This window comes from Pseudoalteromonas sp. H103 (genome assembly GCF_001469205.1).
GTDB classification, from domain to species: Bacteria; Pseudomonadota; Gammaproteobacteria; order Enterobacterales; family Alteromonadaceae; genus Pseudoalteromonas; species Pseudoalteromonas carrageenovora.
Genome location: NZ_LOFG01000001.1, coordinates 634385 through 692055, shown reverse-complemented (window position 1 = coordinate 692055; position 57671 = coordinate 634385). Strand labels below are relative to the sequence as shown.

Here is a 57671-nt window from a genome sequence, read left to right as displayed (position 1 = left end):
TTTTAATGGGTTGCTCAGTGAAAAAGTAGAGCTCTATTTAACCGGTCAAAAAATTAATGACGATGGTTTTAAAGAAATAGTAAAAGATGTCCCTAGAATGCTGGGACGTGAATGGACCAAACTTTGTTATTACCTGCCACGCGCAATTGGCTTTTTTATCTTACTGTGGATATTGCCTGTAATTGGCCAAGTATTATGGGTGCTTTTTACCTGTTGGATGTATGCCGTGCAATATAAAGATTTTGCTTTTGATAACCATAAAATCGGCTTTAAGCAAATGAAAGACGATTTAAAATCGAAGCAAGGTTTATCTTACGGATTTGGTTTTGCAGTTATGTTGCTAACCGCGATCCCGTTTATAAACCTAATCGTTATGCCTGTGGCTGTATGCGGTGCAACACGTTTATGGGTTGATAATTATCGGCCAAAGTACCGCGCTAATTAAAGACATATTGCCTTTAAAAGGTTTAACAGCCAAAAATAAAAAAGCACCTAAGGTGCTTTTTTTAATCTATTTTTAAAGCGATAAACTCAAGCGTTGCTCGCCTTGGCAACGCAACACTTTGCTTATCTACTTCTTCAAAGCTTTTAATCAAAATATTAAAGTGCTGATTGTTAAAATTTACGGATGTAACTTCACCAATTTTTATGCTGTGATTTTGCTGCTGATCAAACAGCGTTAGTGTTTTACCTTTTACACGCTCTACATATAAATAAGGTGTTTGGTATGGCATTTTTAAACGAATAACATTGGTTTTACTTAACTCATGTACCGCCACCCAATTTTGATTCTGTATTAACGTATTATAACTACTCATGCCTTCAGGCTGATAAGCAACATCTTGGGTTATAACACATGTTTTACAGCCATCAACTGATTCAACACGCCAGTCCACGGCTGTATTTTTATAATACAAATTATCATTTTTTAGTAACCACTCACGTGTATTATTAGTATCGCTACACGCGATAAGTAAGCTTAAAAAACTACTACAAATAATAAGCCTAATGCCTAGACCTTGCTTCATACTATTGCTCTCTAATTGCTTTTAATTCAGCAATAATTGCACTACTTGGTTGCGCTTCTTTTATATATTTGGGCAAGGTTTCAATATTTGCAGGTGAACTTTGTATATTATTCACCTTACTATTATTAGTATTTGGTACGCCAAACCGATTACCTGCACTTTGCATATAAAACTGTAGATTGATCATGCTCCACTCATCTACATCACTTAGTATTGATATAGTATTGTCTTGGTTAGTATCAAAGCTTGTTAAGCTTTCGGTGTTAATTGCGTTACAGTTAAAATCAACAGGGAGTGAGCCGTCTCGATTTAAACCCTGTACTTCAAGTATTGTACTCTCATCTAAATTTGCTGAGCTACCACTTGAGTAATCAATAATAAAGTCATCTGTAGAGCCTAAATGACTATTGGTATTTGGTGTAATATCGCAACTAGCATTACCTGGATAAAAACGCTCATAATAACGATCGCCTTCGTTATTACCTATTGTTGATAAGCCTGCTAATTGATATAAATAGTTCATAGAGCTTAGGTGATTAGGCTTAAAATTAACTTCTTCATTACCGCCATGATATAAGCCTAAGTTATGCCCTAACTCATGAAATATTGTTGATGCCTGATAATTATGAGTTACATTGGTTGCTACTTGCGTATCAAGCGTTAAACCCCAACCACCCATAGTGACCATTAAATCATTACCGCTTATTTCAGCAATACCCGACCCACTAATACTGCCGTCTTCATTCCCACTACTGGCCATTAATAAGTAATGGAAAATAGGTCTTCGGGTTATATCGGTGTATTCCATTTTATAAACAAACAAACTCGGGCTGCTTAAGTCATATTCAAATGGCGTGTAATCATTAAAGGGCACCGTATTTCCGCCACCTAAATCAAAGTTTTGCGGTGCCGTGTTTGTGTTTTGATCAAATAAATCGCCCACGTCAAAGTGAACTGTATAGCCTTTTTCTGCAAATACAGCGACTACTTTTTCAAGTGCAGTTCGATGCGGAGTGATGCCTACATCACTGCTATCCATATAATCGACTTCAATAAATATATCTTTTTGTGAGGTGCGCGCTCCCCACTCATAAAGCGGTAAGCCTGCAAATGTTGTACCCTCCTGCTCAGCACAATCAGGAATGCCATCCTCATCATCGTCTACGGTACAGCTGATATTGTTTGGCCCAGCGGGTGTATTAAACACAGAATAACTCCAATCAGTACTTTGATTAGTGTCTGTAGCATTAAGTTCGCGCTTTAAGCTGCCCCCTTGTTCAGAAAGGATCTGCTCTGAATTGCCTCCTTGCCATTGCGATGACGTTACAGGCTCTTGTGATGAGTTTCCAAATTTTACAAAGTCGATTGTTTGCGTACCCGTGCTATTTAAAATTTCTGCAAAGCCGTTTATGTACCAATAAGGTCTAACTTCATCATTTGCATTACCTATAAGCGCTATTTTAGGATTATTCAGTGATGCATTTGCTAAAAATTCATCTCCAAACTTACTTTGTAAAATAAGATATTCACCATTTTCAAGCTCTTTGTTAGGCAATGGAAATATCGTCTCTGCGCTAGTCGAGCTATCAACCATATTAATACTACGAGTTTTAAGCGCATAACTCTGCAAGTTTACCGCAGCTCCCGTGCCGTTATAAATTTCAATCCAAGGCAGGTCGTTACTAAATTGCACAGAAGAGATTTCCGTTATTTTTATATCTTGGCTTGAAGTAGTAAAAGAAGTAACTGTTTGCGTTTCAGTGGCCGTGTCATCAAAATTAACTAAATCAGACGTTACACGCACACTGTATTGAGTATTTTCGCTAAACGTGGCCGTTAAATTTACACTATGAAAATACATGCTAGTATCGCTCGTCGTGCCCGATAAACTCTCTACATTAAGTGCCAAACATGTTGAAAAGCTATCGGCCGATATTTGCACACTTCCAGCACATGCCCCCTCGCTTGTATTTGTTACTAACGAACTAGTTAGCATAATGTCTGAAAACGAAATACTAACAGGGGAATCAACTAACACCGGCTCACTACTATTTAGGGGCGTAACACTACTTATTGTTGCAGGCGTAGAGTCAACGATAGTAATGTTTAGGAGGAAATTTATTGTATCTTCACCATCAGAGGCACTCAAAGTGTAGCTTTGTGAAGAAATACTATTACTAGATGGTGTGTAATTAAATATAAGCGATTGTGAATCGACAACACTAATTTGTGCGCCATTTAAATCATCTGGAAAGGTAACTTGTACAGTATCGTTATCGGCATCGTTTATAACCAAACCAAACTGTGTAGTTTGGTTGTACTGTACATTAATACTCACATCTTGCGCTGTGGGCGGATTATTGGGTGCAAGTATAACAACTGTTTTTTGAGTACTATTTGTGGCGTTGTCGTTATCTGTCGCTATAGCTACAAATGTAATATTGGTGTCTTGTGCGACTGTAGGGGCATTAAAACTAATACTTGTACTTGTTTGTGTTATATCAACAACAGGTCCATTAGTTTGCTGCCAAGTAATACTATTTATTGTGCCGTCACTATCTTGCGCCTCTGCGGTAAGTGTTACTAGTTCATTTTGCTCCGCCTGCTCTGGAGCCGTTATACTTATTGTGGGTGCAGTGTTTAATTGTGTTATCAAAACAGTTGTACTTGCTTGAGCACTACTTGCAGAATTATCAGTAACGGTAACGCTAAACCCAAGTGTTATATTTTCAGCTGCATTAGGAGCCGTAAAACTCAATACTCCATCCGTTTGTGAAAATTCAACACTGTCACCTGCTGATTGAACCCACATAATAGAACTAATTGTGCCATCGGTATCTTGGGCGTTAGCAACTAAATCAACTTGTGTATTTGCAAGTACGCTACTTGGCCCTGTTATATTAACTGTTGGTGGATTATTTTGATTGGTAATGGTTCCGGAAAATACTTGGTCAGTAGAGGCACCAGCATTATCGGTCACGGTTACAGAAAAGCTAAAGCTAGTATCTTGTGAAACACTTGGAGCAGTTGCCGTTAGCGTGTTGCCATTAGCAGTAAATGTAAATTCAGGACCGCTTAGCTGTTGCCATTGGTAACTTGATATTTGACCATCACTATCACTAGCTTGCGCTGTAATAGTAAATGATTGGTTAGCAACAATAACATTGCTGCTAATACTGAGTGTAACAACTGGAGCGGCATTGCCGGATGAATCACTAGAGTCGCTACTCCCTCCTCCGCCACAACCTGTTATTAAAAGTGATAAAAAAAGTAAACCGAGATATTTTATTAGATTGTTTTTTACCACTTGTGAGCCTCTACTTGTTAACTATACAAATTTTGTGGCACCTTAGTAACGTTTAAATGAACGGTTATTTCCTCACGATCGTGGTACAAGTGCTTAGCTTGTAACTCATAGCTTATACCATATTTAGCAAGCTGCTGTTTAATCATCGTCAGGCATTCATAAACACTATCAAAGCGTTTTTTCATAGGCAGCTTCAAGTTAAATATCAGCTCTTTTGCGTATGCATTTACTGCCCAGTCAATCATTAGGTTAGTCACTTTGGTCGGTTTTTCCACCATATCGCATACTAACCAGTCAATATTTCTTTTTTCTGGGCGGTATTTAAAGCCATCGGCTCTAAAATGTTTCACTTGTCCGGTTTCCATTAAATCTTCGTTCATTGGGCCGTTATCAATTGCGCTTACAAACATACCTCGGCGAACTAACTGATAAGTCCACCCGCCAGGGCACGCTCCTAAGTCAACCCCGCGCATTCCAGCTGCTACACGTGTTTCTCGTTGTTGCTCTGGGATAAATACATTAAAGGCTTCATCAAGCTTAAGTGTTGAGCGACTTGGCCCATCACTTGGCATACGCAGGCGTAATATGCCCATAAAATAGGCTGAGTTATTGAAGCTATATGAATAGCCTACGTAAGCTGTGTTATTCGTTAAAAATAGTGCGTGCATTACAGGACGGTTAGCTTTTGGCTCACGTAAAACAATATTTTTCTTTTCGAGGGCTTTTTTAAGTGGTGTTGATATTTTTTTACAAAACGTTAAAAGCTCTTTGCCTTCATTTGTATCGGGGGTTTCTACGCGTAGCTCTGAGCATAATGTAAAATCTTTAGCAGCTTCAACCACTGCACTTACCCTATCTTCTACAGGCATATTTTCAACTAATTTACCGGCAAACCACTGGCGGGCAAATACCATATTTTTAAAATCGACTTTTTTGATTATTTCGTCGCTATGGTGTGCTTCAAAGCACTCATAAACAACATAGCCGGTATTTGGTTTGGCTTTTACATAACCTGCAAAACCTTGCTCGGCAGCATGAAACGTTATTTCAGCAGCAGCATCACTTTCAAAACCACTACGACAGTAAATTACAACACAAGACATATTAACCCTTAAACTCTTTAAAACTTAAATCGTGCAACTTGCACTAAAATAACAATCCAACCAATAATAAAACATAATCCGCCAAGCGGTGTTATTGGCCCTAGCCACTTCATTCCACTAAGCGCAAGTAAATATAAGCTGCCACTAAAAAGGAGTGTGCCAGCTATAAAAAAGCCACCAGCCCAACTTAAATTTATACCCCATTTAATTAAAATGGCCAGCGCAATAAGCGCAAGGCCATGAACCATTTGATACTCAGCAGCCGTTTTAAATACACCTAAAGAATATTCAGATAAACGACTTTTTAAACCATGCGCGGCAAACGCCCCTAACATAACCGACAGCATACAAAAGAGACTTCCGGTCATTAAAAATAGTTTGATCATTTCTGCTCCACTATGTGTTTTATAAATTCAATAGCACTAAATGCCGCTGCTTTGAGGTTCTCTTGTTCAGTTACTCCACTTTTTTTACGTGGTTTTAATGAATGATCCCCGTCGGTCAGCCACACAAAACTCGGCTGTTTGGGCATAGCGAGGGTTTTAAGCTCTTCACGCGTACCGAATGTATCTCGCTCGCCTTGCAATACTAAAAATGGGCAATGAATATCGCCAAAGTGTTCTGTGCGAAGCTTCTCTGGTTTGCCTGGCGGGTGAAATGGGTAACCAAACGCAATAACGCCTTTAACAAGCTGCTTAGTCGTACATGCAAGCATTGAAGCCATCCGCCCTCCCATTGATTTACCACCTATAAACAGGGGTAAATTTGGCTGCGTTTGCGTTAAAGTTTGCTCATAATAAGTCAGTAACTTAGGGGCACGTTCAGGCGGTCTACGTTTGTTGGTTTGTTTTGCAATTTGCATATATTCAAAATCAAATAAGCCTACATCTACGCCTTGCTCGCTTATCGTTTTTGCCATGTATTGCATAAAATCAGAATCACTACCAGCGCCGGCACCATGTGCAAATATAAACTGCGCGATAGCAGGCTGTGTTGTACTTTCAAACCACTCAATCATTATTAATACTCTTGTTCTTGCTCTACTAAGCTTAACATCCACTCTTTAAACGACACTATTTTACCTAGCTCTGTTTGCGACTCTCTAAGCACTAAATAATAAGCGTTTTTACTTTCAAGGCTGTGGCTAAACGGAATAACTAAGCGCCCTGCGTCTATATCGGGCTTAGCTAACACACTGTTACCAATAGCAACACCTTGGCCATGTACCGCAGCTTGTAACACCATAGATGAGTGGCTAAATATAGGCCCTTGGTTAACTTGTATGTTTCGCACTCCGGCGGTTTTCATCCATGTTTTCCAATTTTTACGCGTGGTGTCGTGCAACAAGGTGTGATGTGCTAAATCACTGGGTTGATCAAGTGGTTTAGGCCCACTTAATAACATTGGGCTACACAATGGCACTAGATACTCTGTATGGAGCTTATACGCCTGTACGCCACTCCAGTGACCTCGTCCATAGTAAATAGCTATATCTACGTCATCTGTTAAAGAGTTTTCATCTTGATCTTGCGCTTTTATTCGCACATCAATTTCAGGATATAGCTCATTAAACAAGCTCAAACGAGGTACAAGCCACTGAATCGCAAAGCTAGGGGTTAAGCTCACCGTTAAAGAACCTTTTGCACCACGTGCTAAGAGTTTTTCGGTGGCATCAATAAGCTGAGTAAAAATTTCTTTAATATCTAAAAAATAGCCTTGGCCTTCTTCAGTTAATAATAAAGAGCGGTTTTTACGTAGAAACAGCTTTAAGCCTAAATGCTCTTCAAGTGTTTTTATTTGATGACTGACTGCCGCCTGCGTAACGTAGAGCTCTTCTGCGGCTTTAGTAAAACTCAAATGCCGTGCAGCCGCTTCAAAGGCTTTTAATGCGTTTAATGGAGGAACCCGTCTTGACATAGTAACCAAGCTTAGAATTAGTTTTTCTTATGCGTGAGATTATATACACCATCTATGTGTGTGTATATTAATGGCATAAAAAAAGCGACCTGAGTCGCTTTTAAATCTACCTCTTTAAAGGTAATTAATTATAAATCACTGGCACTTGTATCAAGCGGTGCAAAGCTTTTAATTAAATCGTCTACCGCTTTCATTTGCGATAGGTAACCTTCTAATTTACTAAGTGCAAGCGCACATGGGCCATCACACTTAGCTTCATTAGGGTTTGGATGCGCCTCAATAAATAAGCCAGCAATTCCAAGCGCCATACCGCTGCGAGCAAGTTCAGCAGCTTGAGCACGACGACCATCAGCCGAATCTGCACGGCCACCTGGGCGTTGTAATGCATGCGTTGCATCAAAAATAACAGGCGCCATTGCTTTCATGTCATCCATGCCTAGCATATCAACGACTAAGTTATTATAACCAAAGCTTGAACCACGCTCACACAAAGCAACATTGTTGTTACCCGCTTCATTAAATTTAGTAATGATATGACGCATTTCGTGTGGTGCTAAAAACTGTGGTTTTTTCACATTAATAATCGCACCTGTTTTAGCCATTGCTACCACTAAGTCGGTTTGACGTGCTAAAAAAGCAGGTAATTGAATTACATCAACCACTTCAGCAACAGGCGCAGCTTGATGCGGCTCGTGTACATCAGTGATTAATGGGATATTAAAGGTATTTTTAATCTCTTCAAATATTTTTAAGCCCTCTTCCATACCTGGACCACGGTAAGAATTAATTGAAGAGCGGTTTGCTTTATCAAACGACGCTTTAAATACATAAGGGATATTTAGCTTTGTGGTTACTTCAACATAGTGCTCCGCAACACGCATTGCTAAATCACGAGACTCTAAAACGTTAATACCACCAAACAGTACAAATGGTTTGTCATTTGCCAGTTCAATTTCATTAATATTAATAACTTGGTTGTTCATTTAAATTCCTTAAGGTGCAACTGCTTGCATCATTAATCCACAAATATAAGCCATATAAGTACCCACACCATAGCCAAGTACCGCAAGCAATACACCAACCGGTGCAAGCGACGGATGAAACGCAGATGCAACGACAGGCGCAGATGCAGCACCGCCCACATTAGCTTGTGAACCCACTGCCATATAAAATAAAGGTGCTTTAATTAACTTTGCCACAATAAGCATTAAGCTTGCATGGGTTAGCATCCATATACCACCAATTAAAAATAACCCTGGGTTACTAAATATAGCGGTTACGTTCATGTGTAAACCAATTGAGGCAACTAAAATATATAAAAAACTTGAAGCCACTTTTGATGCACCAAAGGCTTCAATTTGTCTTACTTTAGTAAATGACAAACTAATACCAATCGTGGTTGAAATAACAATTAACCAAAAGAACTTACTGTTTAAACTGTACTCTTTAGCCCAGGCATAGTTATTAGCAAAAAACGGCCCTAAAAAGTCGGCGCAAAAATGAGCCAAACCAGTAATACCAAATGCAATTGCAATAATGGCCATGTAGTCATTAAGAGTTGGCATACGTGCATGCTCTGCATGGTACTTTTCAACGCGGTTTTTTAGATCTTCAATCGCCGTGGTATCTGCACCTGTAGCAGCATCAATTTTTTTATGATTAGCCGCCATTAATAATAAAACAGCCATCCAAATATTTGCCACAATTACATCTACAGTTACCATAACTGAAAATATATCGCCGCCCACTTCAAACATCTCTTTCATTGAGGCTTGATTTGCGCCACCGCCAATCCAGCTGCCAGCAACAGTTGTCATACCGCGCCAAACGGCTTCAGGACCGTGACCGCCCACTAAATCAGGATTAAATACACTCACTACTAAAATAGATAGCGGCCCACCAATTACAATACCCAGTGTGCCCACTAAAAACATAATAAGTGCTTTAGGGCCTAGATTTAAAATTGCTTTTAAATCAATACTAATAGTGAGCAATATTAAACACGCTGGTAATAAATAGCGTGATGCAACGTAATAAACGTTTGAGCTATGGCCATCTACAATACCAAAGGTATTTAATAACGAAGGCAGAAAGTAACACAGCAATAATGCCGGTACGTATTTGTAAAATGCTTTTAGTTTTGGGTTTTCACTACTTGAGGTTTTAAATATAAACCCCAAAATTATAGCAAGTAAACCAAGTACAACAGCATCATTAGTAATTAATGCAGTGTGGGTGTCAGCCATAGTTATTCCTATTCTTAATGGTGTGTTTTATTATTATCTTCTAGTTCTTCTATTTGATGCTGAATAATCTCAATTGCAGGATCATCTGGGCACTCATCAACAAAAAACTGTAAATCGTCACGTGCCATTTTAGGGCAATCAAGCTGATTGAGTAAGTAACCTCTGTCGCGTCTCTCATACGGGTCATCGCCTAATAGCTCCATTAGCATTTCTACACAGGTTAAAGCGTGACCAAATTTATTTTCACTTATGAAAGACCACTTTTGCTGGGCTAAAAACAGCTTGTACAATTCATCATCAAAAATTAGCTCTAAAGGTTCTTGTTCTTGACCCTCTTCTTCATCAGCATTTTCAGGGATAATGTACCAGCTTTGCTGTCCACTGCTTGGCTCAATTATGTACCCTTCTTCATCACTTATAGCAACATGCACGCCTACATCACCTTGGGTAATGCTTAAATTTGCGTCAAGATTTGCTTGTTGTAAAAAATGACAAAGTAGAATAGCTAATGTGGTTGGCGTACCACTACGCATTGAGAGCGTGTAACTTAAAGTATTTAGTTTGTACTCTGGTACTTTTAAGCTTGAAGCGCTAAATAGCCAATCGCTGTAAAACACATCTAATAATTTTTCGAGACGATCGTGCTCATCACTTACTTTTAAGCACAGCGCTGTAATTTGCTGCTCAAAGTCAGTGAGAGTTTCATAACATGGTGTTAAATCTATTTGAGGGTCCCATTTTGACTCAGCTTTAATACAGCGGTAAATCGCTGGAGGAGTAAACTCATCGTAAGCATCATCAAGATAGGATTCATCGTGTTCATCAAACCCGAGGGTAGTCATTCATACTGCAACATTTTAGAAAACGAAGGCGTAGTTTACCTAATTTTAAAGTCAGATACCAATAGTGTCATGTCTTGAATTTATAAGGGAGGGAGTAAAAATTGGGCTTCACCAATCAGTAAAGCCCAAGCAATTAAATATAACTTAAAACAATAAAGCCGACTTAGACGTTGCCAAATAACCAATCGCTAAAATAACAGCAGTGTTTACTAAAACATAAATGATTTTAGCAACCATATTAGTTTGCCTTGCACTTTTAACCCCAATTGCAATGTATATAACAACTAATACTATTTTTTCTAACAGCCAAAGCTGTTCAAATGGATTAATTTTAGCCATAAAAACAAGAGTTAAAGCAGATACTAATAACAGTGTATCTATACTATGGCTGCCAATCATCACCACTTTATTTTTTGCTAATTTACCGCTACCCATGCGCGAAAAAGCGCGAACATAAAATAAAATCACACTCAATAACGCAATAGCCATGTGCGAGTGTTTTACTGCTATATAATCCATATGCCTCTAATCTTCTGTTTTAATAAAACTAGTCAGGATAACGGCTAAGTACCGTCTCTAACTCATTTAGCTTCTCATTAAACACTTCAACCAATTTTGGCTCAAAGTGTGTGCCTTTTTGGCCGTTAATTTCATCAACAACATTTTGCAATGTCCAAGGCTCTTTATAACATCGTTTATGGCGCAGTGCATCGTATACATCGGCAAGCGCAACAATTCGGCCAAAAACATTTATTTCATCACCTTTTAGCCCTTGCGGATAGCCAGAGCCATCCCACTTTTCGTGGTGCTCTTTTGCTATAATGGCTCCGGCACTAACAATTTCATGTGGAGAATCTTTTAAAATAACATACCCTTTATCAGTATGGGTTTTCATTATTTCCCATTCTTGAGCGTCTAATTTTGCAGGCTTATTTAATACCGCATCCGGAATGCCCACTTTACCTACATCATGCAGCGGCGATGCGAGCCTAACTAAATCGGCATCGTGTTTAGATAACCCGTAACCCTGGGCTAATATATGGCAAATATGTGCAACTCGTTTAACATGATTACCTGTTTCTGTTGAACGCTGTTCAACAGCTTCACTAAGCCTATACACAAGCTCTTGCTGGGTTGCTTCTATTTCAGATTGCAGCTGAACATTTTCAAACGCAAGTTGCACGTTTTGAGAAAAAATTTCAATTAAATGTCGCTGTGTAGGTGTTAAATCTTTTGGAATACCTGATATAAACAACATGGAGTTGTGATTGTACTCACTGCTGCAATACGCAAATAAGTAATTGTCTTTATAAATAATGCTCTTTTCATTAAGCGCTTGTTGGCAGGCACTTAATTGTTCTGTTTGTAAAACATCTTCAAGCTCTTTACCTTCACTTTGCTCAAAATCACCAGTACCAGAGCATACAATGAGCTTTTTATTATTTTCTTGTTCAGGATTTTGGGCAACTAAAGTCGTTGCATACATAGCTTGATCGGCAATACCTAATAAAGACGTTAATTGCTGCATGACTCCTTCAATAAAGTTTTCTATTGAATGAGCTGAGAATATATCGCGAGAAGCGGTGATTATCTTTTCCAGCCCTTCGCGAGATTGCTCAATCGAAATAATGTCGCGGTATGAACGCAGGCTCGACATGATTACAGTAAATAGCTTTTGAGCAGTAAGCTCAGTTTTTGATTTGTAATCGTTAATATCGTAATTAATAATTACTTGGCGTTCAGGGGCTTGGCCTGGCTGGCCGGTTCTTAAAATAATTCGTATATGGTTATTTTTAGCCTCTTCGCGAATAAACTTAGCAACTTGTAAACCAGCGTCGTCAGTTTCCATTACTACATCAAGCAGTACAATAGCTGCATCTGGATGCTCTTTAACAAGCTCTTTTGCTTCAGCACCCGAATAAGCGCTAATAAACTCTAAACGTTTGTCTTGAAACTCAAAGTCACTCAATGCAAGTTTAGTAACAGCATGAACTTCAGGCTCATCATCAACGATTAATACTTTCCAGGTACCGTGTTCAATCTCATTGACCGACTCTTCTGGTTCATCTGAAAATAAAAAATCACCCATCATAATAGGAATTCCTTCATGGCATTATTTAACGCACTAGTAGGCAATTATTATTCTTTAGGGCCACTGTGCAAGCGTTACACGGTCATTGTTACCAAAGTCTTTAACTGTTTTAATATTTATAAACGCCATCTCTTTAAACAAATGACGAACAGCTTCAGCTTGCTCAAAACCGTGTTCTATTAAAAGATAGCCACTAGATAGCAAATAGTCACGTGATTGTGTAATTATTTGTTTAATATCAGACATTCCAGCGTCATCGGCCACTAATGCAGATAGAGGCTCAAACCTAACATCACCTTGATTAAGGTGTATATCATCTTGCTCAATATAAGGAGGGTTAGTGACAATTAAATTAAATCTCTCGCCTTGCAAAGCACTAAACCAATTACTTTGCTTAACGTCTACATTATTAATACCTAGACGCTGCTGATTTTTATTAGCAAGTGCTACCGCTTCAGTTACTTTATCCACCGCTACTATTTGCCAATTAGGCATCTCGCAGCCTAATGCAAGCGCTATTGCACCTGTTCCCGTGCCTAAATCAAGTACTTTTGCAGTATCGAGCATAGCCAAGTTTAATGCGCATTCAACCAAGGTTTCAGTATCAGGGCGAGGAATTAGCGTTGTTGCATTTACTTCAAGCGACAAGCTCCAAAACTCACGCAGCCCTGTAATGTGGGCCACTGGCTCACCTTTTAAACGCCTTTGAAGAAATACATTAAATTGCGACTGCTGCTCATTACTAAGCACATGCTCTGGCCAAGTAAAAAGGTAGCTACGAGGTTTTTGAAGTATATGAATAAGTAAAACTTGTGCGTCTAATTTGGCGCTTTCGCTGCTAGATGCTAATAAATCAGCACCTGCAGCAATTGCTTGTTCAAGAGTGAGGCTCACTATTAATCGTCGCCCATTGCAGCCAATAAGTCAGCCTGATGCTCTTGCATTAACGGATCTACAATTGCACCTAAATCACCCGCTACTACTTCATTTAAGCGATACAGCGTTAAATTAATACGGTGATCGGTAATACGACCTTGCGGGTAATTGTAAGTACGGATACGCTCAGAACGATCACCGCTACCTACTAAGTTACGGCGCTCAGAAGCCTCTGCAGCATGGCGCTTTTCATCCTCAGCTTGTTGCAAGCGCGCTGCAAGTACTGACATCGCCTTCGCGCGGTTTTTATGTTGCGAACGCTCATCCTGACACTCAACCACAACGCCTGTTGGTAAATGCGTAATACGGATTGCTGAGTCAGTTTTATTTACGTGCTGACCACCAGCGCCCGACGCTCTAAATGTGTCTACTTTTATATCGGCGGTATTAATTTCTATCGCTTCCGCTTCTGGTACTTCAGCCATTACTGCTACAGTACATGCAGAAGTATGCACGCGCCCTTGCGATTCGGTTTCTGGTACACGTTGAACACGGTGTACACCTGATTCAAACTTAAGCTTACCGTAAACGCCTTCACCACTAATATTCGCGATTACTTCTTTATAACCGCCGTGTTCACCTTCGTTAGTAGTAACCACTTCAAGTTTCCATTTTTGCGTTTCAGCAAAACGGCTGTACATTCTAAATAAGTCACCCGCGAATATAGCCGCTTCATCACCACCTGTACCTGCGCGCACTTCTAAAAATACATTGTTATTATCTTTAGGATCTTTAGGTAACATTAATACTTGAAGTTCATCTTCTAGTGTTAAAATTTGCGCTTTAGCTTCTTTATATTCTTCTTGCGCCATTTCACGCATATCAGGGTCTGAATCTTTAAGCATTTCTTCAGCACTGGCTAAATCATCTTGTGTACCCTTGAACGATAAAAACGTCTTAACGATCTCTTCAAGCTCCGAATACTCTTTAGAAAGCGCACGGAAACGGTTTTGATCACTAATGACCGACGGGTCGCTTAGCAGCGCTTGTACTTCTTCATAACGCTCTACTAAGGTTTCTAACTTATTATAAACAGACTCTTTCATTTAACGGTTATTCCTGATCAATACCTAACATTTTTTTCAACTGGTTTAGCTGTGCCACTTCACCTTTTTTCGCTGCATCTTGAATAGCACGGGTAGGCGCGTGCATTAAGCGATTGGTTAATTTATTGGCGAGCTCTAATATAATTTTTTCTGCATCTTTACCTGTATTTAGCTGACTAACAGCACGTTCTACAAGTTCTGATTTAATTGTTTGTACATCATTTCTATAATGGCGAATTAAATCGACCGAATCGAGCGAGCGCATCCACATTGCAAACTCTTTGGTGCGTTCGCTAATAATTATTTGTGCTTGCTGTGCAGCTTGCTCCCGAGCGGCCATATTCTCGCTTACAATGGCTTGTAAGTCATCAACAGAATATAAATAGGCAGCATCAAGCTCCCCTACTTGGCTTTCAATATCACGTGGTACTGCAATATCTATAAATAGCATAGGTTTATGGCGGCGCTGCTTTAATGCCTGCTCAACAACACCTTTACCTATAATTGGTAACGTACTGGCTGTCGAACTGATTACAATATCAGCGTTGTGCAAACGCTCAGGTAATTGCGCTAAAGCAATTACATCTGCCGACACTTCGTCGGCTAAACCACGAGCACGCTCAATGGTTCTGTTTGCCACCGTAATATTTTGTGGCTCATTTTGGTATAAATGCTTTGCAACTAATTCTATTGTTTCGCCAGCACCAATTAATAAAACATTGGTTTTATCAAGCTTTCCGTAAATGTGCTTTGCTAAATTAACCGCAGCAAACGCCACCGATACCGCACTTGCGCCTATATCGGTTTCTGTTCTAACTTGTTTAGCAACCGAAAACGTTTTTTGGAACAACCTATCAAATGTAACGCCTATAGCATCATGCGTTTTAGCACTAAAAAAAGATTGCTTAATTTGCCCCAAAATTTGCGGCTCGCCCAACACTAAAGAATCAAGCCCACACGCAACACGCATTAAATGATTTATAGCTGCGCTATCTTCGTGACAGTAAATATTTTTACTCAGTTCATGTTCATCCAAACCATGGAAACTGGCAAGCCACGATAACAGTGTTTGGGAATTTTGCTGAGCAAGGCTACAATAGATTTCGGTTCGGTTACAGGTAGACACAATAACCGCTTCATTAAAGTCGGCATGGCCACTTAATTGTTGCAACGCCTCTGAAATTTGCTCAGGCGAAAAAGCCACTTTTTCACGTAGTTCTACGGATGCGGTTTTGTGATTTATACCTAGTGCTATTATGGTCATATTTGCCAAATATTGCTGAGCCCTACTTTAAAGGCGGCAATTTTACCAAAAATCAGCGGAATATGGAAAGTAAGGAACAACATTTGATTCGACAATATTTGATTTTATTCATGTTTTTTTTGTTTTTGGGGGGCTGTGCTCATCAAATTGATACAAAAACAACACTTTATGATGATTGGAAACCACGTCTTAGTGCGCAAAAAACTTGGCAGGTGGAAGGGAAACTTGCTTTTATAAGTCCAGAAGAACGCCAATCTGCAAACTTAAATTGGCAGCAAACAGCAAAAACCAATAATTTAATTTTAACTACATTTATTGGTACTCGCATTTTATCACTCAAGCAAACAGTAAATGGGGCTGAGCTTGAATTTGATGGCGATGAGTATTTTGATACTAATGCCTCAGCACTTTTAAAACGCCTAACAGGCTTTACCCTACCAGTAGAAAACGCCGATAATTGGCTAAAAGGCACCATAGAGGATCAAAGTTTAGTGGTTGATGAGCTAGGTCGTGCTAAACAAGTGTTGTGGTTTGATAAAACAGGTAAAAAGTGGCAAATAGATTATGGTACTTATATACAAAGTAATGGTTATTGGTTACCAACAAAGCTTACTTTGAAGCATCAACAAATAAAAATTAAAATTCAACTCTACGATTGGCAATTTAATTAATACCAATCCGCATAATTAAGTGATCTATTTTGAGGGCGGATAAACGTGTTGATAGCAAGGCAAAAAATTCGCTATTTAGTTGTTCTAAATGAGAATTTTTTAACGCAGATAGCGACACGTTTAGCCCCTGAAAATGATTAAGTATTATTGCGGATTGGTAAAACCAAAACTGGGTTAAAATATTAACTAACTTAGTTGAATCGTAAAACATTTAAACTTATTTTTCTCTAGTCAGATATTTTCAGTGCACGCATAAAAAATTTACGCGTGAAGGCAGCTCTACTTAAGTTGGCCTTAACGCAGTTAGTACTGTGGGTAGCGACGCGAGATAGATTCATCATCTAAATTTCAGGTTATTTTAAGCATGAATAGCACAACTTCTTTTTCTGTTATTGCTCCTGCAAAGCTCAACTTATTTTTACATATAAATGCACGCCGTGATGATGGCTATCACGAACTAGAAACCTTATTCACCTTTTTAAATTTTGGTGACACCCTACATTTTGAATTAACCAATGATGCAAGTATTTCTATAACAGGTGATACTAAAGACATACCCTTGAGTGATAATCTCATCTATAAAGCGGCACTTTTATTACAAACCTATAGTAAAACACCCTACGGCGTAAAAATAAATTTAACTAAACGTTTGCCAATGGGAGGCGGTGTTGGAGGTGGTTCTTCAGATGCTGCCACAACATTATTAGCATTAAATAAAATGTGGGGGCTTGATTTAAATTTAACAATTTTAGGTAAATTAGGCTTACAATTAGGGGCCGATGTACCTGTATTCATTCAAGGTCAAAGCGCCATAGCACACGGTATTGGTGAACAATTGCACCATGTAACCCTTGAGAAAAAATGGTACTGTGTAGTTCACCCAAATCAGCATGTAAGTACAGCCAAAATTTTTACTCATCCCGATTTAAAACGCGACACACCAAAAATAATTGGCAACTGGGAACAGCACAGTTTAACTAATGATTGTGAGCCTTTAGTTAAAAAGCTCTGCCCCGAGGTTGAAAAAACCCTTCAGTGGTTGCTAAAATACGCCCCGTCGAAGATGACCGGAACAGGTTCATGTTGTTTTGTAGAATTTGCAAGTCAAGTTCAAGCACAAGATGTACTTGATAATCTCCCCCATACTTGGCAGGGTTTTGTTGCTTCTAGCGCAAATGTCTCACCTGCTCATACGGAGCTTACCGCCATATTCGATCAATGAAGTAACGTACAAGTAATCATAAGTTAACCCCTAGTGGTTTTTATCATTATTGGTTAGTCCAAAAATTCAGTGCCTGAGGAACCCTACCGTGCCTGACATGAAGCTCTTCGCTGGTAACGCAACACCTGAGTTAGCTCAAAAAGTTGCAAAACGATTATATATTGAATTAGGCGATGCTGTTGTTGGCCGTTTTAGCGACGGTGAGATCAGTGTTCAAATAAATGAAAATGTTCGTGGCTCGGATGTTTTTATATTGCAATCAACCTGTGCCCCTACAAACGATAACCTTATGGAACTTATCGTTATGGTTGATGCTCTACGTCGTGCATCTGCAGGTCGTATTACTGCCGTCATTCCTTATTTTGGTTATGCACGTCAAGATCGTCGTGTACGCTCTGCTCGTGTTCCAATTACCGCTAAAGTTGTTGCCGATTTCTTATCAAGCGTAGGCGTTGACCGTGTTCTTACGGTTGATTTACACGCAGAACAAATCCAAGGCTTCTTTGATGTACCAGTAGATAACGTATTTGGTAGCCCTGTATTACTTGAAGATATGGAAGAACGTGATTTTGAAGACGTTGTTGTAGTATCTCCAGATATCGGTGGTGTTGTACGTGCGCGTGCAATTGCAAAACTACTACACGACACTGATTTAGCTATTATCGATAAACGTCGCCCACAAGCTAACGTTTCTCAAGTAATGCATATTATTGGTGACGTAGAAGGTCGTGATTGTATTATCGTAGATGATATGATTGATACCGGTGGTACGTTATGTAAAGCCGCTGAAGCACTTAAAGAACATGGCGCAAAACGCGTATTCGCATACGCAACGCACCCTATTCTTTCAGGTAAAGCAGCAGAGAACTTACGTGACTCAATGATTGACGAGGTTATTGTAACTGACTCTATCCCGCTATCTGACGAGCTTAAAGCCCTTGATAAAATTAAGGTACTTACGCTTGCTGACATGTTAGCAGAAACTATTCGTCGTATTAGCAACGAAGAATCTATCTCAGCGATGTTTGAACACTAAGATTAAGCATTTTTGAGTATAAAAGCGCCTTTTGGCGCTTTTTTTGTAAGCGATGTTTATTTTGTTGGGGTGCGGTGGTATGATAGCGCGCCTTTTGGCTAGGGACCTTGGTCGCAAAGGCCCTAAACTTTTAAATAATTGGAGACATCATGTCTAACACAACTTATACATATGACGCTGAACTTCGCGTAGAAACTGGTACTGGTGCGAGCCGCCGCCTACGTCGCGAAGACAAAGTTCCTGCAATCCTTTACGGAGCTGACAAAGAAGCTTTATCTCTTACTTTTGCTCATAAAGATATGATCAAAGCACAAGAAGATGAAGGTTTCTACACTCATATTCTTACACTTAACGTAGGCGGCGAGAAAGTTGAAGCTATCTTAAAAGATATTCAACGTCACCCATTCAAGCCTAAGCTTACTCACCTTGATTTCCAACGTGTAGACGCAACTCATAAACTTACAACTAAAGTTCCTCTTCACTTCATCGGTGAAGAAATCGTAACTAAAGCTGGCGCAACTGTAGTTCACCAGTTAACTGAAGTTGAAGTTTCTTGTCTTCCAAAAGCACTTCCAGAATTCATCGAAGTAAACGTTTCTGAGCTAGTTGTTGGTGATTCAATTCACATCTCTGACCTTGCTTTTCCAAAAGGCGTTAGCTCAGTTGAACTAGGTAAAGGCGAAGGCCACGATCAGTCAATCTTGACTATCAAAGCTAATAAGTCTGCACCAGTTGAAGACGACGCTGCAGACGCTGCTGAATAATATTTAAGGTTCGCACCTTGAATTCTATTCAAATGCTTGTGGGCCTGGCTAATCCAGGCCCCGAATACGCAAACACACGCCACAATGCAGGTGCTTGGTTCATCGAGCAACTCGCTGCACGCTATAACTGCACCCTAAAACACGATCCTAAATATCACGGCCTTACTGGCAAAGTGATTATCCAAGGCCAAGAATTCAAATTATTGATCCCCACTACTTACATGAATTTAAGTGGTAAAGCGGTCGGTAGTTTAGCTAATTTTTTCAAAATCCCCGTGGAAAACATTTTAGTAGCTCACGACGAATTGGATTTAGACCCAGGCGTTGCCAAATTAAAAAAAGGCGGCGGACACGGCGGTCATAATGGTTTAAAAGACATTATTGCTAAAATGGCAAATCAAAAAGACTTTATGCGTTTACGCATAGGTGTAGGTCATCCGGGGCATCGTGAAATGGTTACTGGTTGGGTGCTTGGAAAAGCAGCCAAAGAAGACCAAGAAAAAATGGATGCCGCTGTTGATGAAGCAGTTCGCTGTATGGAAATACTTGCAAAAGACGGTGTGTTAAAAGCACAAAACAGACTACATTCTTTTAAACCATAATCGTTTAAACGAATCTTAACAAGGTATCTTACTATGGGTTTTAAATGTGGCATCGTTGGCTTGCCTAACGTTGGTAAATCAACGCTTTTTAATGCACTAACTAAAGCGGGTATTGAAGCCGCTAACTTTCCTTTTTGTACCATTGAGCCTAATACAGGTGTTGTACCTGTGCCAGATCCTCGTCTAGACGAGCTTGCTAAAATAGTAAACCCGCAACGCATTCTTACTACAAGTATGGAATTTGTGGATATTGCTGGCTTAGTAAAAGGCGCATCTAAAGGTGAAGGCTTAGGTAACCAATTTTTAGCAAACATTCGTGAAACGGATGCAATTGGCCATGTAGTTCGCTGTTTTGAAGATGAAAACGTAATACACGTTGCAGGTACTATTGACCCTGCTGACGATATTGACGTAATTAATACTGAGCTTGTACTTGCTGATATGGATAGTGCTGAAAAAGCAATTTTCCGTAATGCTAAAAAAGCAAAAGGCGGCGATAAAGACGCAAAAGAGCAAAATGCTGCGCTTGAAAAAGTAAAAGTACACTTAGATGAAGGCTTAACGCTTCGCTCTTTAGAATTAACTAAAGAAGAAAAAGCAGCAATAAGCTCTATTAACTTTTTAACTATCAAGCCAACAATGTACATTGCAAACGTTGCTGAAGATGGTTTTGAGAATAACCCACTACTTGATCGCGTTCGCGCTATAGCTGAGTCAGAAGGCGCTGTTGTTGTTCCTGTGTGTGCAGCAATCGAATCTGAGCTATCTGAGCTTGATGACGAAGATAAACTTGAGTTTATGGCTGATCTTGGCTTAGAAGAGCCAGGCCTTAACCTTGTTATTCGTGGTGGTTATGAACTACTACAATTACAAACTTACTTTACAGCAGGCGTAAAAGAAGTACGCGCATGGACAATCCCTGTTGGTGCAACAGCGCCACAAGCAGCGGGTAAAATCCATACCGACTTTGAGCGTGGCTTTATCCGTGCCCAAACTATCGCTTATGAAGACTTTATTGGCTTCAAAGGTGAAAGCGGCGCAAAAGAAGCCGGCAAAATGCGCCAAGAAGGTAAAGAATACATTGTTAAAGATGGCGATGTGATGAACTTCTTGTTCAACGTTTAATTAAACGATTGAAAACCTAAAAAGGCTCGTGTTTACGAGCCTTTTTTGTATCCTTTACTATATCCTCACTACCAAAACTTCTCTTTAACTACTTAATCGTCGCACCTGCGTTTATATAATCCCTTTGCAAAAGCACTCAAGCGGCACATATAACCAAACTAAACATTATTTAAAACGCCTTTGTGTAGTTAAAAAACCCAGTTAATACCCACTTTATTAAAATAAAATAGCGCTTTAGCTATTAAATTACGTATTGAGATATCAAATTAATGCTAAAATTTAGGTTGTACGTGATAACTTGTCGAATAATCAAACAACTTTAAACAGTGTGTTTTTATTCTTTTGATTTATCGCCATGTTTTGCATTTGAATTACAGTCAAAAAATCATCATTTTTATTAAAATTTAGCCGCTTAGCTTAATTTTCCTGCAAACAAACACTGATAAGTGTTTTTTTGCAAAAAAGGTGTTGACGGATTTGGGTCATATCAGCATAATACGCCCCGCACTCAGCGATGAAGTGCTAACAAAAAAGATGGCTAAGTAGCTCAGCTGGTTAGAGCACATCACTCATAATGATGGGGTCACAGGTTCAAATCCCGTCTTAGCCACCATTTATTTTTTGTTGCTCAATGAAGAGTTTAAAATAACTACCTCAGTTTTGATTTATCAAAATTTGAAATGCGGGAGTGGCGGAATTGGTAGACGCGCTGGATTTAGGTTCCAGTAACTTAGGTTGTGAGAGTTCAAGTCTCTCCTTCCGCACCATGTTCTTGATAAGAACTAAAACTATCAATTAATTCTTTGTTGGGATATCGCCAAGCGGTAAGGCACCAGGTTTTGATCCTGGCATTCCCAGGTTCAAATCCTGGTATCCCAGCCAATTTCTATACCAAGGAAATTGTTTTAAAGAATGACAGTATGCGGGAGTGGCGGAATTGGTAGACGCGCTGGATTTAGGTTCCAGTAACTTAGGTTGTGAGAGTTCAAGTCTCTCCTTCCGCACCATGTTCTTGATAAGAACTCAAACTATCAAATAATTCTTTGTTGGGATATCGCCAAGCGGTAAGGCACCAGGTTTTGATCCTGGCATTCCCAGGTTCAAATCCTGGTATCCCAGCCAATTTCTTTACCAAGAAAATTGTTTTAAAGAATGACATTATGCGGGAGTGGCGGAATTGGTAGACGCGCTGGATTTAGGTTCCAGTAACTTAGGTTGTGAGAGTTCAAGTCTCTCCTTCCGCACCATGTTCTTAACTAGAACTAAAACTCATCCAAATTTATAGTTGGGATATCGCCAAGCGGTAAGGCACCAGGTTTTGATCCTGGCATTCCCAGGTTCAAATCCTGGTATCCCAGCCAATCTCCTAAATTATTCTGTACTTATCTTCATTTAAATACTTATTTATAAAATCATCAATTATTACTGGTTTACTGTAATAATATCCTTGTAAATAGTCACAACTCATTGCTGTTAATGCCTGCTGTACGTCTTCGTTTTCTATGCCTTCGGCAACCACCTTACAATTTAATCGCGTTGCTAAAAACAAAGTAGACTCCACAATGGCGTAATCGGCTATTTGTGTCAGCATATCTTTTATAAATGATTGATCTATTTTAATTTGGCTTATTGGTAACTCTCGTAATAATACCAATGAAGAAAACCCAGTTCCAAAATCATCAACGCTAAATTCAAAGCCCCTGCTATTTAGTTTTTGCATCATGGTTTGTGCTGCAGGTAAGTTGGTCATCATGGCTCGCTCAGTAATTTCAAACATAATAAAATCACTTAAACTTGGATCATCCGCTAATAAGGTTTCCATAAACTCATAAAACTCGGGGCTTTCTAAATCTTTAGTTGATAGGTTTACGTGCAATGCGCCAATAAAGCCGGCACTCTTTAATTTTTTTAAATGATTAATTGTTTCAAGTACAACCCATTTAGAAATACCCAAAATAAGCCCGCTTTGCTCTGCAATACCAATAAATAGCTCAGGGCTAATAAAAGACCCATCACTTTGAGGCCAGCGAATAAGTACCTCAGCGCCATGCATATCCTCTGAGTCAGCTTCAAATATAGGTTGTAAGTACAGCTCAAACTCTTGCTCGTTAATAGCGCGTTTAATTTTAGAGCTCATGTCCCGTAAATCATTAGCTCGCTTACCAAGCTCTTTTTGATACGAGACATAAGGCTGCTGTGTATTTTTAGCTTCATGTAATGCTAGGTTAGCTTGAGTGAATAGCTCATTTGCATGTAAAGAGTCTTGTAAATAAAGACTTGCCCCTATTGTTAGTTTTATTCTTAAATTATGCTCATAAATAACAAAGGGTGATTTAATAGATTTATTAATAGCATTTATACATGCTTCAAAATTATCAAAAGATGAAGTCTCTACTATTAGTGCAAACTCATCTCCCCCAATACGGTAGAGTTTTGCAATACCACTTAAATTTTGGCTCATTGTTTTAGCAAACACGCTAAGTAAAATATCGCCAAATTTATTACCGTATAAATCATTAATCTTTTTAAAGTTATTTAGATCGATTAACAGCAGCGTAAAAGGGTCTTTGTACTTAACTTGGCGATTTAATATTTGAAAGAATTTTTTACGATTAGGAAGGGTAGTTAAATGGTCATGCTCTGCTAAAAAGCGTTGATGCTCTGCATACTCATCTATTTTAATAATGCTTTTTAAGCTGAGTTTAATAACTAAAAATACAAATGCCCCACCACCACATAAAATTAGTGCAATACTACTGGCAACAAAATCGCTCGATGGGTTATTAACAAAGTAATATAAAATCCACCAGTAACCTAAAATAAAGCCAACAATTAAAAAAAGTAGTAAAACCCACGACACTCTCTTTGTTTTTTTACAAATTTGTAAGGTAGGCAAAATACTAAGAGTAAGTAGTACAACCCCTATAGTAATTAGGTAAACAAAAAGATTTCCCACAACAACTCATTTTTTTATTTAATTATAAATTGAGTATGGCAAATAAATGTAATAACGAAATAAATTAACAGTAATTTGTAATTATTTTGAGAAGTTAAATAAAGACAGAAATACGCACATTAGGTGTAATGTGCGTATAGAGGTTTAACCAAGCTCTCCGCTAATTGCGTATTTTAAAACCCAGTTTTTTAAAGGGCCGGTGTTATTAGCCATTTTTAAAAACTGGCTTCGCGCCCATTTAAGTGGTGTAATTTGATTAGAAAAACCAAAGTAACACGCATCCATCATACTCATCATTAATAGATTAGCTTTACGGCGGCTACGCTCATACTCTTTAAGTTTTAACGGGCAACCAATATCATCAACGCCATCAAGCGCCTGTGCAAGTGCTACAACGTCCTGAAAGCCTAAATTAACACCTTGCCCTGCAAGCGGGTTAATAGTGTGCGCAGCATCGCCAACTAACACTAACCGCCCTTGCGAGTAGTTATTAGCATGTTGTCGGGTAAGCGGAAATATCGCATGGCTTTGCACGTCAAAGTCGCCTGCAAGTGTGGGAAACTTATTTAAAATATGCGTTTTAATTTGTTCAGGCGCTAACCCTTTAAAGTGTTGTAATGTATTAGCGTCGTCATACCAAATTAAATTAGCGTATGGGGCCTGCATAGGTAAAAACGCTAAAGGCCCGGTGGGCGTAAACTGTTGCCATGTTTTTACTTGCTGTGGCGCATTAAGTTTTATAAGTACACCCATACAATGTTGTTGATACTGCCAGCCGGTTACACCAATATTAGCTTTTGCACGTAGTTGCGATTGCCCGCCGTCAGCTGCAATCACTAAATCAGCATTATAGCGTGTGTCGCCGTATGCAAGTGTTATAGAGTCAATATTTTGTTCAATAGCACTCACAGGAGCTGATTGCTCAATAACTTCTATATTGTAATGAGTAAACTGCTTCCACAAGCTTGCTTGAATAAGGCTGTTTTCGATTAGGTGGCCTAAATGTGAGGTATTAATATCGGCGCAATCAAATAAAAGGTTATCGCCACCACGCTCAAATGCTTCTAGTTGTTTATAAGGTGCTAGGCGAGTTTGCCTTAAAATAGGCATGGCACCTAATTCATCAAGCAAATTTTCTGAAAAACGATTAATAGCCGATACGCGTATGTCTACGGTATCGCTTGCTAAAATATTATCGGCATCAATTATATGCTTTTCTATAATGCGTACCGACTTTCCTTGCTGTGCTAACCTAATGGCCAAAGCGGCTCCAACCATGCCACCACCAACAACTATCGCTTTATTTTGAGTCATGTTTTTCATCATTTTGTTAATACGTGAATCTATTTTTATTGTACCGTAACTCGCTGCTTTAGTGCGAGAGTATATAACTATCAAGCTATTAAACTGGCTCTGCATTGATTTAAGATCACAAACATAAAAACTATACTTGAGGCTGGGCGGGTATCCAGCTAAAATACGCGTCCTTTAAGTGAGCAACCTTGCTCCTTAATCCTGATTTAAGCACATTTTTGTGCCACTACCGAATTGAACACGAGGCTATATTTCAATGAGCAAAAAGCTGCATATCAAAACCTGGGGTTGTCAGATGAACGAGTATGACTCTCAGAAAATGGCTGAACTTCTAGATGCTACCAACGGCTACCAGCTAACTGAAGATGCAACAGATGCCGACGTAATATTACTTAACACCTGTTCAATTCGTGAAAAAGCGCAAGAAAAAGTATTTCACCAATTAGGTCGTTGGAAATTATTAAAAGACGACAAGCCAGATTTAATTATTGGTGTTGGTGGTTGTGTTGCCTCACAAGAAGGTGATTCTATTCGCCAGCGTGCGCCATTTGTTGATGTTATTTTTGGCCCACAAACACTGCACCGTTTACCAGAAATGATTAAGCAAGTGCAAGGCGATAAAGGCTCATCGGTTGTTGATATTTCATTCCCAGAGATTGAAAAGTTTGACCGTTTACCAGAGCCAAAAGCCGAAGGCCCTTCGGCATTTGTATCAATTATGGAAGGGTGTTCTAAGTACTGTACTTTTTGTGTTGTACCTTACACCCGTGGTGAAGAAGTTAGCCGCCCAGTAGATGACGTACTACTAGAAGTAGCACAACTTGCTGAGCAAGGCGTACGTGAAGTAAACCTTCTAGGTCAAAACGTAAATGCATACCGTGGTGATACTCACGATGGCGACATTTGCTATTTCTCAGATTTAATTCGTTTAATCGCCGCAATTGACGGTATTGACCGTATTCGTTATACCACATCGCACCCAGTAGAATTTACGCCAGACATCATCGACGTATACGCTGATGTGCCAGAGCTTGTCGATCACTTACACTTACCAGTGCAAAGTGGTTCAGATCGCATTCTTAATTTAATGAAGCGCGGCCACACAGCAATTGAATACAAATCAACTATTCGTAAGTTACGTAAAATTCGCCCTAACTTAAGCATGTCGTCAGATTTCATTATTGGTTTCCCAGGTGAAAGCAAAACAGACTTTGAAGCCACAATGAACCTAATTAACGATATTGGTTTTGATATGAGCTTTAGCTTTATTTACAGTGCACGCCCGGGTACACCAGCGGCTGACTTGCCAGATGACGTAACAGAGCAAGAGAAAAAAGAGCGCTTATACCTACTACAAAACCGCATTACACAAATGGCGCAACAAATTAGCCGCCAAATGTTTGATACAGAGCAACGTATTTTAGTTGAAGGTCCTTCTAAAAAGAACCCAATGGAATTACGTGGCCGTACCGAAAACAACCGTGTAGTTAACTTTGTTGGCCCACACACAGTGATCGGACAGTTTGTTGATGTACGTATTACCGAAGCACTACCAAACTCTTTACGTGGTGATTTAATTCGTACAGAATCAGAAATGAACTTACGACGTGAAATTGCGCCTTCGGCTATTTTAACTAAAGCTGCAAGCGTTGAGCCAAAAATCGAAACAACAAACGAAATTGGCGTAGCTACTTTCGTACCTTAGTTGCATAAATTCATTGCGCCAGTACACACTGGCGCACCCGAATAGGAAGTAATTTTGAGTAATCAGTTAAAAACGTTAGAGATTTATTTAGAACCTGCCGACAACAAACGCCTTTCTTCTTTATGTGGCCCGTTTGACGAAAACATCAAACAAATTGAACGCCGCCTAGGTGTTGAAATTATCCACCGCGACAACTTTTTTAAAGTAACAGGTAAACTGCATTCAAGCGCTGCAGCCGTAGAAATCCTAAAAGACTTATACGTGAGTACTCAACCTGTTCGTGGTGAAATTGGTGAAATAGAGCCCGACAACGTACATTTAGCCATTACCGAATCAAAAGCCCTAGAGCAAGATGTACCACAAAGTGCTTACGGCAAAGAAATGTACATTAAAACCCGCCGTGGCGTAATTAAACCGCGCAACGACAACCAAGGTTTATATGTAGCTAACATTTTACATCACGATATTACTTTTGGTATTGGCCCCGCTGGTACAGGTAAAACGTACCTTGCAGTTGCCGCTGCGGTAGATGCACTAGAGCGTCAAGAAATTCGCCGAATATTACTTACTCGCCCAGCAGTAGAAGCCGGTGAAAAGTTAGGTTTTTTACCTGGTGACTTAAGCCAAAAAGTAGACCCATACCTGCGCCCTCTTTACGACGCGTTATTTGAAATGCTGGGTTTTGAAAAAGTAGAAAAACTAATCGAAAAACACATTATTGAAATTGCACCACTTGCTTACATGCGTGGTCGTACATTAAATGATGCGTTTATTATTTTAGATGAAAGCCAAAACACCACCGCCGAGCAAATGAAAATGTTTTTAACCCGTATAGGCTTTAACTCTAAAGCGGTTATTACGGGCGATATAACACAAGTAGATTTACCTCGTGGTGCACGTTCAGGCCTTCGCCACGCAATAGAAGTACTCGACGGCGTTGAAGAAATTAGCTTTAACTACTTTAAATCGCACGACATAGTACGCCATCCTGTGGTTGGTCGCATTGTAGAAGCCTACGAGCGTAACGACGAAAACGAGCGACTTAAACGTATAGAAAAGCAAAAAGCCAAAGACTTATTGGCCGCTCAACAGCCACCTTCTACTAAAGAGTAATACCGTGAGCACCGAACTTGATTTACAAATAGCGTGTGAGTTTGACAATCTCCCAAGCGAAGCGCAATTTTCACTGTGGGCCGACAAAGCCCTAAGCCAATACCGTGATGAGTCTGAGCTCAGCATTGTAATAAGCGACGAAGCGCAATCGCAGCAACTAAATAACGATTACCGCGGTAAAAATAAACCAACCAACGTACTCTCATTTGAATTTGAAGCGCCACCAGGAATAGACATTCCTCTTGTCGGCGATTTAATTATTTGCCCAGCCATTGTTTTGGCTGAAGCAATTGAGCAAGAGAAGTCATTTCATGACCACTTTGCTCATATGGTTATTCATGGATGCTTGCATTTACTTGGATTTGACCATATAAAGAGTGAGGACGCACTCGAGATGGAAAGTATAGAAAAGCAATTACTTGGCGAGCTAAACATAGCCGACCCATACCGAGACGATATTTAAATTAACGGAGCAATTAGACGCAATGAGCGACGATAACTCGCAATCTAGCCAGGGTTCTTCTGGCAAAACGTGGATGGGCCGCATAGCCCAAATGTTGCAAGGGGAACCCCAGAATAGAGAAGAGCTGGTTGAAGTAATAGCCGATGCGCAAGAGCGTGACGTAATAGATCCAGAAACCAAAGAGATGATTGAAGGTGTGCTTGGCGTGTCTAAGCTTAAAGTGCGTGACATAATGATCCCGCGCTCACAAATGATCACCCTTGAGGTAGATAGCCCACTAGAAGAACTCATCCCAATGATGGTCGACTCAACTCACTCACGCTTTCCGGTAGTGTGTGAAGATAAAGACCACGTAGAGGGGATATTGCTCGCTAAAGATTTGCTACCGCTTATCTTAAATAAAGACGAGCACCTACCATCACTGCGCGATTATTTACGCCCAGCCATGGTAGTACCAGAGAGTAAACGCGTAGATACCCTACTAAACGAATTTCGTCAGCAACGCTACCACATGGCTATTGTTATTGACGAATACGGCGGTGTATCGGGCCTTGTAACAATCGAAGACATTCTTGAAATAATCGTTGGCGAAATCGAAGATGAGCACGACGAAGAAGAAGATCAACAAGATATTCGACAGCTTGCTAAGCACGTATACGTAGTACAAGCGCTTACCCCTGTAGATGACTTTAACGAGTACTTTAAAACAGGTTACAGCACCGACGAAGCCGACACCATTGGCGGCACTGTATTACACGCATTTGGCCATATGCCAAGTCGCGGTGAAACAATAGACATAGAAGGTTACCAGTTTAAAGTAACCAACTCTGACAATCGTCGTATCTTACAACTGCAAGTCACCGTACCTAAGGTTGATGAAAACGACAGTGAAGACTCTGCTAACTAAACTCACCCTGTTAGCAAAAGATAAAAAAGCATGGCTCGCACTTATTGCGGGCCTAGTTTTAACTTTTGGCTACGCCCCTTTTCAAATTTGGCCCATCGTATTTTTTAGCCTTGCCGCGATTATTTTTTGCATTAATCCAAACAACACAGGTAAAGCACACGCTAAAACTGCCGCTAAATATGGTTTTATATTTGGTTTAGGCTGGTTTGGTGCTGGTATAAGTTGGGTGCATGTATCAATTGCCACTTTTGGTGGCATGCCACTTATTGCCTCACTTTCATTAATGGCATTTTTATGCGCGTACTTAGCATTATTCCCGGCGCTTGCGTTTTGGGCTGCAACTCGCTTTGCAAGCGGCCCTAAAAGCTTTGGTGCATTACTAATAGTAAGCGTTGCAATTAGTGAATATTTACGCGGTACCGTATTAACAGGCTTTCCTTGGTTAAGCTTTGGTTATACGCAAACCGATGGCCCACTAAGATTACTTGCCCCCTACATTGGCGAGTTTGGCTTAACCCTTGCCTGCGTAGCCATTGCTTTTGCACTTTATAGGCTTACTCAAAAAGATTTTAAAACGCCATTAGCAACCGCCGCTGCTTTTGTAATACTTGTTGTTAGCGCATTAAATACAGGCTCAGATCAGTATTCAGGTAAACACATGTCAACATTACTTGTGCAAGGTAATATAAAACAGCACCTGCGCTTTGAGCCTAGTGAGTTTTGGACCACCATGAGCAAGTATCAAGACTTAACCCGCCCACATTGGGATGCCGACTTAATTGTATGGCCTGAAGCCGCAGTGCCCGAAATAGAAATGCTGGCCGACACCTACTTAGCCAATTTAGACCGGGCCGCATCGTTTAATAAAACCGCGTTAGTAACCGGTATTGTTGACTACCAACTCGATACTAAAACCATTTATAACACACTTATTGTGGTAGGCAATAAAGAGCACAACGACGAGCAGGGCCACTATCGCTACTTAGACAAAAACCGCTATCGTAAACATCAGCTACTCCCTATTGGCGAATTTGTACCGTTTCAAGACTTTCTGCGTCCAATAGCACCACTATTTGACTTACCTATGTCGTCGTTTACCCGTGGTGATAAAGTACAAAACAACTTGCGTGCCAATGGCTTTAACCTACTACCCGCCATTTGCTACGAAATAGTATTTGCCGATTTAGTACGCGGTAACTACAAAAGCGACTCAGACCTGCTATTTACGGTAAGTAACGACGCGTGGTTCGGCGACTCTATTGGGCCTTTGCAACACATGCAAATAGCCCGCATGCGCGCATTAGAGTTACAGCGCCCACTGGTACGCGTTACCAACAATGGTGTAAGCGCCGTATACGACCCAATAAGCCACACACAACAAACCATGCCACAGTTTGAAGCTGCGACCATGAAGGCCGATATAAAGCTTATACAAGGCGACAGCGTGTACAGTCAATACGGCAATGTGTTTGTATGGGGATTTGTGTTGTTGCTAGGGATTTGTGGATTTGGAGTTAGGTTTAGAAGTTAAGCTCGCTATTGAAGATGTAGAGCCAACGTATTTAGCTCTACATTTTTAAATGTGTTTAATTCGCTTCTATAGCTATTTCTTCTAAAGACAACCTTAGTAAGTAGCTACACCATTCCCTTAAATTTAGCAGACTAACTTGGTAGTACTCTCTAGCGTTACTAATTGTATTACTATCTAATAGTGGTATCGCACTGCCTGAGTATGAATTATCGACAAACCTAATTCCTTGGTGAAGGTATCTTGACCTTAAACCGTAGTATGAATTAATTATTTTAGCTAATGGGTCATTAGTGTTATCTTTTTCCACATAGCTTCTCACTCTCTCTGAGATTGAATATGCTTGTTGACCACAACTATCACACTTTTTACTCTTCGGAACTCCAATCAACGAAACAGTCTCTAGTGAAGACATATAATGTATCATTGCATCCTCACTTGATGATGGATGAAGTCTAGCCGCATTAGAGAACCTTAAATCGCTCTGAAAGTCTATAATAACCTCATCACTTGCCTTTCCTACTCTCTGAGTTGGGTAATATGTATCTAGAGTAAATGAATCTAAAGCTCTGCCTGATGAAAAATGTGCATACGAATTCAAGAGTAATTGAATTTCATAAGAGTAAGTATCATTAATCAGTATGTAATCAATAAGAAAGCAGGTTTTTTCTGAGATTTGAACTAAGCCATCAGCTAATGGTTTAGCATCAATCCAACTTATATCTCTAGAGTATTTATTAATTTCAACACTAGAAAACGATGGGAAGTCCACATTGCCATTTTGAGTATCTCGAATAATCAAACAGTTTGTACTAACTGTTAAAGTTTCAATAACCGTTTTAATTTTTTCTGATGCTTTAGCTTCTGCATCTTTCGCATCATAACCATCAATATCAACTATCAATTCAATTGAACTATTACCTGTTGGTTGTAAAACAAATCTTTTACCTGAGTATGAGGCAATAGAGCCCCTAATAACTTCTAGAGAAATGCTAAAGCTAAATTTAGAAATCAGTTTTTTATAATCTAAACTATTTTTAACTAGTTCTTTAATAATCTTTAGGTCGCTTATAATTTCATCATCTTCGATATAATCAGAAAACATGACCGCGACTAAGTTTCCTTTTTGTTTATACCTGACTGAAACCTCAAAAGAACCTTTAGCTTTATAGCTCATACGTCCTAAAATTACTTTTTTAGAACCTAGCTTTTTATACGGAGAGTAATGCCAGGCACACTTGCCAAAGTGCTCCCTGATACTTGCCCATAAAGATCTCAAAAAATGATTACTTTCATTTTCATTATTTAATCCTTCAAGTAAGACTTCCAAATAGATATACCTATAGTTTTATTAAGTTATGATAATCAGAACTAATATTTTACTGCTTCTACAACGGTTTCAACATTCACAGGTTGATCCAAGTTGCCCTGAATAACCACTGTCGCTGATATTTTATCTTGAATAGCTTGCCTGTTTGGATCCCAATACACTTGTAAAAAACCTAATAAGCCCGTGGCAAAACCGGCGCCGTAACCGCCGTATCGGCCAAAGCAATCTAATAAACCTAATGGCTCACCGCTTAGCGCTACTACGCGAATATTACATGCTTTTTTACCCGGGGTTTGTCCGCGCCATAATAACGAGAACAACGTAAAATAAACGGCAGCCCAACCAAAGCCAAGGCCTAGGTCTTGAATAATACCTTTGCCCCACTGCAAAATGCTGGTGACAGGTTTGGTTTTCTGGCTTTTAGTGTCTGCTTTTTCAGTTATGTTGCTTTCATCTGCCACTTCACCCGAAATGCTCTTTAGCTCTGTATTATTATTTTTAAAATCATCTGCCGCTATAGGCTCATCATCAATAGCCATTAACTGCAATAACGTGCGCGTAACTTCAATCCCTCCAACGTCTTCAATTTCAGCAAGCGCTGGTAATTGGCCAACTAAATTAGCACGAGCAGCGCTTTGGCAAACATCATCGCAGTTTTTACCGTCGCCTGTTTGCGCTAAATATGTGCGTATTATTGATTTGTCATGCTCACTTAACTCATCGTTTTTCTGCGTTTTTTCTATTTGTATACCTTGAATAGCGTTATCGTCTTCAAAAAAATCTATCGCTAATGAGAGCATGGTGAGTGCGCTTACAAATAAAAAGCTCGCTGCAAAAAGCTTTAGGGCTCTGCGCCAAAACGATGACATTTTTGGCAGATATTGCTGAGCCGTACCTTTATAAAAAGCCATGGCAGCTACAAATGCAATTAAGGTCGCGCTTAGCTTAGCGGCCATAAATATCAAAGCGACATCAATAGTCATCGCCATTGCACGTTTAATAGGGGTAGCTAATGGAATGCCTAATAACGCGTGGTCAATTTTAAAGGCATGTGGGGTGATCACGTCTTTGGTCTCAGAATCTGACAGCGTTAATTGCTCTATTTCTTTGGCTTTCATTTATTTTCTTGTTATTAAAATGGGTAACCCATTTAATTTACGCGTTTTTTATTTTTTGCTCAAGGTAAAGGTATTGATTTACATGCATAAAAAAATCACTTGAACTACGTCCTTCAAAAAGTTGTGTTTCATTCACAACAGTGCAATTTAGCAAAACACCTTAATTTAAGATGAACTAATTAAGATTTGTTTACTCATAACAGCACTATTTAGTTGAGGATGTAATGTGAATATAGGGAAAGCGTGGCCGTGGGCTATATCGTTTTGTATACACACTATTGTGTTGTACTTTTTGCTTTCACAATCGATTAAAGTTACGCAGCCACAAAAGGAAAATAGCGCAATAGTACAAGCCTATGTAACCGTTAATTTAGCAAGCCACCCTAAGTCAAGCTCAGTTGCTACAACAACCAATGCACCTAAAATAAAACCTGTAGATACTAAATCAGATACCTCAAATGTAGTGAGCTCTAACGCTACACCTATCAAAACAAGTTCTACAAAAGCCAAAGTAAAGGTGACTCAAAACAATCAAGCTAAAATCACAACGTTACCTAAAGCACAAACAGAGCTTAAAAATATCTCTACTGAACCCGTTGAACCCAAGCCAGCCGCGCCTGCAGAACCACCTTCAGAGCCTTCAGCAACATCGCCTCAAACATTTAAAAAGCTAAACCCCTATGCACCGGTGTTTGGCTCACCCGTAAATAATATGACTCATAAAAAAATGATCACCTTTGGTGAGGATAAAGGCTCTACAAATGAAAACATAAACAATGAGCCCACTATTAAAACGCCAGTGAAGACGGATAAGTCAGAAGTAATTAGTCAAAATACAACAGGGACAAAGCGATTAGAAAAATTTAATGGTGAGTGTTATTTAATAGATACCGCTACCGTATTTGGCAGTAATGGTTTGCCTCAAGGTAGCGGTAAATCTTGCCCTGAAAATAAAACAGATAAAGAAATCATGTTTGAAAAAATCATGAAAAAATGGAGCAAAAAAAATAATTAGCTTTAAATAAGTGAACAAAAAATATGTTTAGTCGTATTAATAATTTAAAGCTATTAGGAATTGCCATGACCACTGTACAGCTCTCATCACTTTTTGTATTTAATGCATTATTTTTAACCACTCACGCTAATGCCAATCAACATTGGTATGTAGTAAACGACTCAGTAATGGGTGGGGTATCAAATAGCCAAGTAAACCAGACTACTGAAAGTTTAATATTTGAAGGGAATGTATCGCTTGAAAACAACGGCGGTTTTGCATCAATACGTACCGAACTTAACGCGCAAGGTCAGAACTCTAAAGCGATAGTGCTGCGCATTAAAGGTGATGGAAAAACCTATCAACTAAGACTCAGAACATCCGACTACCTTGATGGCCCAGCCTATACACATTCATTTAGCACAACAAAAAATGAATGGATGGATATTCACTTTACTCCTAATGATTTTACGTTAACTTTTCGTGGGCGAGTACTTGAGCAACAACCAGCTTTTAATTTTAGTGATGTTAAACAACTAGGCTTTTTAATTGCAGGTAAACAAGAGGGTAATTTTAAACTTGAAGTGAGCAAAATCGAGTTTAAAAGCTAACCTATAAGCCCTGCGTTGTTAAATTGTATAGCTATCGCCACGCCTTTTCATTTCACTAATAACCAGCTCAATCATTTGCTGCTTTATAGCAGCTTGTTCTGATTTTAGTTCCCCGAGTTGTAGCTCAAGCCTATCTATTTGATCTTGCTGTTGTGTGTTTTTATATTTTTTTGCACCTAGGTGGTCAGCATCTAAAGTTGAATTTGCATCACTTTTATTTAGCTCCTTGGCGCTACTATCTATGGTTAAACTACGTTGAACTGGGCTTTGCTTAAGTTTGTTAATTTGCTCTTGTAATGCAACAATTTGACCTGTGAAATGTTTATATACTTTTTCAAGGTTTTTATATTGATTGCTAAACGTAGCGTTATCTTCACTGTATTCTTGCGCTTTGGTATCTAGAAACTTTGATAACACATACTTTGGCTCTTCCTCATTTTCTTCCTCGCTCTTTTCTTCACTCGTTTTTTCAACAGCTAGTTTATCTGATTGCGCTAAAGGTTGAGTATTTGAGCTGTGTACTTGGTATGGAATGGGAGCCGCTGAAACCTTCATTATTTTGTCCCTAAAATAGTTTACCTCTTTTATAGGTATCGACCTCGTATTAAAATCCTTGAGTAAATTTTATTGTTAGCTAATAGCAAAAAGCCCCACTTTATTAAAGTGAGGCTTTAGTAGTTTATTACTAAAAACTTACGATTCTATTGCCAATAGTTCTACTTCAAAAATAAGCAGTGATGCAGGGGGTATGTTCCCTACTCGCTTTTCACCGTAAGCGAGTTGGTGCGGTACATAAAAAATGTATTTATCACCTGGGCTCATAAGTTGTAAGCCTTCGGTCCAACCTTTAATTACTTGGTGTAAACCAAAGCTAATTGGCGTTTTACGCTCTACTGAGCTGTCAAATACAGTGCCGTCGATTAATGTACCGTGGTAGTGCACGTTAACCATGCTGGTTGGGCTAGGTGTATTTTCACTTTCGCCTTTATGTAGTATTTTGTACTGTAAACCAGAGCTGGTTTCTATTACGCCCTCAACTTGGGCATTAGCTACTAGGTAGTCAGCTTCAATTTGTGCATTTATACCTGCTTGTTGCTTTGCTTTTTTACTATTTTGAAATATTAAAAAACAAAATATAACGATGATCACCGCTAAAATTATATTGATCATTTAGTGTTTTTCCTCATCAAGCTCTGCATCTTTGTCGTCTTCGCTATCGCCATTAACTATATCGGCAATATCTTTTAAACGCGCTAAAGCAATGCCGTTTACAGAATCCTCTGGGTATTCGCCATCAATAATATTGCCAGCTTCAATATCCATTAATAAGTTAAGTGCTTGGTCTACCGTTTCTACGGCGTAAATATTAAATTTACCGCGCTCTACCGCATCAAGTATTTCGTCATCAAGTACTAAGTTAACTTGGTTCGATTTTGGAATAATAACGCCCTGCTGGCCTGTTAAGCCGCGCATTTTACACAGCTTAAAAAAGCCTTCTATTTTTTCGTTTACACCACCAATGGCTTGCACATCACCATGCTGGTTAATAGAGCCCGTAAGCGCGATAGATTGGCTGATTGGTAAACTAGTAATGGCTGAAATAAGCGCACATAACTCAGCAAGTGATGCGCTATCGCCATCTATATAACCATAGCTTTGCTCAATGGCAATGTTGGCGCTTAGCGTTAAGCTAAAGTGCTGCGCATATTTGTTACCTAAATAACCGGTAAGTAGCATTACCCCTTTTGAGTGAATAGCTTTACCAAGCTCGGCTTCACGCTCTACATCTATTACGCCATCGGCGCCTGCATATACGGTAGCGGTTATACGTGCTGGTGTACCAAACGAAGTATCGCCAATATGCAGCACTGTTAAACCGTTTACTTTACCAATTGCTTGGCCTTGTGTGGCAATAAGCGTGTGGCCTTCTTTTATATCGCTTAGCATGTTCTCGCTAATTTGGCCGGTGCGATACTGTTTGCCTTCAATAGCTTCATCAATATGATGCGCATCAACTAGCGTTTGATTATCTTGTTTGGCGTAGTAACTTGCCTCAGCAACAAGTTCAAGTACATCAGCAAAACGCGCTGATAATTTATTATGGTGCTCTGCTTGGCGGTAGCTAAATTTAAGTAAACGCACCATAGCGGCTTGCGTTGTTGTGCACTTTAAAGTTTGTTCACAATACTGCGTTACTTTAGTAATAAACTGGTACTGTAGTTTATCGCTACTTGGCAAGTAATAATCAAAGTCGGCAAGCACTCTAAAGAGTTCAGCAAATTCTTCGTCGTACTCACCTATGGTGTAGTAAAGCTCACGAGAGCCTAATAAAATAATTTTTACATCAAGCGGTATCAGTTGCGGGCGAAGTGTAAAACTACTGCCAACTGAGCTGTCTTGGTATGGTAAATCGTTTTTAATTTGGTGTGTTTTAAGTGAAAGCTTTAAACCATCCCACACTTGTGGGTTAGCCATTACTTTTTCGGCGTCCATAATTAAGTAACCGCCATTAGCACGATGCAAAGCACCTGGCTGAATTGAGCGGTAACTTGTTATAAGTGAGCCTTGCGAAGTTGAATACTCAATTTTACCAAATATATTGCCAAAGGTTGGGTTTGGCTCATATACCACAGGCGCTGCATCGTCTTCTTTAAACTCAACTAAAATGTTAGGTGCAAAAAAGTCCGTTAGCATGCCTTTGCGGTCAAAGTCTTCTTTGCTCTCTTCGCTTTCGTCTTCGTCGTCAAGCCACTCAAGTACCGCATCAATAATTTCTACACGGATATCTTTTAAATAACGCAGTACACCAATGTGGGTAGCGTATTTGTGTTCTAAATCTTTTAACAGCGGTTTTGTAGCTTGCTCTGCCGTCGACTTTTTAAGGTTACGTTGTTTTTCTTTTGATTCGCGCTTCCAACGAGGTAATTCAATGAGCGCTTCTATTAACGCATCTTCTAGCTTTTCTATTTTTTCAAAAAACTCTTCGCGTAAATTTTCTTCAAGCTCTGCAAATTCGTTATCACTTAATTGCTTGCCATCAACAAGTGGTGCAAAACCTACCGAGTTTTTTTCTTCAACTAATGCTACGCTTTGCTCAAATGCAGCAATTTCTACAGCGGTAATTGCGCTGTCATAGGCATCGTTAAATTCACGGTCGATAGATTTCTTTTTGCGTTGGTATGCCGGGTTGTCAAACGCTGCCGGAAAAGTGTCAAGCACTTCATCTAAAAACGAGTCTATGTCGTCGCTTAACTGTTTGCTTTGCCCTGCTTGCATAAATAGCGCAATAGGCTCGCGGTGGTCGTCGTAATTATTTACGTATAACCATTCGTTTGGCGTTGGACGGTCTTTGGCGTGTTGTTTAAGTTTATCTTTTACAAGCGTAAAACGACCATGTGCAGCTTCGCCCATTACATAAACATTGTAACCGGGCAATTCCATTCCTAATGAAAAGTCCAGGGCACTTTGGGCACGTTGCTGCCCTATAAAAGTAAGTTGCTCTGGGTATGGATTGCTCATACACGTGTTTACGTGATTAGTAGAAATACTCGGTGCGAGCTGTGAAACAGATAGTGGCAGCAATTTTTTCGTCATTCTAACTTCTTTTTTTACCAACATATTCGCTGGCTTTTGGGCGTATTAAGTGGCCTACAAGCCACTTAATACATATATTTAGGGTTGTAATGCCTTACGGCTAAAATAGATCCCATCACATTCAATACACGGAGTAATTTGTGTAGCGTGATAAATATCAAAACTATGGGTGCAATTCTTACATACTAATGTGCCCATGGCTATCCATTCGCCCACGTGATACACACCATTGTGCTTTAAATCTTGACTAAGGGATTGCCATTCAAGTTGGGTTTTGTCTTCTATGTGCGAGAGCTCAAACCACAACGACTCTTTAAGTTCTTGCCACGCAAGCGAATTATAGTGTGATTCGTTTTCTTGAACGTGCTCTATATCACGCTGCAAATAGCTTTTGTATAAAGCGTATCTTTCTTGGCCTAAGTCTTTAAGTGCTTGCTCAGATTCAACAAATCGAGTGACTGCGTCTTTTACTTCATGATCTTTTACATCTTTTAACCAATTAGTTAAATCGCTAAGCCATGTTTTATAATCTGCCATTTTATACTCCATCAAAATCAAGGGCGTGTTAGCCATTAACATAGATAAGTATAGGTTAACCTGAACTGAAAGTTAGATTTTAACAAAACCGTATTTATACGCTGTGATTAGGCGTTTATTTGGGGTATCCTATCGACAATTTTTTATTAGTTTGCAAGAAGTCTGGAATCATAGATGCAAGAGCAATATAACCCGCAAGACATAGAGTCAAAAGTCCAAAGTTACTGGGAAGAAAACCAGGTATTTAAAGTCACCGAAGATGAGAGCAAAGAAAAGTATTACTGCCTTTCTATGTTCCCATACCCGAGTGGTCGACTGCATATGGGTCATGTACGTAACTACACCATTGGTGATGTTGTTTCTCGTTTCCAGCGCCTGCAAGGCAAAAACGTAATGCAACCTATGGGTTGGGATGCGTTTGGTTTACCTGCAGAAAACGCTGCTATTAAAAACAAAACAGCCCCTGCAAAGTGGACTTACGAAAATATTGATTACATGCGCAACCAACTTAAGCAATTAGGCTTTGGTTACGACTGGGATCGCGAAATTGCAACCTGTCACCCAGAGTATTACAAATGGGAGCAGTGGTTTTTCACTAAGCTTTACGAAAAAGGCCTAGTGTATAAAAAAATGTCTACGGTTAACTGGGACCCAGTTGATCAAACTGTACTAGCAAACGAGCAAGTAATTGACGGCCGTGGTTGGCGCTCAGGCGCTGTGGTTGAGCAAAAAGAAATCCCGCAGTGGTTTATTAAAATTACCGACTACGCTCAAGAGCTTTTAGACGATTTAGACAAATTAGAAGACTGGCCTGAGCAAGTTAAAACCATGCAGCGCAACTGGATTGGTCGCTCTGAAGGGTTAGACATTGAGTTTACACGTACCGATAACAATGAAAAGTTTAGCGTATACACTACGCGCCCAGATACATTTATGGGTGTAACTTACCTTGCTGTTGCCGGTGGCCATCCTATTGCACAAGAAGCCGCTAAAAATAGCGATGCAATTGCAATGTTTGTTGAAGAATGCAAAAACACCAAAGTAGCCGAAGCAGACATGGCAACAATGGAGAAAAAAGGCATTGCAACTGGCTTTTACGCAACTCACCCATTAACGGGCGAGCAAGTACCTATTTGGGTTGCTAACTTTGTATTAATGCATTACGGCTCTGGCGCGGTAATGGCAGTACCTGCACACGATCAGCGTGACTATGAGTTTGCAACTGCTTACGGCCTAGACATTAAACAAGTTATTGCACCAGTTGAAGGCTCTGAGCTTGAAGTAAACCTAAAAGAAGAAGCATTCACCGAAAAAGGTGTATTAGTTAATTCTGGAGAGTTTGACGGCCTTGATTTTGAAGGCGCGTTTAACGCTGTTGCCGACAAACTAGAAGCGCTAGGTGTTGGTGAGCGTAAAGTTAACTTCCGTCTACGTGATTGGGGCGTTAGCCGCCAGCGTTACTGGGGGTCACCAATCCCAATGCTTAGCGATGAAGATGGCCAAGAACTTGCTGCAACTGAAGATATGCTACCAGTTCGCTTACCAGAAGACGTGGTAATGAACGGTGTTACATCGCCAATTAAAGCAGACCCAGAGTGGGCTAAAACAACAGTAAATGGTGTACCTGCTACACACGAGACTGATACCTTCGATACCTTTATGGAATCGTCTTGGTATTACGCGCGTTACTGTAGCCCACGTTACGACGAAGGCATGTTAGACCCTGCTGCCGCAAACTACTGGTTACCTGTAAACCAATACATTGGTGGTATTGAGCACGCAATTTTACACTTATTATACTCACGCTTTTTCCATAAATTATTACGTGACTTTGGTTTAGTAGATTCAGACGAGCCGTTTGATCGCCTACTTTGTCAAGGAATGGTACTTGCCGAAACGTTTTATCGTAAAGATGAAAAAGGCGGCGATGTATGGATTTCGCCAAGCGATGTAAATACCGAAACCGACGATAAAGGCCGCGTAACTAAAGCATGGCATAAAGAAGACGGTGAGCCGGTATTCTCATCAGGCATGAGCAAAATGTCTAAGTCTAAAAACAACGGGATAGACCCACAACAAGTAATTGCCCAATACGGTGCAGATACAGTGCGTTTATTCATGATGTTTACAGCACCACCAGAGCAAACACTTGAATGGTCAGACTCAGGCGTAGAAGGCGCACACCGCTTCTTAAAACGTGTATGGAAATACGCAGTAGACGTTAAAACAGTTGGTTACCAGGCACTTGATAAATCGGCGCTTACTAACCCGCAAAAAGTACTTCGTCGTGAACTACATAAAGCCATTGCTAAAGTGAGCGATGATGTTGAGCGTCGTCAAACGTTTAACACCGCTATTGCTGCCATTATGGAACTGTCTAATAAGTTATTAAAAGCACCATTAAACGACACCCAAGATGTAGCGATTGCCAATGAAGCGCTTGAAGCATTAATTATTATGCTTGCACCAATTACGCCGCATTTATCGCATGAGCTTTGGAAAGAGCTTGGTAAAGAAGGTGAAATTTTAGATGCAGCATGGCCAAAAGTTGACGAGTCTGCCCTTGTTGAAGATGAAAAACTCATCATCGTACAAGTAAACGGTAAACTTCGCGCTAAACTAACTGTGCCAGCAGATGCAACGCAAGAGCAAGTAGAAGCACTAGCTTTTGCAGAAGCTAACGTAACTAAATTTACTGATGGCGCAACCATTCGTAAAATTATTTACGTACCAGGCAAACTTCTTAACGTGGTAGCTAACTAAATGGTTAGCTTTAACGCCATTAAAAACACATTAGTCTTAGTGCTAATGTGTTTTGTGTTATCTAGCTGTGGCTTTCATTTAAAGAAAGCCTCTAGCCTTCCTGATAACCTTAAAACGCTCACACTCAAAGGGGATGACGAAAAATCTACTTTATTTGCAGCTCTTAAAAATGAGTTAAAAGCGAGTAATGTTGAGCTAAAACCGTCAGCCAAAAATATTGCACAGCTCTACCTTCGTAAAGAAAGCATTGAACGTCAAACTCTGTCGTTGTTTCAAAACGGTCAGGTTGCTGAATACGAACTTGCTTATGGCGTAACATACATTGTTAAACGCCCGGGCGAAAAAGCCATTGAAAAACGCTTTGAGCTTTATCGTAATTACCAAGACGACCCTGATCACGCACTAGCTAAAGCAAAAGAACTTGAACTTCTTATTAGCGAAATTCGTGAACAAGCAAGCCGTCGTATTGTTAGAGAGCTGTCACAACTATAATGCGCTGTTACGCTAATCAGTTAACCAGTGAATTAAAAAAAGGCTTAAAACCCTTTTACTTAGTGTTTGGCGAAGAGCCCTTTCAAGAAGCGCAATGCGTACAACAAATTCGAGACGCTGCTAAAGCCCAAGGCTTTGATGAAGTAATTAAGTTTACTTTAATGCAAGGATTTGATTGGCAAGAAATTATAGCTCAATATCAAAGCATGTCTTTGTTTAGTGCACGCACTATTATTGAGCTTGATTTAAACCAACAAAAGCCTGGCGTAGTTGGCAGCAACACCTTCAAGAAAGTTATTGAGCTAATAAATCCCGACACACTATTAATTATCAAAGGTGCTAAAGCCAGCCAAGAAGTACAACGCGGTGCATGGTTTAAAGCCTTAGATAAACACGGTGTATTTGTACCTTGTTATCCGCTTGCTGGCAGTCATTTAAAACGCTGGTTAGATGATCAAGTTAATCGCCTGTCTCTTAATATGCAAAACGATGCAAAGATTAGTTTAATTAACGCTACTGAGGGCAATTTATTAGCGTGTTTTCAGGAGCTAGAAAAGCTTTCGCTGTTACACGGTAACGCTTTAATAACCCAGCAACTGGTAATGCAAGGCCTGCTTAATCAAGCCAAGTTTGATATTTTTGATTTAAGCGATGCTCTTTTAAATGGGCACGCTAAACAAGCGATTAAAGTACTTAATAAATTAGCCAGCGATAATACCGAAGTGGTGAGTATTTTATGGGCTATAAATAAAGAACTTAACACTTTAATGAGTGTGCAGCTTGGGCTATTAAATGGCGAACCTATTGCTAACTTATTTAAGCAAAAAGCAATTTGGAAAAACCAACAAGGCCCAGTACAAAACGCCATAAACCGATTAAACATCCAAACCCTTGAACATATCAGTAGCGAGCTTGCGTTGTTTGATTCAAGCTACAAGCAAGGTAATTTAATTGCGCCATACCAAGCGCTTGCTCATATTTGCATTAAATTTTGCCAGCCGCTTGATATTCCTATGCCTTGTCACGCATTAAATTAAGAAACTTAAAATGATTGCAATTTTTGGTGGCACCTTCGACCCCGTGCATTTAGGTCACATAAATATGGCCAAGCAATGTGTAAAAGCATTTAATTTAAATACCTTGTACTTTATGCCTTGTGCTTTGCCTGCGCATAAAACCGCGCCGGGTATTAGCACCGAGCACCGTATAAATATGCTCAGTGTGGCAATTGCTCCTTATTCATTTTTTCAACTTGATTTAAGAGAGCTAAATCGAAGCGGCCCATCGTATTCGTTATTAAGCTTGCAAGAAATAAGAGCTGAGCACCCAACTACACCAATCATATTTTTAATTGGTATGGACTCATTTAATAACCTTGATAAATGGTACGAATGGCAAGCCATAACACAGCTTTGCCATATTGTTGTTTACGAACGCCCAGAGCAAACGGTTAACCCTTCTGAGCATCTTAAAAACTATATGCAACACGCGCAAGTAAATAAGGCGCATGCACTTGAGCAAGCCCCAGCAGGTAAACTTTATTTTTTACCTGGGGATATGTTTGACGCTGCCTCAAGCGTGATTCGTGAGCAACTTAAAAAAACCAATAAAAAGAATGAACTATTACCTAACTCCGTCAGTCATTACATTGAGCAACACCAGCTCTATCAAAGTGATGATTAAAACCCCTTAGCGTGTTAAAATGCGCGCTATTAAATTTAATATTGAGACAAAACCTTGGATTCGAAACAACTTCTTGCCTTTGCACTAGATAAAATTGACGATATGAAAGCACGTGACATAGTTCATATTGACGTAAGCAAATCATCAGACATCACAGATTTTATGATTGTGTGTTCTGGTACTTCTAAACGTCACGTTTTATCAATTGCTGATCATTTAGCAAAAGAAGCTCGTCATGCAGATGCAGAGCCTCTAGGTTATGAAGGCCAAAGCGATGGTGAATGGGCGCTTGTTGATTTAGGTGATGTGGTTGTACACGTGATGCAAGACCAAGCACGTAGCTATTACGATCTAGAAAAACTGTGGGGCTAAACTCCACTATTTTTTAATTGAGCTTGGAAGTAATACGTGAAAATACAAATGATTGCTGTTGGTACAAAAATGCCAGCATGGGTAGAAACCGGATTTACAGAATACCAGCGCCGTTTTCCTAGAGATATGGCACTAGAACTGATAGAAATTCCGGCAGGCAAACGTGGTAAAAATGCTGATATAAAACGTATTTTACACATTGAGGGAGAAAAAACCTTAGCCGCTATTCCTAAAGGCAATCGGATTGTTACACTGGAAGTGACAGGTAAACCACTTGATACCCACCAGCTTGCAAAAAGTATGGAAAAATGGCAACTCGATGGCCGCGATGTAAGTTTACTTATTGGCGGACCAGAAGGACTTGCTCCAGAGTGCATTGCCGCCTCGGAGCAAAAATGGTCGTTATCTAATTTAACATTACCGCACCCTTTGGTGCGCATTATTGTTGCAGAAAGCCTCTATCGTGGCTGGAGCTTAAATAACAACCATCCTTATCATCGCGAGTAAACCTTGCCATGTTGAAACAAAGACCCACTATTCGCGACCACTCAGCAGAGGCAAATTTATTTGCACGGCGTGCATTTGTGGGTTTTGTATTTGTATTAGGTTTAGTGGCTATTTTGCTTTCAAACCTATACACCATTCAGGTAGAAGACCACCAAGATTACCAAACCCGCTCTAACGACAACCGCATTAAAGTAATTCCTATTGCCCCCAACCGTGGCCTTATTTACGATAGAAACGGTGTACTTCTGGCTGAAAACAAACCAGTGTATAACCTTGAGGTTATTCCTGAAGAGGTGGACGATTTAGCCAAGTCACTTGAGCAAGTTAGCAAAATAATTACTATTACTGATCAACAAAAAGAAGACTTTTTAAAAGACATAAAACACACTCGCCGTTTTAAATCACAAGTACTTAAAACCCGTTTAAACGAGTCTGATGTTGCTAAGTTTTCGGTTAATCAGCATAAATTTCCTGGCTTTAGTATTGAAGCCCGCCTAGCCCGTTATTACCCTTACGGCGATACACTCACCCATGCGCTAGGTTATGTAGCAAAACTAAACCGTAAAGAGCTTAATAAGCTTGAGCAAGAAGACCAAGCAACCAATTACCGTGCTACGCACGACATTGGTAAACTCGGTATAGAAAAATATTACGAACAACTTTTACATGGTCAAGTTGGCTCACAGCGTGTTGAGGTAAATAACCGTGGCCGTGTAATTCGCACCCTAAGTATGACCCCACCACAACCGGGTAGCGATATAGTACTTACCCTTGATATTGGCTTACAACAAATTGCTCAGCACTCTTTAAAAGATATGCGTGGTGCAATTGTGGTTATGGATGCAAAAGATGGCGGTGTACTGGCGCTGTACTCAAACCCAAGCTACGACCCTAATTTATTTGTACACGGTATTAGCAGCAAAGATTACAAAGCATTGCTTAATCCAGACCGCCCTTTAATCAACCGTACTACACAGGGGCGATATGCACCGGCCTCTACTGTAAAACCTCATATGGCTATACTCGCGCTTGAAGAAAACATAGTGACAGAGTCAACGTCGGTGTGGGATCCGGGCTTTTTTCAAATCCCTAATGTTGATCACAAATGGCGTGACTGGAAACGCTGGGGACACGGACATGTTGACGTATACAAAGCGATTGAAGAGTCGTGCGATACTTACTTTTACGATGCGGCCTATCGCCTAGGTATTACAAAAATTAGTAACTTTATGGCGCGTTTTGGCTTTGGGGATCTATCGGGAATAGATATACACGAAGAAACTACTGCAATACTGCCATCAAAAGAATGGAAAGAAGGCCGCTTTAAAGAATCGTGGTGGCGCGGGGATACAATTTCTGTAGGCATTGGACAAGGTTACTGGACAGCTACACCCATTCAAATAGCAAACGCGACCAATATTTTAGTTAATAAAGGCATAAACCATCCGCCACATTTAGCCCAAGTGGCTAAAAAAGAAGATCAAGTTACACAAATTAATGGCGAAGAAAAACCACCTGTTGTATTAAACAATCCAGAGCATTGGCGTATAGCGCTTGATGCTATGCACAATACCGTTAAAAAAGTAACAGGTACTGCGCACCGTGCATTTAAAGGCGCTAATTACGACCCTGCGGGTAAAACCGGTACGGCCCAAGTGGTCAGTATTGCCCAAGGTGAGCGTTATGATGCAAAATCACTAAAAGAGCGTCAACGAGATAACGCTATATACATTGGTTTTGCACCGTATAACGATCCTAAAATTGTCGTATCTATTGTGGTAGAAAACACCGGTGGTGGTAGTTCAGTAGGTGCCCCTATTGCGCGCCAATTAATGGACTATTATTTTGCAGCTAACCCTATTGAGCCTGCAGGGAAACAACAATAATGACTGCATTACACGATAAACGCTCTATTTGGATGCGAATGCACCTCGACTTGCCATTACTCATTGCTTTATTAGTTATGATGGCAGGCAGTATAACTATTGTTTACAGTGCCAGCGGCCAAGACACCGCAATGATGCTCCGCCACATGACTCGTATGGGCGGCGCAATAATTGGCATGGTAATACTTGCCCAGTTTTCACCTGCTACGCTCAAGCGTTTAGTTATTCCGCTTTATTGCGTAGGCTTACTTATGCTGGTTGGCGTGCTTTTATTTGGCGTAAGCTCCAAAGGTGCACAGCGCTGGTTAAATTTAGGGATCACCCGTTTTCAGCCATCAGAATTAATGAAGCTCGCGGTTCCTATGATGGTTGCTTGGTATATAGGCCGAAACCATTTACCACCTCGCCCACTGCATTTAATTATTGGCTTTGTAATTGTTATGTTGCCAACACTATTAATTAAAGAGCAACCCGATTTAGGAACCTCAATATTAATTGCAAGTTCTGGGGTTTTTGTATTGTTTTTATCGGGCTTGAGCTGGCGCTTAATTGGCTTTTTAAGTTCTATAGTTGGGCTCGCTGCCTGGCCATTTTGGCACTACGGTATGCACGATTATCAAAAACAGCGCGTACTAACCTTTTTAGACCCTGAGAGTGACCCGCTTGGCTCGGGGTATCATATCATTCAATCTAAAATAGCTATTGGTTCTGGTGGTGTAGAAGGCAAAGGCTGGTTGCAAGGAACGCAATCGCAGCTCGAGTTTTTACCAGAGCGCCATACCGATTTTATATTTTCGGTTTTAAGCGAAGAGTTTGGGTTATTTGGTGTATGTGTATTACTCAGCCTGTACTTATTTATTATTGGCCGAGGTTTATACATTGCTGTAAACGCACAAGATGCGTTTGGTAAGTTACTAGCAGGCGCCCTAACGCTCACATTTTTTGTCTATATTTTTGTAAATATAGGCATGGTGTCGGGCTTGCTGCCCGTTGTAGGTGTACCGCTTCCACTAATTAGTTATGGCGGCACATCAATGGTGACGTTAATGGCCGGATTTGGCATTATTATGTCGATTGCGACAGATAAAAGGATGCTTTTAAAATAATGCGACACTCAACTAAGCTTTTATTTATTACATCATTAATACTTCTTTTAAGTGCATGTAGTAGTGGCCCAAGTAGCCGCTATAGTATGCGCCATGACGCAGCACCGCTTAGAGCCCCTACAACTCTTGAAATGCAAGATGCGGTTGTGGTTGATGTTAAAAAAAGTGCCAGTGCGAGTCGCTCATACGAAGTGCTAGGTAAACGATATAGCCCAATGCTAGATGAAACAGGCTATAAAGAAGAAGGGATTGCATCGTGGTATGGCCGAAAGTTTCATGGCTATCACACTTCAAACGGCGAAACATACGACATGTTTGCCATGACTGCTGCTCATAAAACACTGCCACTACCGAGCTTTGTACGTGTAACAAACACTGCTAATGGTAAATCAGTTATAGTACGTGTTAATGACCGTGGACCATTTCATGATGATAGAATTATAGACTTATCTTACGCAGCCGCTTACAAACTCGGCTACTACAATCATGGTACAGCCAAGGTTAAGTTAGAGGCCGTTACGCTTGCAGGATCAGCCGCGCGTCAAACGTATATTCAAGTAGCAGCAGGAAGTACACTTGCTAATATAGAAGCGCTTGCCAGCACATTGCGTGCTCAATACAAATTACCAACAAATATCGTGCAGAAAGACGCTATTTACAGGTTGCATTTAGGGCCAATTAAAGACTCCCAACATGCTGACCAGGTATTAAAAAAATTAAAACAAAATCAATTTCAAAACGCGTTCTTGCTTTACACTCAGTAAGACCTTTAGAATGGCATAACGCGAATTTTTAACTTTAACCATTAATGAGTATGATGAAATCTATTAAACATAAAATCCTCAAAGGTGTATGCGGCTTAGTTTGTACAGCCGCCGTATTTTCAGCCAGCGCCCAAATTATTCCGGCACCACCTCAAATTAATGCAAAAGGTTATTTTTTAGTAGACTTTACAACAGGTAAAGTAATTGCTGAGGGTGAAGCAGATACACAACTTGCACCTGCAAGCTTAACTAAAATGATGACCAGTTATGTAATTGGCACCGAAATTAACGCAGGTAATATTGCACCTACCGATATGGTAACGGTAAGTGAAAAAGCATGGGCTAAAAACTTCCCTGAATCATCTAAAATGTTTATTGAAGTAGGTAAGCAAATTAGTGTTGATGAGCTTAACCACGGTATTATTATTCAATCAGGTAACGATGCGTGTGTAGCAATGGCTGAACATATTGCGGGTAGCGAAAGCGCCTTTGCTGATTTGATGAATGCCCACGCTGCTAAATTAGGTATGAGCAATAGCCACTTTATCAACAGCCACGGCCTTGATACTAACGAGCACTACACAACACCACGCGATATGGCAACGCTTGGCGCTGCACTTATTCGTGATGTACCAGACGAGTACGCACTTTATAAGCAAAAGTCATTCACTTACAACGGTATTAAACAGTACAACCGTAACTCATTATTATGGGACGAAAGCCTAGATGTAGACGGTATTAAAACGGGTCACACATCAGAGGCAGGCTATAGTTTAGTTACTTCTGCAACTAAAAACGATATGCGTTTAATCGCTGTTGTTATGGGCACATCAAGCGAACGTGCTCGTAAAGTTGAAAGCAAAAAACTACTTAACTATGGATTTCGCTTTTTTGAAACAATTACACCTTACAAAGCTGGCGATAGCTTTGCAGAGCAACGTATTTGGATGGGTAACAAAGAAAACGTATCGTTAGGTATTTTAGAAGATACCCCTATTACTATTCCACGTGGTCAGCATAAAAACCTAAAAGCTAACTTTGAGCTAGACAACACACTAGAAGCGCCACTAGCTAAAGGCACTAAAGTAGGCACTCTATTCTTACAACTAGAGGGTGAAGACATTGCACAATACCCACTAGTAACACTTGAAGAAGTGGAAGAAGGCAGCTTCTTTAGCAAAATTTACGACTACTTACGCTTACAAATTATGTAAACGTAAAAATAAACCCACAGTTGTTGGGTTGTTAAACAAAGCGCCTCTGTTATGAGGCGTTTTTTTTTGCTTGAAAAATGCTAGAATGCGCCCCATATATGCAACACTGCTAATTGCCTATCTGTATTAAGCTTCGAGCTTTGCATAGAGTCCACACTTTTGTATGAGGAGTCACCGTCGTGGTTCAACCTGTTAAAGATACTAAATTTGATGAGTACCTAGAGTACCCTTGCCCATTCACATTTAAAATTATGGGTTTAGCGAACGTTAATCTAACAGATCAAATTCTAACTAAATTACAACCTATTGCTCCGGGTGATTACGCACCAAAAGTAAAACCTAGCAGCAAAGGTAATTATGAGTCTGTTACGCTAGTGGCTACGGTTACAAGCGGTAAGCACATTGAAGAAATTTACAACGTGATCAGCAATATCGATGACGTACGTCACATGCTTTAAGCCATAGTTGAGATTTGTTGTGAACGAAAACACCTTAATAGTTCGCCAGCTTGGGCGTCAGCGTTATATGCCAATTTGGCAAAAAATGCAGGCTTATACCGATACCCGCGATGACAATTCGCCAGACGAAATTTGGCTTGTTGAACACGACAGTGTTTTTACCCAAGGCCAAGCCGGTAAAGACGAGCACTTACTCACCCCAGGCGATATTGAAGTGATTAAAGTTGATCGCGGCGGCCAAGTAACTTATCACGGCCCAGGCCAACAAATGATGTACGTATTATTTAATCTACGTCGTTTAAAAATTGGTGTACGTGAACTTGTTACCTGGCTTGAAGAGTGCATTATTGAATCTCTCGCTGAATACGGTATTGATGCATATGCAAAAGCCGACGCGCCTGGTGTTTACGTTAACGACAGCAAAATTGCATCATTAGGTTTAAGAGTTCGCCGTGGCTGCTCGTTTCATGGTTTAGCATTAAATGTTAACATGGACCTGAGCCCGTTTTTACGCATTAACCCATGTGGTTATGCCGGCATGAATATGGTGCAAACGAAAGAATTGAATGGTCCTCAAAACCTACAAAGCGCAGGTGAAGGACTAGTAAAACACATGATAAAGAAGCTTAATGCAACACAGGTTAAGCATACTGAAGGGTTTGAAAACGAATGAATAAACCAGTCAAAATGGAACCAGGTGTAAAACTACGCGACGCAGAAAAAATGGCGTTGATCCCCGTTAAAGTTTTACCAACAGAAAAAACTGAAATGTTGCGCAAGCCAGAGTGGCTTAAAATTCGCTTACCAAAATCAACAGAGCGTATCGACGGTATTAAACAAGCAATGCGTAAGCACGGCTTGCACTCAGTATGTGAAGAGGCGTCGTGCCCTAACCTATCAGAGTGTTTTAACCACGGTACAGCAACCTTTATGATTTTAGGTGCTATTTGTACTCGTCGTTGCCCGTTTTGTGATGTTGCCCATGGTCGTCCATTAAAACCTGATGCAGCAGAGCCTGAAAAGCTTGCACTAACAATTAAAGACATGAAGCTTAGCTACGTAGTAATTACCTCGGTTGACCGTGATGATTTACGTGATGGCGGCGCACAGCATTTTGCCGATTGTATTCGCGAAATTCGTAAGCACAACCCAACCATTACCATCGAAATTTTAGTGCCAGATTTCCGTGGTCGCATGGACCGTGCTCTTGAAATTTTAATTGAGACACCACCTGATGTGTTTAACCACAACTTAGAAACAGCGCCGCGTTTATACAAACTTGCACGCCCAGGCGCTGATTATAAATGGTCATTAGAATTACTTCGTCGCTTTAAAGAAGCACACCCAGAAGTAAAAACTAAATCTGGCTTAATGGTTGGTCTAGGTGAAGAAATTAGCGAAATAGAAGAAGTACTTCGTGATTTACGTGCGCATAACGTAGATATGCTTACTGTTGGCCAATACTTACAGCCTTCTAAGCATCACTTACCAGTTAAACGTTACGTGCCACCAGCAGAGTTTGACGGCTTAAAAGAGTATGCCGATGAAATTGGCTTTACTCATGCAGCCTCTGGCCCGTTTGTTCGTTCAAGTTACCATGCTGACCAACAAGCCGCTGGTAAAGAAGTAAAATAATTACTTTTAAATACGTATTAAAAAAGCCCTTATCAATTAAATGTTTAAGGGCTTTTTTGTGGGTATTCTTCATCCATTCTCTCGGTCACTTTGTTAAAACGCCTTTTTTAATAACAAAATCGGCAAATCGTACCTGTTCTTCCTCGGCGCGAAGGCTATCGGTTTCTGCTATTGAGCGATAAACTCCCCATTTAGGGCGAGCAAAGTCATCATTGCTAAAACCACGCCACATATCTATGTTTTGCTCGCTTATATTAAATAGCTCTTCGTTATCACTTAAGCGGGTGAGGGTCATATCAAACTTACCTTCTTCGCTAAAAGTAGCTTGAACAAATACCGCTACCCATTCATCAGTAATGAGTGACCAGTCGGTTTCTATAAGGTTTTTATCAAGCCCAGTGCTGTTACCGTTTTCGTCAAAGCCTGCGCTATATCTCACTTGCAGCTGATTACCTGTACTGTTTTTTTGTGCACCCGAGAGCGTAATAATAGGTTGGTCGTCGTTGCCATTAGTGTTGTCGTTGCTATCGTTACGAGCTTTTATTTGAAAAAAATGACTGAACTTACTGCTCAGCTCAAGCTCACTAGAGACTTTAAATTTCCAAGTGTATTGTACGGTTTCGCCTTTAAAGGCAAGTGTTGCCGCGGGTGATTTATCATAAGCTTTTATTTCGTTGCGCTGGCGGTCGGTTGCGCCTTTGTCTTTATCCTGGTCATCATCGCGATGCGCTAAAAACACAAAGTGATTACCAATTATTGAGTCGGTATCTTCAATAATATGTTCAACACCTTGATGATTGCCGCTATATATATCGGGTGATTCAATTGAACCTTCACTAAAAGCATTTTCTATTAATGTATAAGCACTTAGCCCTGTATTAGCGCCATCAGCGTTAAGCACTGTCTCTTCGCTTACTATAAAATCGTCAGGGCCTGCAGTACCTATAATTGTTATAGACACTGTGGCAGTAGTACCATCAGCTGATGTGACAATCACTTCATCAAGTAAGGTTTCGCCTTCGCTTAGTGCACTAACAGTGGCATAGTCAACATTGACTGTATATGACCAATTTCCGTCCTCTGTTAAACTAAAAGAACCATAAGCTGTGGCGTTATTGTTTTGCGCTTTAAATACTGCTTCATTGGTTTGTGCATCTGTTATAGATAGTTCACCTGTTATTGCAATTTCTCGACTGCTTTCAATACTTACAGCTGTTTGACCGCTAATTACCGCGGCGCTTTGCGCTACAACCGATGCATTTACAGGCTCACCTTTAGACCCTGAGCTGCCGCACCCTACAGCTAAAATACCCAAAGAACAAACAGAAAAAATTGTTAAAACACGCAAGCCAAACTTTGACATAAACAACCAGCCCAGGTTAATGGTAAGTAAATAAAGTAAAATATAACTTACCAATTATTTGTTTTAATAACTAGATATTTATTACCAATGCGGCTTTATACTTTTAGGCTTAACTACTTCATAAAAACAGCTTTAAATGAGAGGATAAAAATAAAATTAGGTTAAAGCTAAGTTACTTGAGATAATCATTACTGAACCCATTATTTAGGTTAAATATGAAATTATTAGTTCGTAACTTGTCTCGTGCTACTACCGAGCAAGAACTTCGTACGTTGTTTGCAGCTCACGGTAAAGTGACTACTTGTAACTTAGTACTTGATAAAGAGACTGGCCAGTCAAAAGGCTTTGCCTTTGTAGAAATGCCAAATGACATAGAAAGCAAAAGCGCTATTAAAGCACTTAATCAACTAAGCGTTGATAAAAGCAAAATCCGCGTAAAATACGCAGATGAGTAATTAGCTGCTTGCTATATATGATTAAAACCAGCTATTTGCTGGTTTTTTATTTTTTCCATTTAGGTTTTGAGCTTGAGACCATAAAGTTAAACCTGCGCTGGCTTGCCACATCTATCTTATTGAAGTAAACACATAAAAGTTCGACATCACAACTGCTATTCATTTATATTAAAAGCCTATTTTAAAAAATAAAATGAAGACTATGGCATCTACCCTTTTAAAAAGCGCTAGCCTAAGCTTGCTAGTTGCACTCTTTGGCTGCTCAGAGCCTGCTAACGAATACTCTCCTCTAGAAACACCCTCTGGCGTAAGCCTAAATAACGTTAAACAGCATATTAAAACGTTAGCCTCTGACGACTTTCAAGGTCGCGGCCCACTTACTCATGGTGAAGTAAAAACTGTGGGTTACTTAAGCGAGCAATATAAAGCGCTTGGTTTAACAGGTGCTTATAAAGGCAAATACTTACAGCCGGTAAAAATGGCGATGGTGACGGCTAATCAAAATATGCAGTTAAACGTGGCTGATTTAAGCTTTGTTGCGGGTAAAGACTTTACTGCACGTACCGAGCAACTACAGCCAGTAATAGATTTGCGAAGCTCTGATATTGTATTTGTGGGCTATGGTATTAATGCACCAGAATATGGCTGGAACGATTATAAAAACATTGATGTTGAGGGTAAAACGGTTATCGTATTGGTAAACGACCCTGGATTTGCGACTCAAAATGATGCGCTATTTACGGGTAACGCTATGACCTACTACGGTCGCTGGACTTACAAATATGAAGAAGCAGCACGCCAAGGTGCCAAAGCGGTATTTATTGTCCACGAAACAGCCCCTGCCGCCTACCCTTGGGGCGTAGTTGAAAGTTCAAATACAGGTACTAAATACACCTTAATGGATAACAATTTAAACGCCTCTAAATTACCTGTTATGGGGTGGCTAACTCTTAATGCTACTGAGCAAATTTTTAATGCTGCAAAGCTTAACTATCAAGATTTAAAACAAAGCGCTCTTAATGATGACTTTAAAGCCACATCACTTAATTTAAAAGCGGATCTTTCGTTTAAAAACGAAGTATCGCATGCCAAATCACATAATGTAGTTGCTCAAATTACTGGTAGCGAATCACCAGACGAGTACGTGGTTATAAGCGCACATTGGGATCACTTTGGTACAAAACAAACCGATAGTGGCCCTAAAATTTATAATGGTGCGGTAGATAACGCTTCAGGCACAGCTGCAACACTTGAAATTGCACGCATTATGATTCAAATCCATCAGCAAACACCGTTTAAACGCTCAATTATTTTTGCCAACTTTACCGCAGAAGAAACGGGGTTAATTGGCTCGCAAGAATTTGCCTCGGGTGCGGTTATACCGACCAAGCAGATGGTAGGGCTATTAAATATTGATGGTATGAACGTACTTGACGGTACTGATTATATTTTGCAGTACGGCAAAGACTTATCAACAATGGAAAGCTATTTAGCAAAAGCCGCTAAAGCGCAAGGCCGCGTTGTTAAAATGGATCCTCGCCCGCAAAATGGCTTGTTTTTTAGATCTGATCATTTCTCTCTTTCTAAGCAAGGCGTTCCTAGCTTATTGTTTATGAGCCTTGGCGATACCGACCCTGATTACATTGCGCATAAATACCATAAAGAAGCCGATGATTACTCGCCAAAGTGGTCTTTAGGTGGCGTAAAGCAAGATATAGAGCTTATTGTTGATATAGCTTCCCAACTTGCTAATAACGGTGACTGGCCTAAATGGACTAGTGACTCAGACTTTAAAGCAAAACGCGCACAAGATAAGCCATAATAAACAAGCTTAGCAGTTTTAATTTTATATAATAAAAATCCTCCTATTTGGAGGATTTTTGCTTTAAGCGCGCTCGCATTAATAGGGTTTCAGCCTTAGCGCCTAAGTAAACATAAATAGCTAATGCAATTAAAAGCCCTACCACTGCTAACATCATCGCAATAGCCGGCATTAGGTATTCAGCCTGTCCCAGCGCCGCTTTAAACATAGTTAATAGCGCCTCAATAGATATAGCGATTAGCACAGTAGATATAAACCGGGTAATGGTGCGCCGTGTTGATGAATGCCTAAAAATATCCTTGTGCATTAAAATTTCTTCTTCAAGTATCGTTTTACCTAAATCAAATACTGCTAACGCAAGCGTGATATAAATAATGATACTAAAAGGCTCTAAGGGATCTGATGATGTGTCTACATGAGTTAGTAATGCATATATATCGCTAAAAACAATATTTAGCAAAAATAACACAAGGCCAAATAAGCACGCCACAATAACACCGTACCCTGCTTTAAAGTAAGGTGACATATTAGCGCGTGCAGTATCCCCCATAATAAACTCTATAAGCTGCGTTAAACTTACATCAACCACTAAATAGTGATGATTATTAATAGGTTTTTTAAGTTCTTTAATTGCCGATATACATAAATGATGCGTTGCAATCGAAATGTAAGGATCGGTAAAGCACACTGCATCATTCGCTTTTGATTGTAAAAAGTAAGGGCGCTCACTTAAATCTTGTTGGTTCCCGCTTGCGCCTAATTTTTTTGCATACGCGCGTTTAAAACATACATTATTGCCTTGCTGCAAGCCTTGTTCATTTAAGCAATATTGTAATTCTAAAAATGGATACTGCTTTACAAGATAACGAGTATCTCGCTCTTTAGTTAAGCCATCTTCAATACTCATTAAAATTGATTCGAGCAAGCTATGTATTACATGCTCATACTCGTGGTAACGCTCTACACTACTTATATAACTCATTCGCGCCATATTTTTACACTCATAGATTAACTCTGTAAGTAGCTAAGCAAGTTTAAAACCAAGTATTAAAAGCAAGTATATTCAATAACTTATATTTTAAATAAGCTAACGGTTGCACTCCTTTGGTGACAAATCAGATTAAATTCTTCTTTAACGCACAAAAAAAGCAGCTAAGTATTAATTACTTAGCTGCTTTGTGAGTATGACCGGTTAGGTTTTTAATGCGCTTAATATAGAGCTAATTATTGAACCTTTGAAAACTCTTCTTTAGATAACTCGCCATTTCCATCTGCGTCTAATTGATCAAATAACTGCACTAGTTGAGAATTAACTTTTGCTTCTGTTTTGCTAATAACACCATCGCCATCAGCATCAAAAGAGCTAAAATCTACCGCAGCAAAAGCCGCTGAAGAAGAAACAAGTGCCGCAAGAGCTAGCGTTTTATGTAGTGTTTTCATAATCATTTCCTTAGGCGTTAAGCCTGATTAATGGGTAAGAAGTCCTTTTCGAAGATCCTTTAGGAGTCGATTTTGTATAAATTAATATTCAAAAAAATCGTTTTCAGTGAGGCCATCATGACTTTGCATATTTAGTTGTTCCATCAATTGCTTTGTTTGCACTTCGTTTTGAGATTGTAAAGCCTGCTCGTGTGCATCGAGAGTTTTAAAATCTGTATTTGCAAATACCACTGATGATGAAACCAGTGTTAAAAGAACGAGGGCTGATTGCAGCTTTGTCATAATTAAATCCTTCAATTACATGCAAAATCTAAATAGCTCTAAAAATTTGCTCTATGTT

At 39.9% G+C, this 57671-nt stretch carries 55 protein-coding genes and 7 tRNA genes (1 of these 62 cut by a window edge); 36 read left to right on the top strand and 26 right to left on the bottom strand.

What is annotated here, in order from left to right; all coding sequences use genetic code 11:
* On the top strand, window positions 1-445 hold the 3' portion of the coding sequence (gene cysZ / locus ATS74_RS03170) for a sulfate transporter CysZ (RefSeq protein ID WP_173827070.1). 269 nt of this gene lie to the left of the window's left edge; only the last 445 of its 714 coding nucleotides appear in the window; its start codon lies beyond the left edge, outside the window; its stop codon occupies window positions 443-445.
* Between the two features lie 61 nt (window positions 446-506).
* On the opposite strand, the gene ATS74_RS03165 is transcribed toward cysZ, so the two are convergent.
* The 14 genes from ATS74_RS03165 to hemA form a co-directional block, all read right to left on the bottom strand.
* Window positions 507-1028 (bottom strand): hypothetical protein, encoded by a 522-nt coding sequence (locus tag ATS74_RS03165; RefSeq protein ID WP_058547471.1) that lies wholly within the window; start codon window positions 1026-1028, stop codon window positions 507-509.
* 1 nt (window position 1029) lies between these two features.
* A complete protein-coding gene (locus ATS74_RS03160) occupies window positions 1030-4335 on the bottom strand; it encodes a PKD domain-containing protein (RefSeq protein ID WP_058547470.1) in 3306 nt (1101 codons plus the stop codon).
* A gap of 17 nt (window positions 4336-4352) precedes the next feature.
* Window positions 4353-5438: a 23S rRNA (cytidine(2498)-2'-O)-methyltransferase RlmM gene (rlmM, locus tag ATS74_RS03155; protein ID WP_058547469.1), complete on the bottom strand. Its 1086-nt coding sequence runs from the start codon at window positions 5436-5438 to the stop codon at window positions 4353-4355.
* 17 nt (window positions 5439-5455) lie between these two features.
* On the bottom strand, window positions 5456-5824 hold the full coding sequence (locus tag ATS74_RS03150) for a DUF423 domain-containing protein (protein ID WP_058547468.1): 369 nt from the start codon (window positions 5822-5824) through the stop codon (window positions 5456-5458).
* The gene (locus ATS74_RS03145; RefSeq protein ID WP_058547467.1) at window positions 5821-6456 is read right to left on the bottom strand and encodes an alpha/beta family hydrolase; all 636 of its coding nucleotides are present in this window, start codon (window positions 6454-6456) and stop codon (window positions 5821-5823) included. Before ATS74_RS03145 ends, ATS74_RS03150 begins: the two co-directional genes overlap by 4 nt.
* A 2-nt stretch (window positions 6457-6458) precedes the next feature.
* The gene (locus ATS74_RS03140) at window positions 6459-7355 is read right to left on the bottom strand and encodes a transcriptional regulator GcvA (protein ID WP_058547466.1); all 897 of its coding nucleotides are present in this window, start codon (window positions 7353-7355) and stop codon (window positions 6459-6461) included.
* 128 nt (window positions 7356-7483) lie between these two features.
* A complete protein-coding gene (gene kdsA, locus ATS74_RS03135) occupies window positions 7484-8338 on the bottom strand; it encodes a 3-deoxy-8-phosphooctulonate synthase (protein WP_058547465.1) in 855 nt (284 codons plus the stop codon).
* Window positions 8339-8347: 9 nt separating this feature from the next.
* Window positions 8348-9601, bottom strand: coding sequence for a DUF819 family protein (locus tag ATS74_RS03130; RefSeq protein ID WP_058547464.1), 1254 nt, complete (start codon window positions 9599-9601; stop codon window positions 8348-8350).
* Between the two features lie 14 nt (window positions 9602-9615).
* Window positions 9616-10443, bottom strand: coding sequence for a tetratricopeptide repeat protein (locus ATS74_RS03125; protein WP_058547463.1), 828 nt, complete (start codon window positions 10441-10443; stop codon window positions 9616-9618).
* 144 nt (window positions 10444-10587) lie between these two features.
* A complete protein-coding gene (locus ATS74_RS03120) occupies window positions 10588-10962 on the bottom strand; it encodes a SirB2 family protein (RefSeq protein ID WP_058547462.1) in 375 nt (124 codons plus the stop codon).
* 28 nt (window positions 10963-10990) lie between these two features.
* Complete coding sequence (locus ATS74_RS03115; protein WP_201023014.1) at window positions 10991-12535, bottom strand: response regulator; 1545 nt, start codon at window positions 12533-12535, stop codon at window positions 10991-10993.
* A 54-nt stretch (window positions 12536-12589) separates the two neighbouring features.
* On the bottom strand, window positions 12590-13429 hold the full coding sequence (prmC, locus tag ATS74_RS03110; RefSeq protein WP_058547461.1) for a peptide chain release factor N(5)-glutamine methyltransferase: 840 nt from the start codon (window positions 13427-13429) through the stop codon (window positions 12590-12592).
* 2 nt (window positions 13430-13431) lie between these two features.
* A complete protein-coding gene (gene prfA, locus ATS74_RS03105) occupies window positions 13432-14517 on the bottom strand; it encodes a peptide chain release factor 1 (protein WP_058547460.1) in 1086 nt (361 codons plus the stop codon).
* Between the two features lie 7 nt (window positions 14518-14524).
* Complete coding sequence (hemA, locus tag ATS74_RS03100; protein WP_201023013.1) at window positions 14525-15781, bottom strand: glutamyl-tRNA reductase; 1257 nt, start codon at window positions 15779-15781, stop codon at window positions 14525-14527.
* Between the two features lie 83 nt (window positions 15782-15864).
* On the opposite strand from hemA, the gene lolB reads away from it, so the two are divergent.
* The 13 genes from lolB (at window position 15865) to ATS74_RS03030 (ending at window position 22562) form a co-directional block, all read left to right on the top strand.
* On the top strand, window positions 15865-16452 hold the full coding sequence (gene lolB / locus ATS74_RS03095; RefSeq protein WP_058547458.1) for a lipoprotein insertase outer membrane protein LolB: 588 nt from the start codon (window positions 15865-15867) through the stop codon (window positions 16450-16452).
* 364 nt (window positions 16453-16816) lie between these two features.
* Complete coding sequence (ispE, locus tag ATS74_RS03085) at window positions 16817-17674, top strand: 4-(cytidine 5'-diphospho)-2-C-methyl-D-erythritol kinase (RefSeq protein WP_058547456.1); 858 nt, start codon at window positions 16817-16819, stop codon at window positions 17672-17674.
* Window positions 17675-17762: 88 nt separating this feature from the next.
* On the top strand, window positions 17763-18710 hold the full coding sequence (locus ATS74_RS03080) for a ribose-phosphate pyrophosphokinase (protein WP_058547455.1): 948 nt from the start codon (window positions 17763-17765) through the stop codon (window positions 18708-18710).
* 149 nt (window positions 18711-18859) lie between these two features.
* Entirely contained in the window at window positions 18860-19474 is a 615-nt protein-coding gene (locus tag ATS74_RS03075; RefSeq protein ID WP_058547454.1) for a 50S ribosomal protein L25/general stress protein Ctc, read from the top strand.
* 17 nt (window positions 19475-19491) lie between these two features.
* Window positions 19492-20076 carry an aminoacyl-tRNA hydrolase gene (gene pth / locus ATS74_RS03070; protein ID WP_058547453.1) on the top strand — a complete coding sequence of 195 codons (585 nt, stop codon included), beginning with the start codon at window positions 19492-19494 and terminating at the stop codon, window positions 20074-20076.
* Window positions 20077-20109: 33 nt separating this feature from the next.
* The gene (ychF, locus tag ATS74_RS03065) at window positions 20110-21201 is read left to right on the top strand and encodes a redox-regulated ATPase YchF (RefSeq protein ID WP_058547452.1); all 1092 of its coding nucleotides are present in this window, start codon (window positions 20110-20112) and stop codon (window positions 21199-21201) included.
* Between the two features lie 536 nt (window positions 21202-21737).
* Window positions 21738-21814, top strand: a tRNA-Met gene (locus tag ATS74_RS03060).
* Between the two features lie 69 nt (window positions 21815-21883).
* Window positions 21884-21968: transfer RNA gene (locus tag ATS74_RS03055), tRNA-Leu, on the top strand.
* A gap of 40 nt (window positions 21969-22008) precedes the next feature.
* Window positions 22009-22083, top strand: a tRNA-Gln gene (locus tag ATS74_RS03050).
* Window positions 22084-22123: 40 nt separating this feature from the next.
* Window positions 22124-22208, top strand: a tRNA-Leu gene (locus tag ATS74_RS03045).
* Window positions 22209-22248: 40 nt separating this feature from the next.
* A tRNA-Gln gene (locus ATS74_RS03040) sits at window positions 22249-22323 on the top strand.
* 40 nt (window positions 22324-22363) lie between these two features.
* Window positions 22364-22448 (top strand) — tRNA-Leu (locus ATS74_RS03035).
* A gap of 39 nt (window positions 22449-22487) precedes the next feature.
* Window positions 22488-22562, top strand: a tRNA-Gln gene (locus ATS74_RS03030).
* Between the two features lie 5 nt (window positions 22563-22567).
* On the opposite strand, the gene ATS74_RS03025 is transcribed toward ATS74_RS03030, so the two are convergent.
* Together ATS74_RS03025 and ATS74_RS03020 are read right to left on the bottom strand one after the other, a co-directional pair.
* Complete coding sequence (locus tag ATS74_RS03025; protein WP_235591987.1) at window positions 22568-24061, bottom strand: putative bifunctional diguanylate cyclase/phosphodiesterase; 1494 nt, start codon at window positions 24059-24061, stop codon at window positions 22568-22570.
* Between the two features lie 240 nt (window positions 24062-24301).
* Complete coding sequence (locus tag ATS74_RS03020; protein ID WP_235591986.1) at window positions 24302-25471, bottom strand: FAD-dependent monooxygenase; 1170 nt, start codon at window positions 25469-25471, stop codon at window positions 24302-24304.
* A 256-nt stretch (window positions 25472-25727) separates the two neighbouring features.
* Between ATS74_RS03020 and miaB the strand changes: the two genes are divergently transcribed.
* Genes miaB through lnt form a run of 5 tightly spaced genes read left to right on the top strand, consistent with a single transcriptional unit; the run spans window position 25728 to window position 31190 of the window.
* The gene (gene miaB / locus ATS74_RS03015) at window positions 25728-27176 is read left to right on the top strand and encodes a tRNA (N6-isopentenyl adenosine(37)-C2)-methylthiotransferase MiaB (RefSeq protein ID WP_058547450.1); all 1449 of its coding nucleotides are present in this window, start codon (window positions 25728-25730) and stop codon (window positions 27174-27176) included.
* A 54-nt stretch (window positions 27177-27230) separates the two neighbouring features.
* Window positions 27231-28289 carry a PhoH family protein gene (locus ATS74_RS03010; RefSeq protein ID WP_058547449.1) on the top strand — a complete coding sequence of 353 codons (1059 nt, stop codon included), beginning with the start codon at window positions 27231-27233 and terminating at the stop codon, window positions 28287-28289.
* A 4-nt stretch (window positions 28290-28293) separates the two neighbouring features.
* Entirely contained in the window at window positions 28294-28752 is a 459-nt protein-coding gene (gene ybeY / locus ATS74_RS03005; RefSeq protein ID WP_058547448.1) for an rRNA maturation RNase YbeY, read from the top strand.
* Between the two features lie 22 nt (window positions 28753-28774).
* Window positions 28775-29659: a CNNM family magnesium/cobalt transport protein CorC gene (gene corC / locus ATS74_RS03000; RefSeq protein WP_058547447.1), complete on the top strand. Its 885-nt coding sequence runs from the start codon at window positions 28775-28777 to the stop codon at window positions 29657-29659.
* Entirely contained in the window at window positions 29640-31190 is a 1551-nt protein-coding gene (gene lnt / locus ATS74_RS02995) for an apolipoprotein N-acyltransferase (RefSeq protein WP_082660552.1), read from the top strand. The genes corC and lnt overlap by 20 nt, the downstream gene beginning before the upstream one ends.
* 55 nt (window positions 31191-31245) lie before the next feature.
* On the opposite strand, the gene ATS74_RS02990 is transcribed toward lnt, so the two are convergent.
* The gene (locus tag ATS74_RS02990) at window positions 31246-32517 is read right to left on the bottom strand and encodes a hypothetical protein (RefSeq protein WP_058547445.1); all 1272 of its coding nucleotides are present in this window, start codon (window positions 32515-32517) and stop codon (window positions 31246-31248) included.
* A gap of 41 nt (window positions 32518-32558) precedes the next feature.
* The gene (locus ATS74_RS02985) at window positions 32559-33635 is read right to left on the bottom strand and encodes an RDD family protein (RefSeq protein ID WP_058547444.1); all 1077 of its coding nucleotides are present in this window, start codon (window positions 33633-33635) and stop codon (window positions 32559-32561) included.
* A 226-nt stretch (window positions 33636-33861) separates the two neighbouring features.
* Here ATS74_RS02985 and ATS74_RS02980 point away from each other — a divergent pair, with 226 nt between their 5' ends.
* Together ATS74_RS02980 and ATS74_RS02975 are read left to right on the top strand one after the other, a co-directional pair.
* The gene (locus tag ATS74_RS02980) at window positions 33862-34650 is read left to right on the top strand and encodes a hypothetical protein (RefSeq protein ID WP_058547443.1); all 789 of its coding nucleotides are present in this window, start codon (window positions 33862-33864) and stop codon (window positions 34648-34650) included.
* A gap of 65 nt (window positions 34651-34715) precedes the next feature.
* A complete protein-coding gene (locus ATS74_RS02975; RefSeq protein ID WP_058547442.1) occupies window positions 34716-35240 on the top strand; it encodes a CIA30 family protein in 525 nt (174 codons plus the stop codon).
* Window positions 35241-35258: 18 nt separating this feature from the next.
* Here the strand turns inward: ATS74_RS02975 and ATS74_RS02970 are convergent, their stop codons facing one another.
* From ATS74_RS02970 to ATS74_RS02955, 4 genes are all read right to left on the bottom strand, one after another.
* Window positions 35259-35795, bottom strand: coding sequence for a hypothetical protein (locus ATS74_RS02970; RefSeq protein ID WP_058547441.1), 537 nt, complete (start codon window positions 35793-35795; stop codon window positions 35259-35261).
* A gap of 138 nt (window positions 35796-35933) precedes the next feature.
* A complete protein-coding gene (locus tag ATS74_RS02965) occupies window positions 35934-36410 on the bottom strand; it encodes an FKBP-type peptidyl-prolyl cis-trans isomerase (RefSeq protein ID WP_058547440.1) in 477 nt (158 codons plus the stop codon).
* Entirely contained in the window at window positions 36411-38834 is a 2424-nt protein-coding gene (locus ATS74_RS02960) for a Lon protease family protein (protein ID WP_235591985.1), read from the bottom strand.
* Between the two features lie 78 nt (window positions 38835-38912).
* A complete protein-coding gene (locus ATS74_RS02955) occupies window positions 38913-39371 on the bottom strand; it encodes a zinc ribbon-containing protein (protein ID WP_058547530.1) in 459 nt (152 codons plus the stop codon).
* A 174-nt stretch (window positions 39372-39545) separates the two neighbouring features.
* Here ATS74_RS02955 and leuS point away from each other — a divergent pair, with 174 nt between their 5' ends.
* The 13 genes from leuS to lipA all read left to right on the top strand — a co-directional run bounded on the left by leuS (window position 39546) and on the right by lipA (window position 52251).
* Window positions 39546-42134, top strand: coding sequence for a leucine--tRNA ligase (gene leuS, locus ATS74_RS02950; protein ID WP_058547438.1), 2589 nt, complete (start codon window positions 39546-39548; stop codon window positions 42132-42134).
* On the top strand, window positions 42135-42626 hold the full coding sequence (locus ATS74_RS02945; protein ID WP_058547437.1) for an LPS-assembly lipoprotein LptE: 492 nt from the start codon (window positions 42135-42137) through the stop codon (window positions 42624-42626).
* Window positions 42626-43663, top strand: coding sequence for a DNA polymerase III subunit delta (gene holA / locus ATS74_RS02940; RefSeq protein WP_058547436.1), 1038 nt, complete (start codon window positions 42626-42628; stop codon window positions 43661-43663). Before ATS74_RS02945 ends, holA begins: the two co-directional genes overlap by 1 nt.
* A gap of 10 nt (window positions 43664-43673) precedes the next feature.
* Entirely contained in the window at window positions 43674-44309 is a 636-nt protein-coding gene (nadD, locus tag ATS74_RS02935) for a nicotinate-nucleotide adenylyltransferase (RefSeq protein ID WP_058547435.1), read from the top strand.
* Window positions 44310-44363: 54 nt separating this feature from the next.
* Window positions 44364-44681 carry a ribosome silencing factor gene (gene rsfS / locus ATS74_RS02930; protein WP_058547434.1) on the top strand — a complete coding sequence of 106 codons (318 nt, stop codon included), beginning with the start codon at window positions 44364-44366 and terminating at the stop codon, window positions 44679-44681.
* A gap of 36 nt (window positions 44682-44717) precedes the next feature.
* Window positions 44718-45188: a 23S rRNA (pseudouridine(1915)-N(3))-methyltransferase RlmH gene (rlmH, locus tag ATS74_RS02925; protein ID WP_058547433.1), complete on the top strand. Its 471-nt coding sequence runs from the start codon at window positions 44718-44720 to the stop codon at window positions 45186-45188.
* A gap of 8 nt (window positions 45189-45196) precedes the next feature.
* Entirely contained in the window at window positions 45197-47074 is a 1878-nt protein-coding gene (mrdA, locus tag ATS74_RS02920) for a penicillin-binding protein 2 (RefSeq protein ID WP_058547432.1), read from the top strand.
* Window positions 47074-48180, top strand: coding sequence for a rod shape-determining protein RodA (gene rodA / locus ATS74_RS02915; protein ID WP_058547431.1), 1107 nt, complete (start codon window positions 47074-47076; stop codon window positions 48178-48180). Before mrdA ends, rodA begins: the two co-directional genes overlap by 1 nt.
* Entirely contained in the window at window positions 48180-48944 is a 765-nt protein-coding gene (locus ATS74_RS02910) for a septal ring lytic transglycosylase RlpA family protein (RefSeq protein ID WP_058547430.1), read from the top strand. The genes rodA and ATS74_RS02910 overlap by 1 nt, the downstream gene beginning before the upstream one ends.
* A gap of 53 nt (window positions 48945-48997) precedes the next feature.
* Window positions 48998-50158 (top strand): serine hydrolase, encoded by a 1161-nt coding sequence (locus tag ATS74_RS02905; RefSeq protein ID WP_058547529.1) that lies wholly within the window; start codon window positions 48998-49000, stop codon window positions 50156-50158.
* 179 nt (window positions 50159-50337) lie between these two features.
* Entirely contained in the window at window positions 50338-50616 is a 279-nt protein-coding gene (gene ybeD / locus ATS74_RS02900) for a DUF493 family protein YbeD (RefSeq protein WP_058547429.1), read from the top strand.
* A gap of 19 nt (window positions 50617-50635) precedes the next feature.
* The gene (gene lipB, locus ATS74_RS02895) at window positions 50636-51289 is read left to right on the top strand and encodes a lipoyl(octanoyl) transferase LipB (protein WP_058547428.1); all 654 of its coding nucleotides are present in this window, start codon (window positions 50636-50638) and stop codon (window positions 51287-51289) included.
* Window positions 51286-52251: a lipoyl synthase gene (gene lipA / locus ATS74_RS02890; protein ID WP_058547427.1), complete on the top strand. Its 966-nt coding sequence runs from the start codon at window positions 51286-51288 to the stop codon at window positions 52249-52251. The genes lipB and lipA overlap by 4 nt, the downstream gene beginning before the upstream one ends.
* 85 nt (window positions 52252-52336) lie before the next feature.
* Here lipA and ATS74_RS02885 read toward each other — a convergent pair whose 3' ends face one another.
* Window positions 52337-53614: a VCBS domain-containing protein gene (locus tag ATS74_RS02885; RefSeq protein ID WP_058547528.1), complete on the bottom strand. Its 1278-nt coding sequence runs from the start codon at window positions 53612-53614 to the stop codon at window positions 52337-52339.
* Window positions 53615-53829: 215 nt separating this feature from the next.
* Here ATS74_RS02885 and ATS74_RS02880 point away from each other — a divergent pair, with 215 nt between their 5' ends.
* Window positions 53830-54069 (top strand): RNA recognition motif domain-containing protein, encoded by a 240-nt coding sequence (locus ATS74_RS02880; protein ID WP_058547426.1) that lies wholly within the window; start codon window positions 53830-53832, stop codon window positions 54067-54069.
* A 202-nt stretch (window positions 54070-54271) separates the two neighbouring features.
* A complete protein-coding gene (locus tag ATS74_RS02875) occupies window positions 54272-55891 on the top strand; it encodes a M28 family metallopeptidase (protein ID WP_058547425.1) in 1620 nt (539 codons plus the stop codon).
* Window positions 55892-55934: 43 nt separating this feature from the next.
* On the opposite strand, the gene ATS74_RS02870 is transcribed toward ATS74_RS02875, so the two are convergent.
* From ATS74_RS02870 to ATS74_RS02860, 3 genes are all read right to left on the bottom strand, one after another.
* Window positions 55935-56882 (bottom strand): EAL-associated domain-containing protein, encoded by a 948-nt coding sequence (locus tag ATS74_RS02870; RefSeq protein WP_058547424.1) that lies wholly within the window; start codon window positions 56880-56882, stop codon window positions 55935-55937.
* A gap of 233 nt (window positions 56883-57115) precedes the next feature.
* Complete coding sequence (locus ATS74_RS02865) at window positions 57116-57331, bottom strand: EF-hand domain-containing protein (protein ID WP_058547423.1); 216 nt, start codon at window positions 57329-57331, stop codon at window positions 57116-57118.
* Between the two features lie 81 nt (window positions 57332-57412).
* Window positions 57413-57613 carry a hypothetical protein gene (locus tag ATS74_RS02860; RefSeq protein WP_058547422.1) on the bottom strand — a complete coding sequence of 67 codons (201 nt, stop codon included), beginning with the start codon at window positions 57611-57613 and terminating at the stop codon, window positions 57413-57415.
* Window positions 57614-57671 lie beyond the last annotated feature (58 nt).

What these genes read in the sequence shown, in the direction of transcription:
- ATS74_RS03165 (WP_058547471.1), bottom strand. Translation starts at nt 1,028, where the DNA reads ATGAAGCAAGGTCTAGGCATTAGGCTTATTATTTGTAGTAGTTTTTTA.
- rlmM (WP_058547469.1), bottom strand. Translation starts at nt 5,438, where the DNA reads ATGTCTTGTGTTGTAATTTACTGTCGTAGTGGTTTTGAAAGTGATGCT.
- ATS74_RS03150 (WP_058547468.1), bottom strand. Translation starts at nt 5,824, where the DNA reads ATGATCAAACTATTTTTAATGACCGGAAGTCTCTTTTGTATGCTGTCG.
- ATS74_RS03145 (WP_058547467.1), bottom strand. Translation starts at nt 6,456, where the DNA reads ATGATTGAGTGGTTTGAAAGTACAACACAGCCTGCTATCGCGCAGTTT.
- ATS74_RS03140 (WP_058547466.1), bottom strand. Translation starts at nt 7,355, where the DNA reads ATGTCAAGACGGGTTCCTCCATTAAACGCATTAAAAGCCTTTGAAGCG.
- kdsA (WP_058547465.1), bottom strand. Translation starts at nt 8,338, where the DNA reads ATGAACAACCAAGTTATTAATATTAATGAAATTGAACTGGCAAATGAC.
- ATS74_RS03130 (WP_058547464.1), bottom strand. Translation starts at nt 9,601, where the DNA reads ATGGCTGACACCCACACTGCATTAATTACTAATGATGCTGTTGTACTT.
- ATS74_RS03125 (WP_058547463.1), bottom strand. Translation starts at nt 10,443, where the DNA reads ATGACTACCCTCGGGTTTGATGAACACGATGAATCCTATCTTGATGAT.
- ATS74_RS03120 (WP_058547462.1), bottom strand. Translation starts at nt 10,962, where the DNA reads ATGGATTATATAGCAGTAAAACACTCGCACATGGCTATTGCGTTATTG.
- ATS74_RS03115 (WP_201023014.1), bottom strand. Translation starts at nt 12,535, where the DNA reads ATGATGGGTGATTTTTTATTTTCAGATGAACCAGAAGAGTCGGTCAAT.
- prfA (WP_058547460.1), bottom strand. Translation starts at nt 14,517, where the DNA reads ATGAAAGAGTCTGTTTATAATAAGTTAGAAACCTTAGTAGAGCGTTAT.
- hemA (WP_201023013.1), bottom strand. Translation starts at nt 15,781, where the DNA reads ATGACCATAATAGCACTAGGTATAAATCACAAAACCGCATCCGTAGAA.
- ispE (WP_058547456.1), top strand. Translation starts at nt 16,817, where the DNA reads ATGAATAGCACAACTTCTTTTTCTGTTATTGCTCCTGCAAAGCTCAAC.
- ATS74_RS03075 (WP_058547454.1), top strand. Translation starts at nt 18,860, where the DNA reads ATGTCTAACACAACTTATACATATGACGCTGAACTTCGCGTAGAAACT.
- ychF (WP_058547452.1), top strand. Translation starts at nt 20,110, where the DNA reads ATGGGTTTTAAATGTGGCATCGTTGGCTTGCCTAACGTTGGTAAATCA.
- ATS74_RS03020 (WP_235591986.1), bottom strand. Translation starts at nt 25,471, where the DNA reads ATGACTCAAAATAAAGCGATAGTTGTTGGTGGTGGCATGGTTGGAGCC.
- miaB (WP_058547450.1), top strand. Translation starts at nt 25,728, where the DNA reads ATGAGCAAAAAGCTGCATATCAAAACCTGGGGTTGTCAGATGAACGAG.
- corC (WP_058547447.1), top strand. Translation starts at nt 28,775, where the DNA reads ATGAGCGACGATAACTCGCAATCTAGCCAGGGTTCTTCTGGCAAAACG.
- ATS74_RS02985 (WP_058547444.1), bottom strand. Translation starts at nt 33,635, where the DNA reads ATGAAAGCCAAAGAAATAGAGCAATTAACGCTGTCAGATTCTGAGACC.
- ATS74_RS02975 (WP_058547442.1), top strand. Translation starts at nt 34,716, where the DNA reads ATGACCACTGTACAGCTCTCATCACTTTTTGTATTTAATGCATTATTT.
- ATS74_RS02970 (WP_058547441.1), bottom strand. Translation starts at nt 35,795, where the DNA reads ATGAAGGTTTCAGCGGCTCCCATTCCATACCAAGTACACAGCTCAAAT.
- ATS74_RS02965 (WP_058547440.1), bottom strand. Translation starts at nt 36,410, where the DNA reads ATGATCAATATAATTTTAGCGGTGATCATCGTTATATTTTGTTTTTTA.
- ATS74_RS02960 (WP_235591985.1), bottom strand. Translation starts at nt 38,834, where the DNA reads ATGACGAAAAAATTGCTGCCACTATCTGTTTCACAGCTCGCACCGAGT.
- ATS74_RS02955 (WP_058547530.1), bottom strand. Translation starts at nt 39,371, where the DNA reads ATGGCAGATTATAAAACATGGCTTAGCGATTTAACTAATTGGTTAAAA.
- leuS (WP_058547438.1), top strand. Translation starts at nt 39,546, where the DNA reads ATGCAAGAGCAATATAACCCGCAAGACATAGAGTCAAAAGTCCAAAGT.
- ATS74_RS02945 (WP_058547437.1), top strand. Translation starts at nt 42,135, where the DNA reads ATGGTTAGCTTTAACGCCATTAAAAACACATTAGTCTTAGTGCTAATG.
- holA (WP_058547436.1), top strand. Translation starts at nt 42,626, where the DNA reads ATGCGCTGTTACGCTAATCAGTTAACCAGTGAATTAAAAAAAGGCTTA.
- nadD (WP_058547435.1), top strand. Translation starts at nt 43,674, where the DNA reads ATGATTGCAATTTTTGGTGGCACCTTCGACCCCGTGCATTTAGGTCAC.
- mrdA (WP_058547432.1), top strand. Translation starts at nt 45,197, where the DNA reads ATGTTGAAACAAAGACCCACTATTCGCGACCACTCAGCAGAGGCAAAT.
- rodA (WP_058547431.1), top strand. Translation starts at nt 47,074, where the DNA reads ATGACTGCATTACACGATAAACGCTCTATTTGGATGCGAATGCACCTC.
- ATS74_RS02910 (WP_058547430.1), top strand. Translation starts at nt 48,180, where the DNA reads ATGCGACACTCAACTAAGCTTTTATTTATTACATCATTAATACTTCTT.
- ATS74_RS02905 (WP_058547529.1), top strand. Translation starts at nt 48,998, where the DNA reads ATGAAATCTATTAAACATAAAATCCTCAAAGGTGTATGCGGCTTAGTT.
- lipA (WP_058547427.1), top strand. Translation starts at nt 51,286, where the DNA reads ATGAATAAACCAGTCAAAATGGAACCAGGTGTAAAACTACGCGACGCA.
- ATS74_RS02885 (WP_058547528.1), bottom strand. Translation starts at nt 53,614, where the DNA reads ATGTCAAAGTTTGGCTTGCGTGTTTTAACAATTTTTTCTGTTTGTTCT.
- ATS74_RS02880 (WP_058547426.1), top strand. Translation starts at nt 53,830, where the DNA reads ATGAAATTATTAGTTCGTAACTTGTCTCGTGCTACTACCGAGCAAGAA.
- ATS74_RS02875 (WP_058547425.1), top strand. Translation starts at nt 54,272, where the DNA reads ATGGCATCTACCCTTTTAAAAAGCGCTAGCCTAAGCTTGCTAGTTGCA.
- ATS74_RS02870 (WP_058547424.1), bottom strand. Translation starts at nt 56,882, where the DNA reads ATGGCGCGAATGAGTTATATAAGTAGTGTAGAGCGTTACCACGAGTAT.
- ATS74_RS02865 (WP_058547423.1), bottom strand. Translation starts at nt 57,331, where the DNA reads ATGAAAACACTACATAAAACGCTAGCTCTTGCGGCACTTGTTTCTTCT.
- ATS74_RS02860 (WP_058547422.1), bottom strand. Translation starts at nt 57,613, where the DNA reads ATGACAAAGCTGCAATCAGCCCTCGTTCTTTTAACACTGGTTTCATCA.